At 71.9% G+C, this 55,767-nt stretch carries 52 protein-coding genes, 3 pseudogenes and 2 riboswitches (2 of these 57 cut by a window edge); of the genes and pseudogenes, 17 read left to right on the plus strand and 38 right to left on the minus strand.

What is annotated here, in order from left to right; genetic code table 11:
* Positions 1–823: the 3' portion of a GlxA family transcriptional regulator gene (locus tag G401_RS0141535; protein ID WP_027347151.1), read on the plus strand. Its footprint begins 89 nt before the window's first position; the window shows 823 of its 912 coding nt (coding positions 90–912); its start codon lies off the left edge, out of view; it ends in the stop codon at positions 821–823.
* Between the two features lie 149 nt (positions 824–972).
* Here the strand turns inward: G401_RS0141535 and G401_RS0141540 are convergent, their stop codons facing one another.
* Genes G401_RS0141540 through G401_RS51940 form a run of 3 tightly spaced genes read right to left on the minus strand, consistent with a single transcriptional unit; the run spans position 973 to position 3,544 of the window.
* Positions 973–1,743 carry a DUF4097 family beta strand repeat-containing protein gene (locus tag G401_RS0141540; RefSeq protein ID WP_027347152.1) on the minus strand — a complete coding sequence of 257 codons (771 nt, stop codon included), beginning with the start codon at positions 1,741–1,743 and terminating at the stop codon, positions 973–975.
* A gap of 26 nt (positions 1,744–1,769) precedes the next feature.
* The gene (locus G401_RS0141545) at positions 1,770–2,411 is read right to left on the minus strand and encodes a response regulator transcription factor (RefSeq protein WP_027347153.1); all 642 of its coding nucleotides are present in this window, start codon (positions 2,409–2,411) and stop codon (positions 1,770–1,772) included.
* The gene (locus G401_RS51940) at positions 2,402–3,544 is read right to left on the minus strand and encodes a sensor histidine kinase (protein ID WP_084558189.1); all 1,143 of its coding nucleotides are present in this window, start codon (positions 3,542–3,544) and stop codon (positions 2,402–2,404) included. Before G401_RS51940 ends, G401_RS0141545 begins: the two co-directional genes overlap by 10 nt.
* 133 nt (positions 3,545–3,677) lie before the next feature.
* Here G401_RS51940 and G401_RS51945 point away from each other — a divergent pair, with 133 nt between their 5' ends.
* A complete protein-coding gene (locus tag G401_RS51945; RefSeq protein WP_034594732.1) occupies positions 3,678–5,705 on the plus strand; it encodes an MMPL family transporter in 2,028 nt (675 codons plus the stop codon).
* 106 nt (positions 5,706–5,811) lie between these two features.
* Here the strand turns inward: G401_RS51945 and G401_RS0141560 are convergent, their stop codons facing one another.
* From G401_RS0141560 to G401_RS0141575, 4 genes are all read right to left on the minus strand, one after another.
* Complete coding sequence (locus G401_RS0141560) at positions 5,812–6,018, minus strand: ferredoxin (RefSeq protein ID WP_245602092.1); 207 nt, start codon at positions 6,016–6,018, stop codon at positions 5,812–5,814.
* The gene (locus G401_RS0141565) at positions 6,015–7,205 is read right to left on the minus strand and encodes a cytochrome P450 (RefSeq protein WP_027347155.1); all 1,191 of its coding nucleotides are present in this window, start codon (positions 7,203–7,205) and stop codon (positions 6,015–6,017) included. Before G401_RS0141565 ends, G401_RS0141560 begins: the two co-directional genes overlap by 4 nt.
* A gap of 96 nt (positions 7,206–7,301) precedes the next feature.
* The gene (locus tag G401_RS0141570) at positions 7,302–8,297 is read right to left on the minus strand and encodes a chitosanase (RefSeq protein ID WP_281174238.1); all 996 of its coding nucleotides are present in this window, start codon (positions 8,295–8,297) and stop codon (positions 7,302–7,304) included.
* Positions 8,298–8,525: 228 nt separating this feature from the next.
* Positions 8,526–9,491: a TetR/AcrR family transcriptional regulator C-terminal domain-containing protein gene (locus tag G401_RS0141575; RefSeq protein ID WP_027347157.1), complete on the minus strand. Its 966-nt coding sequence runs from the start codon at positions 9,489–9,491 to the stop codon at positions 8,526–8,528.
* 220 nt (positions 9,492–9,711) lie between these two features.
* On the opposite strand from G401_RS0141575, the gene G401_RS0141580 reads away from it, so the two are divergent.
* A complete protein-coding gene (locus G401_RS0141580; RefSeq protein WP_027347158.1) occupies positions 9,712–10,899 on the plus strand; it encodes an FAD-dependent monooxygenase in 1,188 nt (395 codons plus the stop codon).
* A 178-nt stretch (positions 10,900–11,077) separates the two neighbouring features.
* On the opposite strand, the pseudogene G401_RS58170 reads toward G401_RS0141580, so the two are convergent.
* From G401_RS58170 to melA, 11 genes and pseudogenes are all read right to left on the minus strand, one after another.
* Positions 11,078–11,611, minus strand: a pseudogene (locus tag G401_RS58170) (GTP-binding protein); the annotation flags it as partial.
* Positions 11,612–11,854: 243 nt separating this feature from the next.
* Positions 11,855–12,505, minus strand: a pseudogene (locus tag G401_RS58175) (caspase, EACC1-associated type); the annotation flags it as partial.
* On the minus strand, positions 12,483–12,818 hold the full coding sequence (locus G401_RS51955; protein WP_051367990.1) for an effector-associated constant component EACC1: 336 nt from the start codon (positions 12,816–12,818) through the stop codon (positions 12,483–12,485). The gene G401_RS51955 and the pseudogene G401_RS58175, both read right to left, overlap by 23 nt.
* Positions 12,819–12,876: 58 nt before the next feature.
* A complete protein-coding gene (locus G401_RS0141595) occupies positions 12,877–14,013 on the minus strand; it encodes a Gfo/Idh/MocA family protein (RefSeq protein ID WP_027347159.1) in 1,137 nt (378 codons plus the stop codon).
* A complete protein-coding gene (locus tag G401_RS0141600; RefSeq protein ID WP_027347160.1) occupies positions 14,006–14,854 on the minus strand; it encodes a class II fructose-bisphosphate aldolase in 849 nt (282 codons plus the stop codon). The genes G401_RS0141595 and G401_RS0141600 overlap by 8 nt, the downstream gene beginning before the upstream one ends.
* Positions 14,851–15,747 (minus strand): carbohydrate kinase family protein, encoded by an 897-nt coding sequence (locus tag G401_RS0141605; RefSeq protein ID WP_027347161.1) that lies wholly within the window; start codon positions 15,745–15,747, stop codon positions 14,851–14,853. Before G401_RS0141605 ends, G401_RS0141600 begins: the two co-directional genes overlap by 4 nt.
* On the minus strand, positions 15,744–16,574 hold the full coding sequence (locus tag G401_RS0141610) for a carbohydrate ABC transporter permease (protein WP_027347162.1): 831 nt from the start codon (positions 16,572–16,574) through the stop codon (positions 15,744–15,746). Before G401_RS0141610 ends, G401_RS0141605 begins: the two co-directional genes overlap by 4 nt.
* Positions 16,574–17,515, minus strand: coding sequence for a carbohydrate ABC transporter permease (locus G401_RS0141615; protein WP_027347163.1), 942 nt, complete (start codon positions 17,513–17,515; stop codon positions 16,574–16,576). Before G401_RS0141615 ends, G401_RS0141610 begins: the two co-directional genes overlap by 1 nt.
* Positions 17,516–17,524: 9 nt before the next feature.
* The gene (locus G401_RS0141620; RefSeq protein ID WP_027347164.1) at positions 17,525–18,847 is read right to left on the minus strand and encodes an ABC transporter substrate-binding protein; all 1,323 of its coding nucleotides are present in this window, start codon (positions 18,845–18,847) and stop codon (positions 17,525–17,527) included.
* A gap of 28 nt (positions 18,848–18,875) precedes the next feature.
* Positions 18,876–19,781, minus strand: coding sequence for an SIS domain-containing protein (locus tag G401_RS0141625; protein WP_027347165.1), 906 nt, complete (start codon positions 19,779–19,781; stop codon positions 18,876–18,878).
* A gap of 310 nt (positions 19,782–20,091) precedes the next feature.
* Entirely contained in the window at positions 20,092–21,399 is a 1,308-nt protein-coding gene (gene melA / locus G401_RS0141630; protein WP_027347166.1) for an alpha-glucosidase/alpha-galactosidase, read from the minus strand.
* Positions 21,400–21,499: 100 nt separating this feature from the next.
* Between melA and G401_RS0141635 the strand changes: the two genes are divergently transcribed.
* Together G401_RS0141635 and G401_RS0141640 are read left to right on the plus strand one after the other, a co-directional pair.
* Positions 21,500–22,276, plus strand: coding sequence for a DeoR/GlpR family DNA-binding transcription regulator (locus tag G401_RS0141635; protein WP_027347167.1), 777 nt, complete (start codon positions 21,500–21,502; stop codon positions 22,274–22,276).
* 189 nt (positions 22,277–22,465) lie between these two features.
* Positions 22,466–23,323, plus strand: coding sequence for an endo alpha-1,4 polygalactosaminidase (locus G401_RS0141640; RefSeq protein ID WP_027347168.1), 858 nt, complete (start codon positions 22,466–22,468; stop codon positions 23,321–23,323).
* 521 nt (positions 23,324–23,844) lie between these two features.
* Here the strand turns inward: G401_RS0141640 and G401_RS0141645 are convergent.
* Positions 23,845–25,056 carry a calcium:proton antiporter gene (locus G401_RS0141645; RefSeq protein WP_027347169.1) on the minus strand — a complete coding sequence of 404 codons (1,212 nt, stop codon included), beginning with the start codon at positions 25,054–25,056 and terminating at the stop codon, positions 23,845–23,847.
* Between the two features lie 75 nt (positions 25,057–25,131).
* Here G401_RS0141645 and dinB point away from each other — a divergent pair, with 75 nt between their 5' ends.
* Entirely contained in the window at positions 25,132–26,322 is a 1,191-nt protein-coding gene (gene dinB / locus G401_RS0141650) for a DNA polymerase IV (RefSeq protein ID WP_027347170.1), read from the plus strand.
* A gap of 4 nt (positions 26,323–26,326) precedes the next feature.
* Here dinB and G401_RS0141655 read toward each other — a convergent pair whose 3' ends face one another.
* The 5 genes from G401_RS0141655 to G401_RS51960 form a co-directional block, all read right to left on the minus strand.
* Complete coding sequence (locus G401_RS0141655; RefSeq protein WP_211240982.1) at positions 26,327–27,088, minus strand: SAM-dependent methyltransferase; 762 nt, start codon at positions 27,086–27,088, stop codon at positions 26,327–26,329.
* A gap of 134 nt (positions 27,089–27,222) precedes the next feature.
* Positions 27,223–27,879 (minus strand): response regulator transcription factor, encoded by a 657-nt coding sequence (locus tag G401_RS0141660; RefSeq protein WP_034594735.1) that lies wholly within the window; start codon positions 27,877–27,879, stop codon positions 27,223–27,225.
* Positions 27,870–29,099: a sensor histidine kinase gene (locus G401_RS0141665; RefSeq protein ID WP_027347173.1), complete on the minus strand. Its 1,230-nt coding sequence runs from the start codon at positions 29,097–29,099 to the stop codon at positions 27,870–27,872. Before G401_RS0141665 ends, G401_RS0141660 begins: the two co-directional genes overlap by 10 nt.
* 252 nt (positions 29,100–29,351) lie before the next feature.
* Positions 29,352–30,032, minus strand: coding sequence for an HAD family hydrolase (locus tag G401_RS0141675; RefSeq protein WP_027347174.1), 681 nt, complete (start codon positions 30,030–30,032; stop codon positions 29,352–29,354).
* Between the two features lie 22 nt (positions 30,033–30,054).
* Complete coding sequence (locus G401_RS51960; protein ID WP_064741971.1) at positions 30,055–30,780, minus strand: CDP-alcohol phosphatidyltransferase family protein; 726 nt, start codon at positions 30,778–30,780, stop codon at positions 30,055–30,057.
* Positions 30,781–30,919: 139 nt separating this feature from the next.
* Between G401_RS51960 and G401_RS0141685 the strand changes: the two genes are divergently transcribed.
* From G401_RS0141685 to G401_RS58755, 5 genes and pseudogenes are all read left to right on the plus strand, one after another.
* Positions 30,920–31,879, plus strand: a complete 960-nt coding sequence (locus G401_RS0141685; protein WP_027347175.1) for a zinc-dependent alcohol dehydrogenase — start codon at positions 30,920–30,922, stop codon at positions 31,877–31,879.
* 33 nt (positions 31,880–31,912) lie between these two features.
* The gene (locus tag G401_RS0141690) at positions 31,913–32,311 is read left to right on the plus strand and encodes a 6-pyruvoyl trahydropterin synthase family protein (protein ID WP_027347176.1); all 399 of its coding nucleotides are present in this window, start codon (positions 31,913–31,915) and stop codon (positions 32,309–32,311) included.
* On the plus strand, positions 32,308–33,342 hold the full coding sequence (locus tag G401_RS0141695; RefSeq protein WP_027347177.1) for a glycosyltransferase family 4 protein: 1,035 nt from the start codon (positions 32,308–32,310) through the stop codon (positions 33,340–33,342). The genes G401_RS0141690 and G401_RS0141695 overlap by 4 nt, the downstream gene beginning before the upstream one ends.
* A pseudogene (locus G401_RS58180) lies at positions 33,339–34,211 on the plus strand (lysylphosphatidylglycerol synthase transmembrane domain-containing protein); the annotation flags it as partial. The gene G401_RS0141695 and the pseudogene G401_RS58180, both read left to right, overlap by 4 nt.
* A gap of 993 nt (positions 34,212–35,204) precedes the next feature.
* Positions 35,205–35,927 (plus strand): sulfatase-like hydrolase/transferase, encoded by a 723-nt coding sequence (locus tag G401_RS58755; protein WP_407636980.1) that lies wholly within the window; start codon positions 35,205–35,207, stop codon positions 35,925–35,927.
* A 14-nt stretch (positions 35,928–35,941) separates the two neighbouring features.
* On the opposite strand, the gene G401_RS53975 is transcribed toward G401_RS58755, so the two are convergent.
* The 5 genes from G401_RS53975 to G401_RS0141725 all read right to left on the minus strand — a co-directional run bounded on the left by G401_RS53975 (position 35,942) and on the right by G401_RS0141725 (position 41,062).
* Positions 35,942–36,403, minus strand: a complete 462-nt coding sequence (locus G401_RS53975) for an RNA polymerase sigma factor (RefSeq protein WP_027347179.1) — start codon at positions 36,401–36,403, stop codon at positions 35,942–35,944.
* A 241-nt stretch (positions 36,404–36,644) separates the two neighbouring features.
* Complete coding sequence (locus G401_RS53980; protein WP_051367992.1) at positions 36,645–38,126, minus strand: sensor domain-containing diguanylate cyclase; 1,482 nt, start codon at positions 38,124–38,126, stop codon at positions 36,645–36,647.
* Between the two features lie 5 nt (positions 38,127–38,131).
* Positions 38,132–39,397: an FIST signal transduction protein gene (locus tag G401_RS0141715; RefSeq protein ID WP_051367993.1), complete on the minus strand. Its 1,266-nt coding sequence runs from the start codon at positions 39,395–39,397 to the stop codon at positions 38,132–38,134.
* Positions 39,398–39,503: 106 nt separating this feature from the next.
* A complete protein-coding gene (locus G401_RS0141720) occupies positions 39,504–40,160 on the minus strand; it encodes an SDR family NAD(P)-dependent oxidoreductase (RefSeq protein ID WP_027347181.1) in 657 nt (218 codons plus the stop codon).
* A 62-nt stretch (positions 40,161–40,222) separates the two neighbouring features.
* Positions 40,223–41,062, minus strand: a complete 840-nt coding sequence (locus G401_RS0141725; RefSeq protein WP_027347182.1) for an ornithine cyclodeaminase family protein — start codon at positions 41,060–41,062, stop codon at positions 40,223–40,225.
* 203 nt (positions 41,063–41,265) lie between these two features.
* Here G401_RS0141725 and G401_RS0141730 point away from each other — a divergent pair, with 203 nt between their 5' ends.
* From G401_RS0141730 to G401_RS56560, 3 genes are all read left to right on the plus strand, one after another.
* Positions 41,266–42,615 (plus strand): cytochrome P450, encoded by a 1,350-nt coding sequence (locus G401_RS0141730; RefSeq protein WP_034594739.1) that lies wholly within the window; start codon positions 41,266–41,268, stop codon positions 42,613–42,615.
* Positions 42,616–42,942: 327 nt separating this feature from the next.
* Positions 42,943–43,086 (plus strand): GPGG-motif small membrane protein, encoded by a 144-nt coding sequence (locus G401_RS56995; RefSeq protein WP_169734313.1) that lies wholly within the window; start codon positions 42,943–42,945, stop codon positions 43,084–43,086.
* Positions 43,087–43,234: 148 nt separating this feature from the next.
* Positions 43,235–44,185, plus strand: coding sequence for a hypothetical protein (locus G401_RS56560; protein WP_157546829.1), 951 nt, complete (start codon positions 43,235–43,237; stop codon positions 44,183–44,185).
* A 148-nt stretch (positions 44,186–44,333) separates the two neighbouring features.
* Here G401_RS56560 and G401_RS51980 read toward each other — a convergent pair whose 3' ends face one another.
* From G401_RS51980 to G401_RS0141780, 8 genes are all read right to left on the minus strand, one after another.
* Positions 44,334–44,774 carry a hypothetical protein gene (locus G401_RS51980; protein ID WP_157546830.1) on the minus strand — a complete coding sequence of 147 codons (441 nt, stop codon included), beginning with the start codon at positions 44,772–44,774 and terminating at the stop codon, positions 44,334–44,336.
* 81 nt (positions 44,775–44,855) lie between these two features.
* Entirely contained in the window at positions 44,856–45,239 is a 384-nt protein-coding gene (locus G401_RS0141750) for a VOC family protein (RefSeq protein WP_027347184.1), read from the minus strand.
* A 4-nt stretch (positions 45,240–45,243) separates the two neighbouring features.
* The gene (locus tag G401_RS0141755; RefSeq protein ID WP_027347185.1) at positions 45,244–47,271 is read right to left on the minus strand and encodes a condensation domain-containing protein; all 2,028 of its coding nucleotides are present in this window, start codon (positions 47,269–47,271) and stop codon (positions 45,244–45,246) included.
* Positions 47,272–47,308: 37 nt separating this feature from the next.
* Entirely contained in the window at positions 47,309–47,980 is a 672-nt protein-coding gene (locus G401_RS0141760; RefSeq protein ID WP_027347186.1) for a response regulator, read from the minus strand.
* 16 nt (positions 47,981–47,996) lie between these two features.
* Entirely contained in the window at positions 47,997–49,151 is a 1,155-nt protein-coding gene (locus G401_RS0141765; RefSeq protein WP_027347187.1) for a sensor histidine kinase, read from the minus strand.
* A gap of 32 nt (positions 49,152–49,183) precedes the next feature.
* Positions 49,184–50,005, minus strand: coding sequence for a class I SAM-dependent methyltransferase (locus G401_RS0141770; RefSeq protein ID WP_211240983.1), 822 nt, complete (start codon positions 50,003–50,005; stop codon positions 49,184–49,186).
* A gap of 130 nt (positions 50,006–50,135) precedes the next feature.
* Positions 50,136–50,597, minus strand: a complete 462-nt coding sequence (locus tag G401_RS0141775) for a hypothetical protein (RefSeq protein WP_027347189.1) — start codon at positions 50,595–50,597, stop codon at positions 50,136–50,138.
* A gap of 100 nt (positions 50,598–50,697) precedes the next feature.
* Positions 50,698–51,831 (minus strand): prenyltransferase/squalene oxidase repeat-containing protein, encoded by a 1,134-nt coding sequence (locus G401_RS0141780; RefSeq protein ID WP_211240984.1) that lies wholly within the window; start codon positions 51,829–51,831, stop codon positions 50,698–50,700.
* A 97-nt stretch (positions 51,832–51,928) separates the two neighbouring features.
* Positions 51,929–52,045: riboswitch (cobalamin riboswitch) on the minus strand.
* A 102-nt stretch (positions 52,046–52,147) separates the two neighbouring features.
* A riboswitch (cobalamin riboswitch) is annotated at positions 52,148–52,270 on the plus strand.
* A 77-nt stretch (positions 52,271–52,347) separates the two neighbouring features.
* Here G401_RS0141780 and G401_RS51985 point away from each other — a divergent pair.
* Positions 52,348–53,691: a prenyltransferase/squalene oxidase repeat-containing protein gene (locus G401_RS51985; RefSeq protein WP_051367995.1), complete on the plus strand. Its 1,344-nt coding sequence runs from the start codon at positions 52,348–52,350 to the stop codon at positions 53,689–53,691.
* An 18-nt stretch (positions 53,692–53,709) separates the two neighbouring features.
* Here the strand turns inward: G401_RS51985 and G401_RS51990 are convergent, their stop codons facing one another.
* A complete protein-coding gene (locus tag G401_RS51990; RefSeq protein ID WP_034594744.1) occupies positions 53,710–54,081 on the minus strand; it encodes a DUF6069 family protein in 372 nt (123 codons plus the stop codon).
* A 108-nt stretch (positions 54,082–54,189) separates the two neighbouring features.
* Between G401_RS51990 and G401_RS58480 the strand changes: the two genes are divergently transcribed.
* Positions 54,190–55,395 carry a sensor histidine kinase gene (locus tag G401_RS58480; RefSeq protein WP_157546832.1) on the plus strand — a complete coding sequence of 402 codons (1,206 nt, stop codon included), beginning with the start codon at positions 54,190–54,192 and terminating at the stop codon, positions 55,393–55,395.
* Positions 55,392–55,767, plus strand: partial view of a response regulator transcription factor gene (locus G401_RS0141800; protein WP_034594746.1) — the 5' portion only. The gene runs 305 nt beyond the window's last position; only the first 376 of its 681 coding nucleotides appear in the window; the start codon lies at positions 55,392–55,394; its stop codon lies off the right edge, out of view. The genes G401_RS58480 and G401_RS0141800 overlap by 4 nt, the downstream gene beginning before the upstream one ends.

The following is a 55,767-nucleotide window of genomic DNA, read 5'->3' on the forward strand; positions in this document are numbered from 1 at the left end:
CGGCCAGGCGTACGAGCTGCACTACGTGGGCGAGCAGGAGGAGGTGCCGACCGCGCAGGGGCTGCCGTTGCGGGCCTCGGTCGCGTGGCCGGAGCTGACCGCCGACGATCTTCTCTTCGTGCCCGGCTGGCGGGCGCGTACGCCGGGCAACCGCACGAAGTTCGCCGCCGGTACGCTGCGCCGGCTGGTCGATCACCACCGCCGGGGCGGCACGGTGGCCAGCGTCTGCGCGGGGGCGTTCGCGCTCGCCGAGGCGGGCCTGCTGAACGGCCGCCGGTGCACCACGCACCACGACCTGCAGGACGAGCTCGGCACCTGCTATCCACACGCGACGGTGGTGCACGACGTCCTGTTCGTGGTCGACGGCCGCGTGGTCACCTCGGCGGGCATCGCCAGCGGGATCGACCTGGCTCTGCACCTGCTGGCGACCCGGCACGGTCCCGGGTTCGCGGCGCGGATCGCCCGGGAGATGGTCGTGTACGCCCGCCGCAACGGCGACGACCGGCAGGAGAGCGTGATGCTGCGCCATCGCGGGCACGTGAGCGACGCCGTCCACCGCGTCCAGGACGTCATCGACGCCGGGTTCACGCGCCGGTTGCCGCTGGCCGAACTCGCCGGGGCGGGCGGGGTCAGCGAGCGTACGCTCACCCGGCTGTTCCATCGGGCGACCGGGCTGACGCCGTTGCGGTACCAGCAGGAACTGCGGGTGGAACGGGCCGAGCACCTGATCGGGCACGGCGCCACGGTGGAGGCGGCGGCCCGGGCGGTCGGTTTCGAGGACGCCCGCATGCTCCGCCGCCTGCGGTCGCGCGCCGCCGTCTGATCCGCCGCCCGGCCCCTGCGCCGCGCCCCTCACCCTCCCAAGATCCCGTTTGGATCAGGGTTGCCACCCGGATCATGGCCCAAGATTCGGGTGATTTCCCTGATCCAAACGGGATCTTGGGCAAGCGAGCGCGAGCGGGGAGGGGGCCGTCAGGCGCGGCGGAGGCTGACGTCGCCGGACGTCGTCGAGACCGTGATCGAGCCCGCCGCCCCCGCCGTGCTGGCGAAGTCGCTGTGCTGGTCGCCGCTCGTCGTCCTCATGCTGACCTGGTACGCCGTCCCCGTCGACGGCATCGTCACGCCGACGTCGCCGCTGGTGGCCGTGACGGCGACCGTGGTCGGCGCGTCCGCGTACGCGAGCTGGACGTCGCCCGAGGTGACCGACGCGACCAGCGATCCGGCTTCGAGTCCTTCGCCGGTGATGTCGCCGGACGTCGTCTCCACCTGGATGCGCTGGGTACGCGTACGCAGCAGGTGCACGTCGCCGGACGAGGCGGTGACGCGGATCGGTCCCGAGGTGCCGTCGACGAGGACGTCGCCCGAGCTGACGTCGGCCACGATCTCGACGGCCGGGGGTACCTCGATCGCGTAGTCGATGCCGCATTCGCCGTAGAAGCGGGCCTCGTCGCACTCCACCGAGATGATCAGCGTGCTGCCGTCCCAGTGCTCGACGGCCCGCGGGCGGTGTTCCGTCCAGCGCAGCGTCCGGCCGACCGTGACCCCGCCGGCCCCGTCCCGGGCGCGTACGCGGATGTCGTTGGCATGCATGTCGTCGAAGACGATCCGGGTCACCGGCTGCGTGTACGCCTGCGTCTCCTGGACCTGGTGGGTGCCGGGATCGGCGTACACGCGCCAGGCGCCGTAACCGGCGGCGACGAGGGCGGCGGCGGCGAGCGTGCCCACGATGAAGCGTTGCGACATGATTTTCCTCCCCGAGATGCGCAGGTCTAGGCCTGCAGGAAACGCAGGACCGCGAGGACCCGGCGGTGGTCGGTCTCCGCGGGTGGCAGGTCCAGTTTGGTGAAGATGCTGTTGACGTGTTTGCCGACCGCGCTCTCGCTGACGAACAGCGCGGCCGCGATGGCGGAGTTGGAGCGGCCCTCGGCCATGAGCGCGAGGACGTCCCGCTCGCGCGGGGTGAGCCGGTCGAGCGGGTCGCTGCGGCGGCGGACGAGCAGTTGGGAGACGACTTCGGGGTCGAGCGCGGTGCCGCCGCCGGCCACCCGGCGCAGCGCGTCGAGGAAGTCGCCGACGTCGGCGATCCGGTCCTTGAGCAGGTAGCCGACCTTGCTCGGCGGCCCGGACAGCAGTTCGGTCGCGTACCGCTCCTCGACGTACTGGGAGAGCACGAGGACGGCGATCTCCGGATGCTGGCGGCGCAGGACGAGCGCAGCGCGCAGGCCCTCGTCGGTGAAGCTCGGCGGCATCCGGACGTCCACGACGACCACGTCCGGCCGGTGCTCGCCGACCGCCTTGAGGAACTCCTCAGCGTCGCCGGCCGCGGCCACCACCTCGAAGCCGCCGGCGGCGAGCAGGCGTACCAGGCCTTCGCGCAGGAGGACGGAGTCCTCGCCGATCACTACTCGCACGGCAGTTCCACCTCGATCACGGTCGGGCCGCCGATCGGGCTGGTCACGGTCAGGCGCCCGTCGACCGATCCGGCGCGCTGGGCGAGGCCGCGCAGTCCGGTGCCGCGGGCCGGGTCGGCGCCGCCCCGGCCGTTGTCGGAGATCCACAACCGGAGCCGGTCGCCCCGGTGGCGTACGTCGACGGTCACGGCGGTGGCGCCGGCGTGCTTGGCCACATTGGACAGAGCCTCGGCGACCACGAAGTACGCGACCGCCTCGATCGTGCGCGACGGCCGGTCGGCGGCGTCGGCCGGGAGTTCGACGGTGAGCTCGACGGGGACGGGGGAGCGGGCGGCGATCCCGGACAGGGCGGCGTCGAGGCCGCGGTCGTCGAGTACCGCCGGATGCAGGCCGCGGACGAGATCGCGCAGCTCGCTCAGGGCCAGCTTCGCCTCGTCGTGCGCGGCCGCCAGCGCCTCGCGGGCCTGCGGGTCGGCCTCGGTCAGGGTGGCGCGGGCCAGGCCCAGGTTCATCGCGAGCGAGACCAGCCGCTGCTGGGCCCCGTCGTGCAGGTCGCGTTCGATGCGGCGGCGTTCGGCGTCGGCGGCGTCGACCGTCTCGGCCCGGCTCTCGGTGAGCCGGTCCACCCGGGCCGACAGCCGCTCGGCCCGGCTGGCCTGCAGCAGCGTACGCGCCACGGCCAGCTCCAGGTCGGTGAAGCGCAGGGCGGCGAAGAAGCCGACGATCAGCAGGAGGCTGCTCAGGATCGGGACGACCGACATCGGCACCGGCGAACCGTACCTGAGCAGGCCGTCGGGGTCGGCCCGTAGCGACCAGCCGAAGGAGAGCCAGCCGAACCCGGCCGCCGACAGCGCCCACGAGCCGACCGTCGCGGCGAACGTCACGATCGACATCGGCACGGCCAGCCAGTGGAACAGCTGCTGGCGCAGGACGCCGTGCCGCTCGACCGGGGCCACCAGCGGCTCGCCGGCCAGGACCGAGTACCGGCGGCGCTGCCAGTCCGACAGCGCCTCGACGACGGGCCGCGGCGCGAACAGTCCGGCCGTGAGGAGCGCGAGGATCCCCGCGAGGGCGACGAAGGGCCCCGTCACCGCGAGTACCACCGCCCGCCCGGTCCGCCGTACGAATCGCATGAGGACACGGTAGGGCCCGCCCAGGGGCACCGGTATGCGGCAGGCTCCCGGACCGGGGGTGGGGTTAGCCTCACCCCCGCACGGCTGCCTGCATTACCGACACGGACGCACCCGGGCGGCGAGGCTCGGCACCATGATTTCTCGCTGGGGCCAGTTCTGCTTCCGTCATCGCTGGGCCGTTCTCGCGGCCTGGCTCGCCATCATCGTCGGCGGCGGCCTCGCCGCCGGTCCCGTCTTCGCCGGCATGACCGACGGCGATCAGTTGCGGCACACCGAGTCCGGCGACGCCCGCGCCGTCGTGCGGACCGGGCCGGTGCCGGCCGAGCACCTGGTCGCCCTGTTCGAGGGCGGCTCCGTGCCGCTCGACGCACTGTCCACTCAGGTCAGAGCCGTCGCCGGGGTCACCGCCGTCGAGACGCGTCCGGACGCGCTCGTGGTCACCCTCTCCGCTGCCGGTGTACGCGAAACCAGCGACCTGATCCGCCGGTTCGCCGCTGGGCATTCCGGAACAAGGGTGAGCTTCGGCGGGGACGCGGTGATGGAGGACCAGGTCAACGAGGCGGTCCAGGCGGACCTCAACGGAGCCGAACTCAAGTCGCTGCCGCTGACGCTGCTCGTGCTGATCTTCGTCTTCGGCGGCCTGATCGCCGCCGGGCTGCCGCTGCTGGCCACGATCGCGTCGATGGCCGGCTCGTTCGGGCTGCTGCTGGTCTTCTCCCGCTTCGTCGACCTCGACGCCAACGTGGTGACCGTGGTGTCGATGCTCAGCCTGGCCCTCTCGATCGACTACGCGCTGCTGCTCGTCGCCCGGTACCGCGAAGAACTGGCGGGCGGACACGACCGGGCCACGGCCGTCGGGCGTACCTGGGCGTCGGCGGGGCGGACGATCGCGTACAGCGCCCTGACGGTCGCGGCCGCCCTCGTCGGACTGCTCTTCTTCGACGTGCCCCGGCTGCGGGGCATGGGCGCGGCCGGGATCTCGGCGGCCCTGATGGCCCTGTTCAGCGCGCTGACCCTGACCGCCGCGCTGATCGGCCTGGCCGGGAAGCGGATCAAGGCGGCGAAGCGTACGCGTCCCGCCACGACCGGCTTCTTCGCCCGGCTGGCCGGCCTGACCCAGCGCCGGGCCGGACTCGTGACGCTCGGCTGCGTCGTGCTCCTCCTGGCGGCCGGCGCGCCGCTGCTCGGGGCGCATCTGAAGCTGCCGGGCGACGCCAGCCTGCCCGCCTCGATCGAGGCCGTACGCGTCGACCGCGCGCTCGGCACCGGCGACCGTCCGTCGATCACCGTCCTCGCCGAGCTGCCCGCGGCCGCCATGGACGACTGGGCCCGCCCGTGGCGTACGGCGGCAGGGGTCGCAGAGGTGCAAGCGGCCCGCACCGTGACGGCGGGAGTGACCGGGGTGACCTTGTTCCTGACCGTGGACAGCCAGTCGCCGCGGGCCCAGCAGCTGGTACGCGACCTGCGGGCGCACCGGCCGGCGCCGCGGTCCTGGGTGACGGGCGACGCGGCGATGCTGATCGACCTCAACGCGAAGATCGCCCACGGCCTCCCGTACGCCGGAGCGATCGTCCTGATCGCCATGTTCGTGCTGCTGTTCCTCATGACGGGCTCGCTCGTGGTGCCGCTGAAGGCGCTGGTGATGAACGTGGTGTCGCTGGGGGCGACGTTCGGCGTGCTCGTGGCGGTGTTCGAGCACGGCGTGCTGGCCGGGCCATTGGACACGCTGACCGTCGGCGGCCTCAGCCCGTTCGTCATCGTCCTGGTGTGCGCCTTCGGATTCGGCCTCGCGATGGACTACGAGGTGTTCCTGCTCGGCCGGATCAAGGAGGGTGTGGACGCGGGCCTGCCCACCGACCAGGCGGTACGCGACGGCCTGCAGCGCAGCGGCCGCCTGATCACCTCGGCCGCCCTGCTGATGCTGATCGTGTTCGGCTTCTTCGCGTACGCGAAGATCGGCGACCTGGAGCAGATCGGCCTGGGCCTGTTCGTGGCGGTGCTCGTCGACGCGACGATCGTCCGCTGCCTGCTGGTGCCGGCGACCATGACGCTCCTCGGCCGCTGGAACTGGTGGGCCCCAGGGATCCTGCGTCGCCTGCACGTCCGCGTAGGCCTCCACGAACCCGCTCCGCCCACCCCCGCACCACTCGTTCGCGCCTGACCCGCCATGATCCCGTTTGGATCAGGGAAACCCACGTAATCTTGGCCCAAGATTCGGGTGACTTCCCTGATCCAAACGGGATCATGGCAGTGCTGGGCGGTGCTGGTCAGGACTCGGTGAGGTCGATGGCGCCGGCGGGGCAGATGTGCGCGGCCTGGCGCACGGCGGCATGACGCTCCGCGGGCGGCTCCGGATCGAGCAGGACCACCAGGCCCAGCTCCTCGTCCTGGTCGAAGACCTGGGGCACGGTCATCACGCAGTTGCCGGAGCCGCAGCAGGCGTCCCGGTCCACCGCGATCCGCAGGGCGCTCACCACGTCACCGGGAGGCGGCGGACGCCGTAGATGACGGCGTCCCGGTACTCCACTTCGGACGGATCGACGGCCAGCGCGAGGTCCGGCAGCCGCTGCGTCAGCTCGGCCAGGGCGATCCGCAGCTCGCTGCGCGCCAGCGGCTGTCCCAGGCACTGGTGTACGCCGAAGCCGAACGCCACGTGCGAATGCGACCCCCGGTGCAGGTCGAACTCCTCGGCGGCCGCGAACACCTCGGCGTCGAAGTTGGCCGCCGAGAGCAGGGCGATGACCCCCTCACCGGCCTTGATCTCATGATCCCCGACGACGGTGTCGCGTACGGCGACGCGGGGCAGGCCCTGCCGGACGATGGTGAGATAGCGCAGCAGCTCCTCGACCGTGTCGTCGATCAGCGCCGGGTCGTCGCGCAGTTCCCGCAGCTGCTCGGGATGCTGCAGGAGGACCAGCGCGCTCAGGCCGATCATGTTGGCGGTCGTCTCGTGCCCGGCGATGAGCAGCAGCAGGCTCAGCCCGACCAGCTCGTCACGGGTGATCTCGCCGGTCGCCAGCCGCTCGGTGGCCAGCCGGCTGACCAGGTCGTCACCGGGTTCGGCGACCTTCACGTCGATCAGCCGCTCCAGGTACGCGCGCAGGTCGTCCGCGGCGGCCTGGGCCTCCTCCGGCGGCGTGGACCAGGCGAGCAGCGTCCGGCTGCGGTTCTGGAAGAAGGCGTGGTCGGCGTACGGGACGCCGAGCAGGTGGCAGATGACCATCGAGGGCACCGGCAGCGCGAAGTGCTCCACCAGGTCGGCGGGCTGCCCCGCGGCCGTCAGGGAGTCGAGCGCGCCCACCACCGTCTGCCGGATCAGCGGCTCCAGCGTACGCATATTCTTGATCATGAATTCGGAGGTGAGCATGCGGCGGAAGAAGGTGTGGTCGGGGGCGTCCATGCGGATGAACAGCCCGGCCGAGCGCTTGGGGTCGGGCGGCGGGACCCGGCGCAGGACCGGGAAGCCGGGCGCGGTGAAGTCGGCCGAGAAGTCGGGGCTGCGCAGCAGCTGGCGCACGTCGTCGTGCCGGGTCACCAGCCAGGCCTGCGTCCCGGTCGGCAGCAGTACGCGCTCGATCGCCGCCTCCGGCGCGGGGTTCGGCCGCGGGCCGGCCGGCGGTGGGGGCGGAAACGATTTCGGAGTAGCCTCGGTGGTGGTCAACGTCGGTCCTCCCTGGAGCATCTTCGAGTGGCGCATCATCGACAATTTGTGTCGATGTCTCGATGTTAGCCCCGCTTTCTGGGAGATCGGTGAGAATCACTTGCTGATGGTGTACTCATCCCCATACACCGACCAGTGCAGCGGCGTCGCGAGGGTGAAGTTGCGCGCTTTGAGGAACACCCGCTGCTCGGTGTCGACGCGGTCGGTGTTGTCGTGGGCGGCCTCGGTCAGCATCGCGGCCTTGCGGGCGTCGAGAAAAGCGTTCAGGTACGCGTACTCGTCGCCGCCCTGAGCGGGGGACTTGGCCTTGCGCAGGGCCACCGCGCGGATCCCCCCGAAACTCACCGGATCGTTGCCCGGACCGTGCATGACGATGGCGTCGTAGTAGATGAACTGGCCGAGCGCGCGCAGCCCGTCCGCCTTGGCCTGCTTGACCGCGGGGTCGAAGTACATCTGGTCCCGCTCGTCGTTCTGCGCCTGCTGGAAGGCGGTGTCCTGGGCGGCGGTCGCCCAGTCCTTCGTGAAGTTCGGATCCAGGCCGGCGTGCGAGTCGGAGCCGTCCACGTTCCGCAGCGCCGGCAGGTACTTCGCCAGCACGTTGCCGGGCTTGCGGCTGGTGTAGAGCGTGACCAGTTCGAGCATGTCGTGCGTACCCGAGCAGAAGCCGATGATGCCGCCGGTGTAGCCGCGGCCGTCGCCGATGTCCTCGATGTACTTGTACTGGGCCTTCCAGTTCAGCGAACTGTTCTCGGCGCTGGACACCAGCTGCATCGCGATGTCCTTCTTGTGCGCGTCGTCGAGGCCGGCGGACGCGGGAGGCTTCGCCGCGCCCATGGCTTTCGGCGAACCGGACGGGCTCCCCGCCGGGCTTTTGGACGGCATCGGCCCGCTTGCCGCGATGGAGGGCGTGGACCCGGTGACCACCGCACCGTCGCCGCCGGACGCCGCGACGAAACCCGTTGTCGCCGTGGGGTTCGGGGCCGCGCCCGAGCCCGGGGCGCCGAGGTCGAGCACGAGGACCGCGGCCAGGGTGCCGCAGGCGGCGACGGCCCCGGCCGCCAGCCAGCCGAGCCGGCGGTTCGTCAGTCGCACATCGATCTCCTGCCGCGAGCACCCGGGAACCCGGCAGCCAAGATACCTGCCCATCCACCGATGGGAAAACCCTCTGCCCATTCTCGACGCTCCCGCTTGGAGCGCCTGGAGCGAGATCTTGACGGATGTGGCGAAACCAACGCTTCCCGGCCGCCGTAGGGTTGGTTTCGCGACATCGGTCAAGGTCATGTCGCCGGCGGCCGGCACTTTTCCGTCTTCGTCCGGCGGCTACGGAGTGCGGGTGGTGAAGAAGCGGTCGAGGCCGTCGAGCAGCCGCGTCAGCCCGAACTCGAACAGGATGTCGAGGTCCATGTCGACGTCGTGGCGGAACATCCGCTCGATCGCGGGGAACTCGCCTTGCTGCAGCAGGCTCTGGAACTCCTGCTCCTGGGTCTGGAGCCACTCGTCGACGCTGAGCCCGGTGTCCTGCTCGGCCTGTGCCTCCAGCTCCAGGTTCATCGCGAGGCCGCGGCCGAAGCCGAACAGGGTCAGGTGGACGTAGAGCATCTCCTCCGGGCTCAGGTCGAGGCCCTCCAGCGACGCGAAGACCCACTCGGTGTGGCGCATGCCGTTGGGGATGAGCTGCGGGCGGGTCATCGACAGCGCCGGGGCCAGCCACGGGTGGCGGCGGAAGCCCTGCCACTGCAGCCGCGCGGCGACCTCCAGCCGGCGGCGCCAGCCGGTGGGCGCGCGCTCGGGCAGCGGGAAGTCGGTGAACGCCGAGTCGATCATGTAGACGACCAGTTCCTCCTTGCCGCCGACGTGGCGGTACAGGCTCATGGTCGCGACGCCGAGGTCGCCCGCGATGCGCCGCATCGACAGCTGGGCCATGCCCTCGGCGTCGGCGATCCCGATGGCCTTGCGCACGATCTTCTCCCGGGTCAGGTCCGCCTCGCCTGCTGGTCGCTTGGGGACGGAAGCGGGTCGCGGGGCCGTGCCCGCAGCCGGTCCAGGCTGCGCCGGTCCAGCCGGTGCTTGTGCGGCGACCACCGTGCCCACTCCCGGCACCGCCCGCGTCAGGCCGTCCGCCTGCAGCGCGGCCAGCGCCTTCGTCGCCGTCGCCAGCGCCACACCGTAGTCCCGGGTGATCCGCCGGGCCGAGGGCACGTGATCGCCTTCCCGCAGTACGCCGTCGGCGATGTGCCGCCGGATCTCGTCGGCGATGCGCAGGTAGGGCGGTCCGGGCTGGGTCATGCGGGCTCCTTCGGTCTCGTACTAGTACACCTGTGTGGCTCAGGTCACAATCGGTCGCTCCAGCCCTCCGGTGTACTAGTCGGGCAGCGCCTCCGCTGTTCTAGTACGCCTACCGCGTAAACACCTTGAACAGCAAGGAGATTGCCTCACCTAGTACGCCGTGTATACCGTGTACGCAGCACACGACGTACAGCGTACACGAATCTGGTGGGAGTCTGTCATGCGCAACAAGACCGTTCTGATCTCCGGCGCCTCGATCGCCGGTCCCGCGCTCGCGTACTGGCTGCGCCGGCGGGGGTTCGTCCCGACCGTGGTGGAGACCGCCCCGGCGCTGCGGCCCGGCGGCCACGCCGTCGACCTGCGCGGCGCCGCCAAGGAGGTCGTCGAGCGCATGGGCCTGATGGAGACCGTCCGGGCCGCCCGCGTACACGAGCGTGGACTGGCCTATGTGGACGCCAAGGGCCGGTTGCAGGCGCAGCTGCCGGCCGACGCGTTCGGCGGCGAGGGGATCGTCGCCGAGATCGAGATCATGCGCGGCGACCTGACCGCCATCCTCTACGAGGCCACGAAGGACGACGTCGAGTACATCTTCGGCGACCGGATCACCGAGCTGGCCGAGCACTCCGACGGGGTCAAGGTCACGTTCGCCGGCGGCGCCGTACGCGACTTCGACCTGGTCGTCGGGGCGGACGGGGTGCACTCCGGCGTCCGCCGCCTCGCCTTCGGACCCGAGGAGCGGTTCGTCGAGTACATCGGCGGGTACACCGCGTACTTCACGATGCCCGATCCCGGCGTACTCGACGAGTGGTTCGTGATGCACAGCGCGCCCGGCGGCATCACCGCGGGCATCCGGCCGGAGAACGGCGGCACGGCGAAGGCGATGCTGAGCTTCCTGAGCCCGAAGCTGGACTACGACCGGCGCGACGTGGCCGCGCAGCGGGCCATCCTGCGGGAGAAGTTCGCGCCGATGGGCTGGAAGGCGCCGCAGATGCTCGCCGGGATGGACGGCGCCGAGGACTTCTACTTCGACTCGTTCTGCCAGGTCCACATGGACACGTACGCCCGCGGCCGGGTGGTCCTGCTCGGTGATGCGGCGTTCTGCGGTTCCCCGCTGGTCGGACTCGGCACCGCGATGGCGATCGTCGGCGCGTACGTGCTGGCGGGGGAGCTGGCGGCGACGCCCGACGACCACGCCGGAGCGTTCGCCCGGTACGAGGCGGAGCTGCGGCCCTACGTGAAGCAGTGCCAGGAGCTGCCGCCGGGCGGCGTCAAGGGCTTCGCGCCGGAGTCGTCGCTGATGATCCGGATGCGCAACCTGTCGATGAACTCGATGACGAAGTGGCCGATGCGGCTGTTCTTCGCCAAGCTCTTCCAGAAGGCCGACGCGATCACCCTCAAGAACTACTGACACCCTCAAGAACTACTGAGGGCGCCCGTTGCGGTGCTGAGGAGGACGGTGCGTCAGGCCCGTCCTCCTTCCGCGGCGAGAACTTCCGCGGCGAGAACGTCCGCGCGAGCATCAGCCCGCCGGTGCGCGGTCCCGGACTCGGGTACGCGAGCCGGGCCGTCGCCGACTTCAGCGCCGCCTCGAGACTCTCGACGAGGACCTGGCGGACGTCCGTACGCACACGGGCGTCGCAGGCCAGCATCGGTACGCCGACCGGCACGTCGAGCGCCTCCCGGACCTGCTCCAAGGAGTACCGCTGCCGTCCGTCGAAGGCGTTGACCGCGACGACGAAGGGCAGGCCGCGCCGCTCGGCGTAGTCGAGGGAGGCGAAGCTGTCGGCGAGCCGGCGCACGTCCAGCAGGACGACCGCGGCGTGGGCGCCGGCGACGAGATCGTCCCAGAAGCTCCAGTACCTGGTGGCCCCCGGCGGTGCGAAGAGATGCAGGCGGAGGTCCGCGGGCAGGTCGACCCGGCCGTAGTCGCGGCCTGTCGTCAGGGTGGTCTTGTCCGGCATGCCGAACAGGTCGTCCTCGCCGGCGCCGGCCGTGGTCATCCTCGCCTCCGTGGCGAGCGGCGGGATGTCGCTGACCGCGCTGATGAAGGTCGTCTTCCCGGCACCGAAGCCGCCGATCACGACGATCTTGAGATCCGTCCGGTCCGCCGGCGGCGACAAGGGCCCCGACTGTCCGGTCGCGACCTGCCCCTGCTCCCCGGCGACCGGCTGCGCCCGGCGCAGCTCCCGGCGCAGCAGCGCCACTTCGTCCCGCAGCTGTTCCACCTCGGTACGCAGCTGCGACACCTCGCCGGGCAGATCGCGTACGGGGCCGACGGGGGCGGCGTTGCGGGCGAACCCGAACATGTGCGCGTCGCCCTCCGCCCGGGCCTGCGGATCGGGCATGAAGGCCGCCAATAGCCGGCGCCGCAGGACGGGCACGATGTCGTGGAAGGTGAGCGTCTCGGGCGCACCCGGTACGCCTTCGTTGACCACCGCGGCGAGGGCCTTGGTGAACTGGGTCAGCGGCCGATCGCCCTCGGTCTCGTAGCGCGCGTTCTCGAGCGCGTGACTGGCCGTGAGCGTGTAGACGCCGCGGCGCGGTGTGATCGGCAGAGCGGCGGAGAGCAGGCCCGTGGCGATGCCGGAGAAGCAGCAGTCGAGAATGAGGATCTTGAGGGCCGCCCCGGACGACCCCATGGTCCGCTGGAGCCAGTCCAGCTGCAGGTCGGCGTGGGTCAGAGTGTCGGGCACGTTGCGGGTGTCCGACAACGCCAGGCACAGGCCGCCCGCATGGGTCGGCAGGCCGTGCCCCACGTAATAGACGAGCAGGACGCCGGGCGTCTCCTTGAACAGTGCGTTCAGCTTGTACATCGGGCCGTCCGCGGCGGTCTGGTTCGCCAGCGTCTCGACCTGGTCGGCGGGCCAGCCGCACAGCGGCCCGGTCAGCAGCTCCCGCATCATGTGCAGGCTGTTGAGCGCGGCGGGCACGTCCGGCAGCGACTCGTGGAACTCCGAGGTCCCGAGCAGGATCGCCCGTGACCCCGCCAGTTCAGGCCGGGGCGCGGAAGGCATCGATCGCCCGAGCCGCGAACGCGTCGGGGTCGTCGAGGTGGGTCGCCTCGATCTCCAGCTTGCGGTCGCCGTCGCTGATGCTCACGCGTACGCGCGTCTGCCGGGACCGGATCCAGACGTGCACCGCGCGCAGGACGCCGATCGCCGCGCCGGACGAGCAGACCGCGGTGACGGCGTCCCAGCCGCTGCCGAGCTCACCGGGTGCGGGGCGGCCCGGCCGCAGCTCCACCCGCGCGTCCGGCACACGGGTCAGCCAGGAATGGAGGTCGGCGAGGTTGGCCGACGGATCGTCGGCCGTCACGGCGAGCAGCACTCAGCGATGCTACGGGCACCCGGCCGGTCGCCGGGTGCCCCGCCACGGACGGGTGACCTCAGCCGAAGTACGCGGCCAGGTCCGGGTCGGTCGGGGGAACCTCCATGAGGGTGCCACCGTCGCGAAGGGACAGTGTCGCCTGGTAGCCGGCCGCCACCGCGTCCCGGGCCGCGACCGGGGACGTGAGGGTCGGGCCGCCGGAGCGGGCGTACCGGAGGAACTCGGCCATGATGGCGGGATCGGCCCCGCCGTGGTGGGAGTCGGCCGGGACCGGGATCTCCAGGTCGGCGTCGGGGCGGTAGCCGGAACGGCCCGCGTTCCACACCTTGATGACCGAGCCGGCGAAGTCACCGAAGTTCTCCAGGCGGCCGTGCGTACCGATGACGGTGTAGTTGCGCCAGTAGTCCGGGGTGTAGTGGCACTGCTGGTAGGTCGCGATCACGCCGTTGTCGAGCTGGAGGTTGACGACGCTGAGGTCCTCGATGTCGACCACCGGGTTCAGACCCGTGTGCGCCGACGGCGGCCAGGTGCCCGCGTCGAACCAGTCCGGCATCAGGGTGCCCGCGCGGTCGCGCCGGTCGGTGATGTCGCCGTAGACGCCGAGGTCGCCGAACGCGCTGACGGCCTGCGTGCGCCCGCCCGCGAGCCAGTGGATGACGTCGATGTCGTGGGCGCCCTTCTGCAGCAGCATGCCCGTGCTGCGGCGGCGGTCGGCGTGCCAGTCCTTGAAGTAGTAGTCGCCGCCGTTGCCCACGAAATGCCGGCACCACACCGACATGACCCGGCCGATCGCGCCGCTCGCGATGACCTCGCGCATGGCCAGGACGAACGGCGCGTGCCGCATGTTGTGCCCGACGTACAGCCGGGAGCCGGCGTCGCGGGCGGCGGCGAGGACGCGGTCGGCGCCGTCGACCGTGATCGCGAGCGGCTTCTCGACGAACGTCGCGACCCCCGCCGTGAGCAGCCGGATCGCGAGTTCCTCGTGGGTGTCGTCGGGGGAGAGGACCAGCGCCGCGTCGACCTCCGCGAGGTCGAGATCGTCCAGTGTGGAGTGAACCGGCACGTCGAACGGCGGCTCGGGCCGGCGCGGATCGACCACGGCCACGACCCGCGACCCCTCGCCGGGCTTGTGCACCAGCGACGCGAGATAGCCCCGGGCGCCGAGCCCCACTACCGCGATCCGCAAGTCAGACATGAGAACCCTCCGGTGCGAGTACCAGCAGCGCCGCCGTTACGGCGTCCGCCATCGCGCTGCGGGCGGCCTTCAGCGCCTTGCGCGGATCGACCGCCTTCGGGTCCGAGTCCAGCACACTTCGCACCCCCGCGGTGTACGCGATGTTCAGCGCCGTACCGATGTTGATCTTCACGAGTCCGGCGGTGATCCCGGCGGCCAGTTCGAGATCGGGTACGCCGGACGAGCCGTGCAGGACGAGCGGCACCGGCACGGCCGACCGCAGCTCGCCGATCAGCTCGTGGTCCAGCCGGGCCGACCGGTCGGTCATGGCGTGGCTGGAGCCCACCGCGACCGCCAGCAGGTCCACGCGGGTGTCCCGGGCGAACGCGACCGCCTCGTCGGGCCGCGTACGCACACCGGGCGCGTGCGCGCCGCCCTTGCCGCCCACGGCGCCGAGTTCGCCTTCGAGCCAGAGCCCGTGGGCGTGGCAGAAGTCCGCGGCGGCGGCGGTCGCGGCGACGTTCTCGGCGTACTCCAGGGTGGAAGCGTCGAACATGACGGAGGAGAAGCCGCACTCGGGCGCCTGGCGCAGCAGGTCGACGTCGGTCACGTGGTCCAGGTGCAGCGCCACCGGCACCGAGGCCGCCCGGGCCAGGGCGAGCGACGCGGCCGCCACCGGTGCCAGCTGTCCCTGGTGGAACAGGACGGTGTTCTCGCTGATCTGGAGGATCACCGGCCGCTCGGCCTGTTCGGCGCCGCGCACGATGGCTTCGGCGTGTTCCAGCGTGACGACGTTGAACGCCGCGAGCCCCACCCCCGCCGTGGCGGCGGAGCGGACGAGGTCGGCGGTCGGGGTGATCATTGTTGTGCCTCCAGAGCGCTGAGCAGTTCGTGCATCGTGGCCTGCGCGACGGTGCCGCCCGCGGCCCGGGTGGACAGGGAACCGGCCGCCGCCGCCAGGGCGACGCACCGGTCGAGGGGTTCGCCGTTCAGGTATCCCGCGAGGAAGCCGGCGTTGAAGCTGTCGCCCGCGCCGGTCGTGTCGACGACGTCCACCGGCAGACCTGGTGCGGCACAGGATCCACCGGGCCACCATGCCTTCGCGCCGGCCGCGCCGTCTTTGAGGACCACCAACGTCTTCAGCGACAGCGCCGCGGCTTCGAGGTCGTCGATCCCCGTGATCGCCCGCAGCTCGGCCGCATTGGGCAGGAACACGTCGGTGTGGGCCAGCACCTCGTGAACCCCGGCCCACTGTTCGGCCGGATCCCAGTTCGTGTCCAGCGACGTGGAGACGCCGAGCGACCTGGCCCGCGCGAACAGATCGGGTAATTCCAAGGCCAGCGCGGGCTGCAGGAAATAGGACGCGACATGGACGTGTCGCACGCCATCGAAGTCCACATCGGACGCACGTAGGGAGCCGATCGCGCCCGTCAGCGTGAGGATCGCCCGGTCGTCGGAGTCGGACAGGATGACCGACAGGCCGGTCGGCTCCGGGACGGTCTTCACCCCGGAAACGTCCACTCCGCGTTCTTCGAGAGCGCGGCGGCAGAACGTGCCATGGAGATCGTCCCCGGTGGCCGAGCACAGGGCTGTGCGTACGCCCAGAGATGCGGCACCGGCGGCGGTGATGGCAGCGGACCCACCCAGCAGGAGCGAGGCGGAGCTCAGGAGCTGTTCCCGTTGCGAGAAAAGAGGATGCACGTCCCCGGAGAGGACGAGATCCGGGTTGAGGTCGCCGACCACGAGAAGGGTCATCCCTTGAGCCCCGAGAACGTCATCGTCGCGATGAACCGCTTCTGGGCCACGACGAACGCGATGATCAGCGGAAGGGTGGCGATCACGTTGCCGGCCATGAGCAACGACCACTGGGTGCGCCGCGTCCCCTGGAACATGGTGAGACCCACTTGCAGCGTGTACCACCGGTCGTCGCTGATCGCGATGAGCGGCCAGACGAGGTCGTTCCACGACGACAGCAGAGTGAAGAGCGCGAGCGTGGCGAGCGCGGGCTTGGCCAGCGGGAGCACCACCCGGAAGAAGATCTGCCGGGTCGAGGCGCCGTCGATGGACGCGGCCTCCTCCAGCTCCGCGGGCAGCGAGAGGAAGAACTGCCGCATCAGGAAGACCCCGAACGCGGTCGCGAGCCACGGCACGAAGGCCGCTGCGAGGGTGTCGACGAAGCCGAGCCGGGCGAACATCAGGTAGGTCGGGATCATGAGCAGCTGCGTCGGGATCATCACGGTCGCGACCATGAGGAAGAAGCCGACGCCCTTGCCGGGGAAGGACAGCCGGGCGAAGCCGTAGCCGGCCAGCGAGCACAGCACGAGGTGGGCCGCGATCGCGATGGCCGAGACGAGGATCGTGTTGAGCAGCCAGCGCAGGATGTGCGACTCGGTGAGCAGCCCGATGTACCCGTCGAGGTGCAGGGAGCTGGGGATGAACTTCGGCGGGAAGCGGTTGATCTCCGAGTCGGACATGAAGGAGGTCAGGATCATCTGCGCGAGCGGCAGCACGAACAGCAGGGACAGCGGCATGAGCAGCAGGTGCCAGCCGCTGAACGGCAGGATCCTCTTTCGGCTTCTCATCAGAATGCCTCGATCTTGGATCGGCGCGAGTACCAGAAGATGCCGAGCGTGAGCAGCATGGTCACGACGAACAGCCCGTACGCGACCGCCGACCCGTAGCCGAACCGCTGGGTCTGGAAGGCCAGCTCGTACACGTAGTAGACGACCGTCTCGGTGGACTGCAACGGCCCGCCCCGCGTCGTGGTGTAGACGAGGTCGAACAGCTGGATCGCCGTGATGGTCTGCCAGACCGCCGTGAAGACGGTGACCGGGCGCAGCTGGGGGAGGGTCACGTGCCAGAACACCCGCCACCGGCCCGCACCGTCCACAGTGGCCGCCTCGGTCAGCTCGACCGGGATGTCCTGCAGGGCGGCGAGGTAGATGACGGCGGTGAAGCCGATCTCACCCCAGAGCGCGATGAGGACGATGACCGGCAGCGCCTGCGAGCGGCTCTCCAGGAACTGCTGGGCGGGCAGGCCGAGCCGGCGCAGCACCTCGTTGGCCGCGCCGAACTGGGGATTGAAGACGAAGGTGGCCAGGATGCCGGTGGCCGCCGCCGAGGCGACGTACGGCACGAAGATGCAGGTGCGGTAGAACGCGACCAGCCGGATCTTCTGGTTCAGGGCGACCGCGACGAGCATGCCCAGCAGGATCGAGGACGGCACGAACAGCGCGGTGAGCCACAAGGTGTGCCCCACGGCCGCGGCGGCCTGCGGGTCCTGCGCCATGGTCTCGTAGTTGCCCCAGCCGACCGGCTTCGCCGGCGCGATCCCGTTCCACTTCGTCCGCGAGATCACGAACGCCCAGACCGCCGGGAACACCGACAGCCCCAGGATCAGCAGGGTGGCCGGGCCCGCGAAGGCCCAGCCGGTGAGCGCGCGGCGCAGGCGGCGCGGTTTGCGCCGGGGGCGCGGCCGGGACCGGGCCTCGTGCCGGTCCCGGGAGAGTGCGAACGTGGTCATCGGCCCGCCTCAGCCGCGCAGCGCCACGGCGGCCTGCTGAGCGGCCTTGTCCAAGGCTTCCTTGGGCGTGGACGCGCCCTGCAGGACCGAGGCGATCGCCTGCCCGACGTACCGGGAGACCTCCGGGTACGCCTCGACCGTCGGCCGGGCCTGCTTGGCGTTGGCCAGGTTGTCGAAGAACTTCTGGGCGCCCGGGTACTGGGCGCAGTAGTCGGCGAACTCCTTGGTGGCAGCCTCGGACGAGCGCAGCGGCAGGTTGCCGTTGCCGAGGTTCCAGCGCACGTCGACGTCCTTGCCGGTCAGCCACTGCAGGAAGGTACGCGCCGCGCCGGCCCGGTTGGCGTCGGAGTGGTCGAACAGCACCCACACGTCGGGACCGGAGATCGTCTCGTGGTCGCCGTTGTAGCCGGGCAGGAAGCTGACGCCATAGTCGACCTTCGCCTCGCCCATGTCGTACAGCGACCAGGGCCCGGAGATCATCATGCCGATCCGGTTGTCGTTGAACAGCTGCGCGTACTTCTCGTCGGTCTGGTCGAGGTACATCGACTTGTCGTCCACCGCGATCTGGCGCAGCGTCTCCAGGGCGGCCACCCCGGCGTCGGAGTTGAAGGCCGGCTTGTCCCCGTCGAGGATCTTGCCGCCGTGCTGCCAGAGCAGCGGCCACAGGTGCCAGGTCGTGTCCTCGCTGCCGGCCACCGAGTACGCGGCGCCGTAGAGGTTCTTCGAGGTGTCGGTCAGCTGCTTCGCGGCCGCCCGGAAATCGTCCCAGCTCCACGTGTCGGTCGGGTACGCGACGTGCGCCTTGTCGAACAGCGTCTTGTTGTAGATCAGCGCCAGATTGTCCACGAGCGCCGGTACGCCGATGACCCGTCCGTCCACCGTGGCCGTCGAGCGGGCCGCCTCGGGAATCTCCGACCAGGCCATCTGCGGATCGGCTACCCACTGCGTCAGGTTCTGCGTACGCCCGCTCGCGGCGAGCTGGCCGGCCCAGGACCCGTAGGCGTAGGAGACGTCGGGATAGGTGCCGGAGGTGAACCCGGCCGACAGCTTGGTCAGCAGTTCGTCCGTGGTGGACGCCCCCGCCGAGGTGTTGACGGTGATGTGCGGGTGACTCGCGTGGAACTCGGTCGCCAGCTTCTCGGCCATCGTCTCGGCGTCCGAGGACTGGCCGGTCCACCAGGTGATCGTGACGTCGGCGTTCGGGTCGTAGCCGGCCGCCGCGTCCTTCGTGTCGTCGACGGGAGTGCCGCTCGTGCAGCCGGCGGCCAGCAGGCCGAGGGCGAGGACGGCGCCGCCGAGAAAGCGGCGCCGGGCGTTCCAGAACTGCATCATGGATCACCTCACGGGGGGATGGGTGAGATCATTCGCGCGGCAGGACCGCCGGGCGGTTCAGAATCACGGAACGGGTCAGCAGGCGCGGCTCGTCGGGGTTCAGGCCCCGCAGAGCGGCGAGTGCGGTCGCGAACCGCTGCGCGAGAACGAGCCCCGCCAGCGGGTCGAGGTCGTCGTGGTGCAGCCGCGCGCCGGTCGCCGCGACCGTTTCGGCCATGCCGTCGGGCAGGGGCCCGAAGACCCACACCAGGCTGCGCGGCCCCGCCACGGCCATCGGGCCGTGCCGGAAGTCCATCGCCGGGTACGACTCCGACCACGCCTGCGCGGCCTCGCGTACCTTGAGGGCGGCCTCGTGGGCCAGGCCGACGGTCCAGCCCGTGCCCAGGAAGACGATGTGATCGATGTCCGCCGGGTCGGCGGGCAGGTCCCGGTCCAGCGCGGCCTGCCCGTCCTCGCTCTTGTGCGGGCTGTCGAACGCCGCGCGTACGAGGGTCAGCACGGTCGTCGGGAAGCGGGTCTGCACGACGCTCTTCTCGTCGGCGAAGTCGAGCAGGAGGACGTCGTCGGAGCGCTCGGCGATCGGCGTGTCCGCCACCGCGACGACGGACGTCACCCGCAGGTCCGCGGGCAGCTTGGCCAGCGCGTCGAGGACCTCGGTCGTGGTGCCCGACCGGGAGAACGCGATCACCCGGTCGTACCGCCGGTACGCCGTGACCTCCGACGCGCAGACGGCGTCCGTCTCGCCCAGCCCGGCGGCCTCGCGCAGAGCGGCGTACGCCTCCGCGACGAACCATGAGGTGCCGCAGCCGATGGCGAGCACACGTTCGCCGGGCGCGGCCAGATGCGCACGCGCGGCGTCGACGAGGGCGGTGTCGGCCAGGGCCCGGGCCCAGGTCTCGGGCTGGCTGGCGATCTCGGTGGCGGTGACGTTCATGGCGGAAGGCTATGCTCGTTTCTGCTCGTATTTCAACGTCGCGGACCTAAATGAACATCGCTCGTTGCGCGTTTCCGCCGCCCCGTCCTCGGCGGCCGGCCCTCCCTCGCGACGGCGGTCGGCGATCTCCCTTGCGGCGGCGGCCGGCGATCTTCCCGGCGATCTTGCGCGAATGTCCGGGCTATTCGGGTATTCCGGACGAATTTCGGGACATTCGCGCAAGATCGCCGGGGTCTCGGGGTCTCGGGGTCTCGGGGTCTCGGGGTCTCGGGGTCTCGGGGGCGGGGTGTCGGGAGGGGGAGGGGAAGGGTCAGCGGGTTGTGGGGGTGCGGAGGGCGGGGGCGAGCAGGTCGCCGTGTGCGGCGGTCAACTCGTCGCACAGCGCCCAGATCGCGTCCACCCTCAGCGACGCCGCCGCGTTCGGGTCGACCTGGGCGGCCAGGCGTACCAGGCGGGGGTCGCCGGTCACGGCCGCGCGTACGGTCAGCTCGCCGACGGACGCGAAGTTCTGGTTCACCGCCGCGCACTGCAGCGGCAGGTCACCCACGAATTCCGGGCGTACGCCCTGCTCGTCGACCACGCACGGCACCTCGACCGCGTAATCGCGGGGCAGGTTCGTGATCAGTCCGGTGTTGCGGACGTTGGCGTGGATGCGCCGCATCGTGCCGGTCTCGATGGAATGGATCACCTGGGGCGCGTACTCGGTGGCGTCCCGCTCGATCTCCAGGTCGTGGCCGGCGGCGAGTTCGTCGCGTACCCGTTCGTACTCCTCGACGTTCTCGCGGCTGATGCGGACGTAGTCGCCGACGGGGATGCGCAGCCGGGCCACCTCCTCGTCGTGGTGCAGGTACCACGGCACGTACTCCGAGGAGTGCTCGCTCGTCTCGGTCGGGTAGTAGCCGAGCGACCGGAACATGTCCACGCGTACGCGCCGCCGCAGCTCGGGATCGGTCGCGACGGCCTGCCGGAGACGGGGGTAGAGATCCTCGCCGTTCTTGCGCCAGTGCAGCAGCCACGCCTGGTGGTTGAGGCCGGCCGCCCGGTAGCTGACGCCGTCGAAAGGTTCGCCGATCACCTCGCAGAGCCCGCGGACGGTCCAGTAGACGGAGTGGCAGAGGCCGACCGCCTTGAGGTCCGGCGCCACCGCCGCGAGGTAGCCGATGTTCATGGCCATCGGGTTGGTGTAGTTGAGCAGCCACGCGTCCGGGCAGATCTCCCGCATGTCGTCGGCGATCCCCTGCAGCACCGGGAACGTACGCAGCGCGCGGAAGATCCCGCCGACCCCGATCGTGTCGCCGATGGTCTGCCGCAGCCCGTACTTGGCCGGGATCTCGAAGTCCGTGACCGTCGCGGCGTACATGCCGACCTGGATCGAGTTGATCACGTAGTCCGCGCCCGCCAGCGCCGTACGCCGGTCCAGGCTGGTCTTGATCCGCGGGTCCGCTCCCAGCTGCGCCGCCGTACGCCGGGCGATCGCCTCGGCCGTGGCCAGCCGCTCGGGATCGATGTCGTGCAGGTGGAGCGTCACCTCCCGCAGCTCGGGGAAGGACAGGATGTCGGCCAGGAGTTCCCGGGTGAACACGACGCTGCCGGCGCCGAGGAAGGTGATGACGGCCATGCGCGGAATCCTGGTCCTGTCGTGCATACTGTGGCAAGGTTCGCGCGCAAACGAGCATTCTTTATTGCGCGTTTGATCAGGTGATCGGAAGGGACGGGGCATGGCCCGCAGTACGTTGCGCCGCGCCGACCGGGTGTCGACGATCCTCGACCGCATCTCCGGCGACGGCTCGGTGGACGCCCGCGCGCTGGCGGCCGAGTTCGACGTCTCGGTGGCGACGATCCGGCGCGACCTGCAGACCCTGGAGGACCAGAAGCTCCTCAACCGTACGCACGGCGGTGCCATCGCGGCCGACGTCAGCTACGAGTTGCCCGTGCGCTACCGCATCGGCCAGCACCGCGACGAGAAGCTGGCGATCGCCCGCACGGCGGTGGGCCGCCTGCCGCACGGACCGCTGACCGTCGGCCTCACCGGCGGCACCACCACGCACACGGTCGCCCGGCTGCTCGCGGACCGGTTCGACCTGGCCGTCGTCACCAACGCGCTCAACATCGCGGCCGAACTCGCCCTGCGGCCGCGGCTCAAGCTGGTGATGACCGGCGGCGTCTCGCGTACGCAGTCCTACGAACTGGTCGGGCCGATCGCCGACCGCACCCTGTCCGGGCTGAACATCGAGGTCGCCATCGTCGGCGTCGACGGGATCAGCGCGCGTACCGGGCTGACGACGCACGACGACATCGAGGCGAACACCAACGCGACCATGATCCGCCAGGCCCAGCGGGTGATCGTGGTGGCCGACGGCTCGAAGGTCGGCAAGGTCTGCCTGGCCCGCATCTGCGCGATCGCCGACGTCGACGAGTTCGTCACCGACGACACCGCCGACGAGGCCGCGCTCGCCGCCATCGCGGCCGCCGGCGTCACCGTCACCGTCGCCTGAAGAAGCAGCCGGCGCGCATTTAAAGATGCACACTTGTGCACGAGTTCTCGACGGTTGCGCGTACACCTTGGTTTAATCGCTCACACGTGAGTGCTGGCCGGTGGCGGGTACGCCGTCGCGCCACGGGCGGGGCCGAGGGGCCGCCGTCCGAGTGCTGAACAGCCTCGCGCGAGTCGATGGAGGTCCTCCATGACACGTTCCCTGCGCCATCTGATCGCGGCGGTCCTGCTGGCCGCCGCCGGCGTGCTCGGCGCGGCCCACCCCGCCTCCGCCGCGCCCGCCCCGCCCACCCCGGTGACCTGCGCGGGCTGCTACCACCCGGCCCTGCGTACCAGCTGGAACTGGGTGCTCGCGGCCGTGCCCGCGGCGCCGTACCGGGCGGTCTCGCTCTACGACGTCGACGGCTTCGACAACTCGGCCGCCAACGTCAGCGCCCTGCATGCGGCCGGCATCAAGGCCGTCTGCTACCTGTCGGCCGGAACCTACGAGAACTGGCGGTCCGACGCCGGCCAGTTCCCGGCCGCGATCCTCGGCAAGTCCAACGGCTGGCCCGGCGAGAAGTGGCTCGACGTCCGCGACGTCCAGAAGGCCGGCAGCGCCCTGCGTACGATCATGGACGCCCGGCTGGACATGTGCCGCCAGAAGGGCTTCGACATGGTCGAGCTGGACAATGTGGACGGTTACACCAACAAGACCGGCTTCCCGCTGACCGCCGCCGACCAGCTGTACTTCAACGCCCTGCTGGCCAACGACTCGCACGCCCGCGGCCTGTCCGTCCTGCAGAAGAACGACAACGAGCAGATCCCGCAGCTCGTCGCGTACTTCGACGGGGCGCTGAACGAGCAGTGCAACCAGTACAGCGAATGCACCACGGCCCAGAACGGCGGCTACGGCCTGGACCAGTACGTGGCCGCCGGCAAGCCGGTGTTCCAGGCGGAGTACTCGCTGGCGACGTCCAAGTTCTGCACCAAGGACAACAACCAGAACTTCAACGGGGTCAAGTTCTCCATCGATCTCGACGACTCCGTGTTCCAGGCGTGCAGGTAATTCAAGATCTTTTAGGGCCTTACTTCCCGGGTTCGTCGATCTCACCTCCGCTCCTCGCGCGGGAGACCGGTCGGCCCCGTCACGTCCCGTGACGGGGCCTCCCTGCCAGGTGAGTGGGGCGAAGCATCCAGCACCGCCTTTCGGTCACCGTTTCACCCTTTCGCCACCTGGCGTTTGTCGCGACTGTCCGATATGGCGGCTGGGTGGATCGGTCGCATTGGATCTTGGGTGGGGAGCGATCTTCCATGAGGTGGGCGCCGAGCGCCGATTTCTTGATCATTTACGGCTGGGGTGTCAATCCGGCCCGATCTGCATGATCAATGACGCGTCAGGTGTAGCCGAAGCCGGTCAGCGCGCTCCAGAGCCGTAAACGATCATGCAATGGGGGGCCGTTTTTACACCGCAGCCGTAAACGATCACCCCACCGGCCGCCGGTCGCGCGCATGAGTCGGACAGTTGCGACAAAGGTCAGGGGTGCATGAATGGGGTGTGGATGTGACCTCTGGTGCGCCTGAGAGGGTTCACGGGTTGATGGCCAGGAAGAGGAACGCCGCGAAGATCGACAGGTGTACGCCGGCCTGCAGCAGCGTCGCCCGGCCGGGCACGACGGTCAGGATGCCCACGACGACGGTGAGGGCGAACAGCACCACTTGCAGTGGGTCGAGGCCGAGCAGGAGCGGGCCGTCGAGCCACCGGGACGCGATGGCGATCGCCGGGATGGTGAGGCCGATGCTGGCGATCGCCGATCCGAGCGCGAGGTTCAGGCTCGTCTGTACGCGGTCCGCCCGCGCGGCGCGTACGGCGGCGACCGTCTCGGGGGCGAGGACGAGCATCGCGATGATGACGCCGACGACGGGCTGGGGCATGCCGAGGGCGCGGACGCCGCTCTCGATCGAGGGGGAGACGAGTTTGGCCTCGCCCACGACGGCGATGAGGGCGATGAGCAGGAGGCCGAGGCTGAAGACGGTGGCCCGGGCGGTCGGCCGCTGGTGGACCTCCGCAGCCTCGTCCGGCAGCGGCGCGGCCTGCTCCACCCGGTCGGCCGCCTCGCTCCCATCGTCCGAGCCGGCGCGACCGGCCTCGGCGCGACCGGCCTCGGCGCGGCCGGAGTCGGGGCGGCTCGACTCGAGGAGGTCGGCGTCGAAGGGGACGGGGAGGAAGTCCGTGCGGTGCCGGACGGTCTGCACGGTGACGAAGACGCCGTAGAGGACGAGCGACGCGGTGCCCGCGAAGGCCAGTTGGGCCGAGGTGAACTGCGGGCCGGGCTTGCCGGCGGTGAACGTGGGCAGGACCAGGCAGAGCGTGGTGATCGTGGCGACGGTGGTCAGCGCGGCGCCCGCGCCCTCGGGGTTGAACACGGCGCGGCCGCGGCGGAGCGAGCCGACGAGCAGGCTCACGCCCATGATGCCGTTGCAGGTGATCATGACGGCGGCGAAGACCGTGTCGCGGGCGAGGGACTGGGTCTTCTCACCGCCCCCGCTGACCATGAGGGTGACGATCAGGCCGACCTCGATGATCGTGACGGCGACCGCGAGGATGAGGGCGCCGAAGGGTTCGCCGACCCGTTCGGCGACGACCTCCGCGTGGTGCACCGCGGCGAGGATCGCGCCGACGAGCAGCAGGGCGACCACGACGACGACCACGGTGGACAGGGACCGGCCCCAGGCGAGGACGAGCAGGACGAAGGCCGCGATGGGTACGAGGACCGTCCAGCGCTTCGTGATCACCTGCATCTGCTGAGCATATGGAACAAAGCGGACAGACGTGGGGACTATCGCCAGGCGAACAAGTGTTCTAAGCTCCTGCTCATGCGGGACCCGGCCTCGATTCTGCACGCCGACCTGGACGCCTTCTACGCGTCGGTCGAGCAGCGTGACAACCCGGCGCTGCGCGGGCATCCGGTGATCGTCGGCGGCGGCGTCGTGCTGGCGTGCAGCTACGAGGCCAAGCGCCGGGGCGTGCGGACGGCGATGAGCGGGCACGCGGCGCGCCGGCTGTGTCCCGACGCGATCGTCGTGCGGCCGCGCATGTCGGCGTACGCGGCCGCGAGCAAGGCGGTGTTCGAGGTCTTCCGGGACACCACGCCGGTCGTCGAGGGGATCTCGATCGACGAGGCGTTCCTCGACGTCGGCGGGCTGCACCGGATCGGCGGCCGGCCGGTCGACGTCGCCGTCCGCCTGCGCGCCGAGGTGCTGCGCCGCGTCGGCCTGCCGATCACGGTCGGCGTGGCCCGGACGAAGTTCCTCGCGAAGGTCGCCAGCCGGGTCGCCAAGCCGGACGGGCTGCTGCTCGTCGAGCCCGAGGGGGAGCTCGCGTTCCTGCATCCGCTGCCGGTCGGGATGCTCTGGGGCGTCGGGGCGGTGACCGAGGCGAAGCTGCACGAGCGCGGCATCCGGACCGTCGGGCAGGTCGCCCGGCTCGGTGAGGCCGCCCTCGTCTCGATCCTCGGCCCGGGTGCCGGGCGCCACCTGCACGCGCTGGCCCACAACCGCGATCCGCGGCCGGTCGTCGTGGGCAAGCGGCGCGGCTCGATCGGCGCCCAGCGGGCGATCGGCCGGGGACCGCACCGGCCCGAGGACGTGTCGGCGGCCCTCGCCGGGCTGGTCGACCGGGTCACGAAGCGGATGCGGGCGGCCGACCGGCCCGGCCGGACGATCATCCTGCGGCTGCGGTTCGCCGACTTCACCCGGGCGACGCGGTCGCGTACGCTGCCGCGGGCCACGGTCCAGACGCAGACGGTGCTCGATGTGGCCCGGGAGCTGCTCGGGGAGGCCCAGCCGCTCATCGAGGCCAAGGGGATCACCCTCGTCGGGATCTCGGTGAGCAACCTGGGCCGCCACGGCGACGTCCAGCTGGAGCTGCCTTTCGAGCAGCCGGACCGGGCCATGCTGGACGCCGCCGTCGACGCGGTACGCGACCGGTTCGGCTCGGCGTCGGTCACGCGGGGCGTACTGGTGGGCAAGGATCCGGGGATCGCCGTACCCACCCTGCCCGACTAGTTCGTCAGCGGGCCTTCAACGCGAACACTCCCCAGCCGAGCAGGTTGCGGCGGTAAGTGGTGTGCCGCAACGGTTCCCGGTCGAGGTCCTGGCGTACCGCGGGGGCGAGCCCGTCGTCCGGGTTCGCGTCCAGCCACTGCCGGAGCGTGAACCACTGGGCGGCCGCGTACCGGTCCCAGCTGTCCTCGTCGGCGAGCACCATCTCGACGAGGTCGTAGCCGAGCTCGCCGAAGAGGCGTACCAGGCCGGGCAGCGTGTCGAAGTCGTCCCTCGTGCGCGCGTGGCACGCCTCGATCGCCTCCTGGCTCGGCGGCTCGCTGCGCCAGAACGGCTCGCCGATGAGCATGAGGCCGCCGGGCCGCAGGGACTGTTCGAGCAGGCGGACGGTGCCGGTGACGCCGTCGCCGATCCAGGTCGCGCCGATGCAGGCGGCCACGTCCACGCGCTCGGCGGCGACGTAGCCCCGGGCGTCGTTGTGCTCGAACGTGACCCGGTCGGCGACGTCCAGCTCGGCGGCGCGTACGCCGGACAGCCGGATCCAGTCCTTCGCGATGTCCACGCCGTGACCGGTGATGCCGTGGTCACGGGCCCAGGTGCACAGCATCTCGCCGGTGCCGGAGCAGAGGTCGAGGATCCTGTCGCCCGGGTTCAGCCGGATCGCCGCGCCGAGCGTGGCGAGCTTCTCCGGGGTGTACGGGTTGTGGACGCGTTGCCCGGTCTCACGGATCAGGAAGTGGCGGGGGAGGGCCAGGGCTTTCTTGTCCATGATGGATGATCCTTCGTGGTCGATGGTCGGTTCTGGACGGAACGAGAACGGACGGCATCGACAAACATCAAATCATCTCCTTGGATGGGAATGTGGCCGAAGCCAATCAGGCCAGGAGAAGGCCCGCAACCGATTTACGACTTGGACCGCAGATAGGTGAGTACTGCCAGGACGCGCCGGTTGGTGTCGTCGGTCGGCGGCAGGCCGAGCTTGGCCAGGATGTTGCCGACATGCTTGCCGACCGCCGCCTCGGTGACGAACAGCCGCTGCGCGATCGCCGCGTTCGAATGCCCCTCCGCCACCAGCTCCAGCACTTCGAGCTCGCGGCCCGACAGGGCGGCCAGCGGATCGGCGGAGCCGCGCAGGAGGCGGCGGACGACCTCGGGGTCGACGACCGTGCCGCCGCCGGTCACCGTCCGCAGCGCCGCGGCGAAGTCCGCCACGTCCACCACCCGGTCCTTGAGCAGGTAGCCCACCCCGCGGCCGTCGCCCGAGTCGAGCAGCGCCGCCGCGTACTCCGCCTGCACGAACTGGCTCAGGACCACGACCGCCAGCCCCGGGTACGCGCCGCGCAGCGCCACCGCCGCCCGCAGCCCCTCGTCCGACTGGCCGGGCGGCATCCGGATGTCGGTCACGACCAGTTCGGGCCGGTGCTCGGCCACGGCCGCGGTGAGCTCCTCGGCGTCGCCGACGCTGGCCACGACCTCGAAGCCGAACCGGGACAGCAGGCTCGCCAGTCCTTCGCGCAGCAGTACGCCGTCCTCCGCCAGTACCGTTCGCGTCACTCGCATGGCAGCTCCACGCGTACGAGCGTAGGGCCGCCGACGGGCGAGGAGAGCAGGAGGCGGCCACCGACCGCGCCCACCCGGTCGGCGAGGCCGACGAGCCCGGTGCCGCGCGCGGGGTCGGCGCCGCCGCGGCCGTCGTCGCGGACCTCGACGGCCAGGAGCCGGCCGCGGCGGGTGACCGAGAGGTCGATCCGGGTGGCACCGGCGTGCTTGGCGACGTTGGCGAGGGCCTCGGAGACGGCGAAGTACGCGGCGCCCTCGACCCGCTCCGGCAGTCGGCCGACGTCGGTCACGAGGTGGACCGGGATGGCCGACTGGTCGGCGAGTTCCCGCAGCGCGCCGGGCAGCCCGAGATCGGTGAGGCTCTGCGGCCGGATCCCGACGACGAGATCGCGCAGCACGACCATGAGCTGCTTGGCCTGCTCGTGGGCCTGGGCGAGCGGCGCCGCCGCCGGGGAGTCGGCCGGCACGTCCAGCCGGGCGAGCCCGATCTGCAGGGTGAGGCTGGTCAGCCGGTGCTGCGCCCCGTCGTGCAGGTCGCGCTCGATCCGCCGCCGCTCCGCCTCGTACGCGTCCACCAGCCGCGCCCGCGACCGGCTGACCTCCCGCAGTTCGGCCGAGCCGTCCCCGGTGAGCAGCGCCCGCGTGACCATCCCCTGGACGGCGCCGAACATCCCCGCGACGTAGAGCAGGACCGGCAGCATGAGGACGCCGGCGATCGCGTACGGGATCGTCTCCCGGACGGTGTGGACCTCGGTGACGCCCAGCGCCATGCCGGGTGGGTGCACGACGAACGGGCTGGCGATGAAGGAGACGGCGAGCAGGGCCAGCAGCGCGTACGCGAAGTACGCGAAAGGCACGACGACGGCGAGGAACAGCAGGTAGAGGACCTGCAGAACGCGGTTGCGATGGGCCGCGACGGGCCGGTCGTCGATCATGGCGAGCCGGCGCCGCTCGACGGCCGCCAGGAAGATCGCCGCCGGTACGCCGATCAGCCCCGCGAACACGACACTCACCAGGACGAGGTACGCCTTGACGGCCGTGATCGGCTTGCCGTCGACGGCGTCGCGGACGACCGCGTAGACGGGCAGCGCGAACAGGGACAGGGTGCCGCCCAGGACCATGCTGAGCGGCACGGTCGACACGAGGTACGCGACCGCGCGCCACGGCCAGACGGTGATCAGGTATCGGCGCGATGCCAGCGCCGGGAGCAGGTAGGACACGCCGAAGACGGTATCCGCGGCGACCCGGGGCGGCCCAGCCGTCCACTATCACCTTCCGGCACCGGCTATCCCCACGCCGAGAAGTAGGGCTAGCCGTAGTGCGCCGGACCCGGTCGGCCGGGTTCGATCGTAGGCATGTGGTTGCTGTCGTTCGTGGGATGGAGCGGGATCGGGACGGTCCTGCTGGGCGCCGCTCTGGTGGTGGTCTGCATCGCCGCCCGCATCACGACGAGATAAGGGCGGGACAAGGGTTCAGCCGGGTTCTCCGACGAGGGAGAGCACGTGCTCCAGGCCGCGCGGACCGGTCCTCGACGGCCGGGGCAGCAGGAACACGCACATCCCGGCCCCCACCGCCCCCGAGTCCGTGAGCGGGTTGTCGCCGACCATCAGCGTCCGGGCCGGATCCGCGCCGAGGTGCGTACAGGCGGTGAGGAAGCAGGACGCGGCCGGCTTGCAGACGCCGTGTTCGAACGACATGACGACCGTGTCCACCCACGGGGACAGGCCCAGCCGGTCGAGCGCCGGGCGCAGGTCGAAGCCCGTGTCGCTGACGATCCCCACCGGCAGACCCCGGTGCCGCAGGGTTTTCAGTGTCGTCAGGGTGTCCGGGAACGCCTCCCAGGACTCGGCGCTGACCGTGCGCGCGTACAGGGCGTCGGACAGGCCGGGGTGCAGATCGTCGCAGCCGGCCTCGGCGTACAGCGCCGTCCACACCTCGCGGTGCCGGTCCGCGGCGAGGTCGCGGCCCTTGGCCAGTTCCTCCGCGGTGCTGCTGCGGGCCAGCACCCGGCCCCAGACGTCGCTCACCTTGCCCGGATCGATCGGATCCGCGCCCAGGTCCGCGGCGGCGCCGTGGAGCAGTTGCTCACCGCTGCCCGACAGGCGGATCAGCGTGTCACCCGCGTCGAAGAGCACAGCCTCGAACCTGCTCACAGAACCCCTCTTCCCGTACGCGTCACCGGTGCGCCCCCGTGAGTACCGGCGGTGCCGAGACGGGCGCGGTCGACGGCACGACCCGGTGACGGAACTGCCACACGACGTCCCGGCCGAACGACTCGACGAGCAGCCCGAGCGCTCCTAGGACGGCCACCGCCGTCACCGCCCGAGGCAGCACCCCGGCCGCCGCCACGGCGAGCACGATCCCCTGGACCGCCGCCACGACCTTCCGCCAGTACCGGGGCGGCACCGGGCTCGCCAGCCAGGCGAATACCCAGGATGCGGCCACGTACGCGTACCGCATCAGGCCGATCGCCAGCGGCCACCAGCCCAGGGCGTGGGTCGCGTACGCGCTGAGGATGAGGATGAGAGCCGCGTCGGTCTCCATGTCGAACCGGGCCCCGTGCGCCGACACCGTACGCGTGCCCCGCGCGACCCGCCCGTCCACGGCGTCGAGGACGAGGGCGACGGCCGCCAGCGCGGTGAACAGGACGACCGGGACGGCGCGGGCGAACGACGCGGCGGTGAGCGCCGCGACCCCGCTGCCCAGCACGGCCCGGGAGAGGGTGACCCAGTCGGCGGGCCGGAAGTCGGTGTGCCCGGCCTTCAGCAGGCAGCCGCAGAGCACCGCACCGTACGCGAGCCCGGCCGCCCAGCCGGCGGCTCCCAGCTCGGTGGTGGTGGCGAGCAGCGTCGTGAGCGCGACGGCTCCCAGAAGCCCGAGTACCGGTCCCGACCGGAACATACGCCTCACTCCGCCTCTGCTGGCCATGACCCGACATCAGCTGAATATCCGAAAACAAACCCTAAACGGGGTAACAGCCCATGTATTGGAGAATGCATACTATGACGGTTCTGTCCGGCCGGCGGGAAGGCGAGGTCCCATGGCACGCTCGTTCTGGGTCGCCGCCGCGGGCGTCGGAGAGATCCGCACAGAGGTAATACCGGCACCCGGTCCCGGCGAGATTCAGGTCCGCAGTCTTTTCTCCGCCGTCAGCCGTGGCACGGAGACCCTCGTCTTCCGCGGTGAGGTCCCGCCCTCGCAGTACGCGGTCATGCGCGCGCCGTTCCAGGAGGGCGACTTCCCGGCCCCGGTCAAGTACGGCTACCTCAACGTCGGCGTGGTCGAGGCCGGGGATCCCGAGTGGCTCGGGCAGACCGTGTTCTGCCTGCATCCGCACCAGACCGAGTACGTCGTGCCGGCGAGTGCGGCGGTACGCGTACCGCAGGGGGTGCCGGCCCGGCGGGCGGTGCTGGCCGGCACCGTCGAGACCGCGGTGAACGCCGCCTGGGACGCGGCCCCGCTCATCGGCGACCGGATCACCGTCGTCGGGGCGGGGATGGTCGGCTGCTGCGTGGCCCGCGTCCTCGCCGGCATCCCGGGAACCGACGTGGAACTCGTGGACGTGGACGGCAGCCGGGCGGACACGGCCGCGGCGCTCGGCGTACGCTTCGCCGCGCCGGCGACGGCCACCGGTGGACGGGATCTCGTCGTGCACGCGAGCGCCTCGGCGGCCGGCCTGAACCTGGCGCTCGGCCTGGCCCGTACCGAGGGCACCGTCCTCGAACTGAGCTGGTACGGCGACCGCGAGGTCGGCATCCGGCTGGGCGAGTCGTTCCACTCCGGACGGTTGACGGTCCGGGCCAGCCAGGTCGGCCGGATCGCCCCCGCCCGCCGGGACGCCCGCACGTACGCCGACCGGCTCGGGCTGGCGCTGGAACTGCTGCGGGACCCGGCGTACGACGCGCTCATCACCGGCGAGTCGCCCTTCGACGAACTGCCCGCGGTCCTGCGGTCGCTGGCCGCCGGCCGCCCGGCCTTGGCCCATCTGATCAGATACTGACCCGGATACCGAGCTGGATCTCGAGGAGGAACCGTGTACAGCGTGACCGTCCGCGACCACATGATGATCGCCCACAGCTTCCGGGGTGCGGTGTTCGGCCCGGCGCAGGCGCTGCACGGCGCCACGTTCGTCGTCGACGCCACCTTCAAGCGCCCCGAACTGGACGCGGACGACATCGTCGTGGACATCGCGCTGGCCACCGAGCAGTTGCGGGCGGTGCTCGGCGCGTTCAACCTGCGCAACCTCGACGAGCTGCTGGAGTTCCAGGGCGTGAACACCACGACCGAGCGCCTCGCCCAGGTCATCGCGGACCGGCTGGCCGACGCCGTCGCGGACGGGCGGCTCGGCCCGAACGCGGACGGGCTCAGCGGGATCGTGGTCACCCTGCACGAATCGCACATCGCCTGGGCCGGCTACGAGCGGTCGTTGTGAGTCTCACCGTCCACTTCGTACTCCCGGGGGACATCGACGATCCGCTGAGCCCGAGCGGCGGCAACACCTACGACCGCCGCGTGGCCGACGGCCTGCCCGGCCTGGGCTGGCAGGTGCGCGAACACCCGGTCCCCGGCGCCTGGCCGCTGCCCTCGGCCGCGGACCGCGCGGCCCTGCGCACCGTCCTGAGTGGAATTACCGACGGCGGGACCGTGCTGGTCGACGGGCTGGTCGCCACCACCGTCCCCGAGATCCTCGCCGCCGAGGCGTCCCGGCTCCGGCTCGTCGTCCTCATGCACATGCCGTTCGCCAACGCCCGCGAGGAGCGGGCCCTCGGGTGCGCGGCCGCCGTCGTCGCCACCAGCGAGTGGACACGGCACGAGCTCATCCGCCTGTACGCGTTGCCGCCCGCCCTGATCCACGTGGCCCGCCCCGGCACCGACCCGGCCGCCGAGGCGGTCCCGCGGGAGGCCGGTTCCCGGCTGCTCTGCGTGGCGGCGGTGACGCCGAACAAGGGCCACGACATCCTGGTCTCGGCGCTGGCCGCGCTGGCCGGTGAGGACTGGACCTGCGTCTGCGCCGGTTCGCTGACCAAGGACGCGGCGTACGCGGACGCGCTTCGTGACCGCGTCGCCGCGCTCGGCCTGGCCGAGCGGATCCTGTTCACCGGAGCCCGTGTCGGCGCGGATCTGGAGACCGCGTACCTGGAGGCGGACCTGCTCGTCCTGCCGTCGCGGGGGGAGACCTACGGGATGGTCGTCGCCGAGGCGCTGGCGCACGGCGTACCGGTGGTGGCGACCGATGTCGGCGGCGTCCCCGAGGCCCTCGGCGGTACGCCCGCGCGGCGTCCCGGGCTGCTCGTCCCGCCGGACGATCCCGGGCGCCTCGCCGGGGCCCTGCGCGACTGGCTGGCCGACCCCGGGCTGCGGGCCGCCCTGCGCCGCGCCGCCCTCGACCGGCGCCCCGACCTGCCGGGCTGGCCGGAAACGACCCGCCGGATAGCGGAAGCTCTGATCGGGGTACGCGGTTGAGAACAGATGTGACCTGGAAGTGGGTACGCCTCCTCGGCGGCCTGGCGATCCTGGCGCTGCTCGTCTGGCGGGTGGGCAGCGGACCGTTCCTCGACGGCGTCCGCGTCATCGGGATCGGGGCACTGCTCGCCGCGTTCGGGATCGGCGTCCTGACCACGATCGGGAGCGCCTGGCGCTGGCGGCTGGTCGCCGGCGGCCTCGGCACCCGGCTGCCGCTCGGCCCGGCGGTCGCGGCGTACTACCGCTCCCAGTTCCTCAACACGACCCTGCCCGGCGGCGTGGTCGGCGACGTGCACCGGGCCGTCCGCCACGGCCGTGAGGTCGGCGACGTCGGCCTCGGCGTACGCGCGGTGGTGCTGGAACGCTTCTCGGGCCAGGCGGTGCAGGTGGTGCTCGCCGCCGTGGTCCTGACCGCGCTGCCGTCCCCGGTGCACGGGCGGATGCCCTACGTGCTGGCCGCCTGTGCGCTCACCGGGGTACTGCTCGCACTACTCGTGCACTACTCGCCCCGGCTGGCCGGGCCGTTCCGCATGATCGGGGCGACCGTGCGGGACGGGCTGCTCACCCGGCGCGCCTGGATCGGCGTCGGACTGGCGAGCGCCGCGATCGTGGTCGGTCACGGGGCCACGTTCGTGCTGGCCGCGCGTACCGCCGGATTGACGGCGTCGCTGACGGTGCTCGTGCCGCTGACGTTGCTGGTGCTGCTGGCGATGGCGGTGCCCCTGAACATCGCGGGCTGGGGGCCGCGCGAGGGCGTGGCCGCGTGGGCCTTCGCGGCCGCCGGGCTGACCGCGGCGCAGGGCGTGTCGACGGCGGTGACGTACGGCGTGCTGGTGCTCGCGGCGAGCCTGCCGGGCGCGGGCGTGCTGGGCTACCAGTGGTGGCGGCAGCGGGTCTCCCCGGCCGCGCCCGACCCCTCGCCGGCCGGTCAGTCTGTGGATCCGCCTGCCGATCACACTGCGGATCAGCCCGCTCGTCTGTCTGGTGTGGACCGTGGCCGGTCGCCCCGGGGCTGGGTGACGGTGGTGGCCGTGGCCGCGCTGGTCGCCGCCCTGCTGCTGCCGGACGACCGGAACCTGCTGTCCCCGTGGACCTTCCTGCGCGTACCGGTCGAGGCGGTGGTCGCCGTCGCGCTGATGCTCGTGCTCCCGTCGCGGGCCCGCCGGCCGGTCGCGCTGGTTCTCGGCGGCGTGCTCGGCCTGCTCACCGTGGTCAAGGTCGTCGACATGGGCTTCCTCGCCGTCCTCGACCGGCCGTTCGACCCGGTCGCCGACTGGACCTTCCTCGGCGCGGGCGTCAACTACGTCGCCCGCGCGATCGGCTGGCCGGGCGCCATCGCCCTCGCGATCGGCGCCGCCGCGCTGGCCCTCGCGGTCGTGGTCCTGCTCGCCCTCGCCGCCGCCCGCGTCCTTCCCCTGCTCCGGCCGTCCGCCTGGCGGGGCGTCGCCGTCGCCGCGGCCGCCTGGACGGTCCTGGCCCTCGTCGGCGCCCAGCTCGGCCCCGGCCTGCCGATCGCGGACCGCACGACGTCCGTCCTCGCCTACGACCGGGTACGCGCCGCCGGGCAGACCGTGCACAACCACCAGACCTTCCCGGCCGAGGCGGCGAACGACGCGTTCAAGGACGTCCCCGGCAGCCGGCTGCTGCAAGGGTTGCGGGGCAAGGACGTCCTGCTCGTCTTCGTCGAGAGCTACGGCAAGGTCGCGCTGGAGGATCCGCTCATGGCCCCCGGCGTGGACAAGGTCCTGGCCGCCGGCGACACCGGCCTGGCCGCCGCCGGATACTCCGCCCGCAGCGGCTACCTCACCTCCGCCACGTACGCCGGCGGCAGCTGGCTGGCCCACTCGACCCTCCAGTCCGGGATGTGGATCGACGGCCAGCAGCGGTACAACGACTTCACCGCCAGCGACCGGCTGACCCTGAGCACGGCCTTCCACAAGGCGGGCTGGCACACGGTCTGCGTCTCGGCCGCCGACAACGGGCCCTGGCCGGAAGGCTCGGTCTACCACTACGACGACTTCATCAACGTCGACGCCCTGCACTACCAGGGACCGAAGTTCGGCTACGCGGGCATCCCCGACCAGTACACGATGTCGACCTTCCAGCAGGACGAGCGTACGCCCGGCCACGCACCGCTGTTCGCCGAGATCGATCTGATGTCCAGCCACTCCCCGTGGACACCGCTGCCCCGATCGATCCCGTGGAGCGCGGTGGGGGACGGGAACGCGTACCACAGCCAGATCACCGGCCCGGTCTCCGACGGCCTCGGCCGCAGCTCCGCCCAGGTACGCACCGACTACGGCAAGACGATCGAGTACTCCCTGTCGACGATGGTCTCCTACGTCCAGCAGTACGGGGACCCGAACCTCGTCGTGGTGATGCTGGGCGACCATCAGCCGGCGGAGCAGGTGTCCGGCCAGAACGCCAGCCGGGACGTGCCGATCACCATCATCTCCCAGGACGCGTCGGTGATGTCGCGAGTGGACGGTTGGGGGTGGAGCGCGGGTCTGCGACCGGCCCCGTCCGCTCCCGTCTGGAAGATGGACGCCTTCCGCGACCACTTCCTGAGCTCTTTCGCCCGCTGATTCAGGACGACGGCTCAGGACGCCGGTGACCAGGGGCGCGCAGGCGCGTGGCGCAGCATCCAGGTCCGCACGGGATGCTCGATGAACCGGCGGCGCTGGCCTGCCAGGCCGGCGTCCTGGGGCTGGTCGCCGTCGGCGAGCAGCTCGGCGAGTTCCCGTGCGATGTGGTTGTCGTAGTCCGACAGCATCGCCGTCGCCTCCGGGTCGCGCTGCGCCTGCTCGTGAGTGCGCCGACGGGCGATCGCCTGGGCCCATGCGCTCACCTCGCAGCCCGCGTGATGGCCGGCCAGGTGCCACATCTCCACGAAGACACCGGTGGTGACGAGCTCGGCCAGGCCCGCGTCACCACCGGTGAGACGCCAGGCGTACGCGCGGATCTTGGGCAGGAGAATGCCGTACAGCGCGGCGAAGGCGACGGTGTCGCCCCGGGAGGTCCTGGCCACCAACTGGGCCAATACGCCGTCGCCGACGGCCATCGCACCATGCCGAACCGGCCTGACGCCGCGCTTGCGGACGGGAACGGGAACGGGGCTGTCCGGGACCGACCTTTCCGCCATCACGAGACACTCCTCCGGACGACCTTCGCCAAGGCCGCCGGGGTCTGGGGCGGGCCACGCACGGTGACGCGCTCGCAACGACACGCGGGGGAGCGCAGTGTGGTGTCGACATCATACATGACCGGCGTCGATATATGTCCGGCATCGACCTCTGGCCCATTTAGATGGGTTGATGGATGGAGGACCGTCCCCGGCCCGCGCTCTTCGCCTGGTACATGGCCGCGTCGGCGGCGCGGATGAGTTCGAGCGCGTCGGTACGCCCGGCACCGCTGAGGGCGATGCCGATGCTCGCGTTGACCGTCACCGTCCGTCCACTCACGAAGATAGGCTCGCCGACCGCCGCGATGATCCGGTCGGCGACGGCCACCGCCTCGGCGGGATCCTCGACGTCGCCGAGCAGCAGGGCGAACTCGTCGCCGCCGTACCGGCCGGCGAGATCGGTCGAGCGCAGGTGGGTGGTGACCCGGGCGGCGGTGACGGTGAGGATCTCGTCGCCGACGATGTGGCCGTGCTCGTCGTTGGCCTCCTTGAACCGGTCGAGGTCGAGGAAGAGCAGGGCGGCCGGGCGGCCCTCGGCGAGGTGCTCGTTGAGGCGTTCGAGGAACAGGCCGCGGCTGGCCAGGCCGGTCAGGGCGTCGTGGGCGGCCTGGTGCATCTTGCGGACGGTGTGCGCGTCGGTCAGCGCCAGGCTCACGTTCTGCGCCAGTACGCGCAGCGTCTGCGCCTCCTCGGCGGTGTAGATCCGGCCCGGCACGGTCGATCCGACCACCAAGGCACCGCACACCTGGCCGTTCTCGTGCACGGGGACCGCCATGGAGATCCTCAGGTGGCCGTCGGTGATGTCGCGCAGGCAGGTGCCGGAGACGGCGTACCCGCTGACGGTCACCACTTCGCCGCGGCGGAGGGCCTCCCCGGCGGCACCGGCCTCGCCGGCGGGCATCGAGACCGTCTCGGGTCCCCGCAACCCGGCCGACGTACGCAGCCGCAGCCGTTCGCTGTCGGCCGCGTCCCGGGTCCACAGCGCGACGATCTCGCCGCCGAGCAGGTCGAGGGCGGCCGCGACGATGCCGTCGAGGACGTCCGGGACCGGGTCGCGGCGTTCGATGGCCCGCTGGATGAGCGACAGGTGCCGCAGCAGCCGCTGCTGTTCGTGCAGGGATTCCAGCAGCCGGGTGTTCTCGGCCGCCTGGCGTTCGCTGCGCTGGCGCATCTCGTGCTCCACGCGGAGCGTACGCAGCATGGTGAGGGTCAGGTCGAGGACGCGGGCCATGCCCCGCACGAGGCTGCGCTCCTCGACCGAGAAGCTGTCATAGCCCCAGCGAGCGACGATGAGCTGGCCGGGGCGGCTACCCGCCCACGACGCGGTCACCGCCGGGCTCTTGCCGAGGCCGGGCACGTCCAGCCAGTCGCGCTCGCGCCGGCCCACCGCGAGCAGGTCCTGCTCGGCGACGGCGTCGCGCGGGAAACCGATCGCCGCGACGACCTGCCCGTCCAGGACCACCGCGGCGACCTCGGCCTCCAGTGCCTGCGCGGCCCGCTCGGCGGCGCCGCGCGCGGCGGCGTCCTCGTCGGTGAACGAGGACATCACGGCCAGGAGCTCCAGCAGCTGCTGGACCTGGAGGGACCCGGGGCCGTCGGCCATCGAGATCAGCCCAGCGCCAGCACGGCGAGGGTCTGGTTGTGGAAGCCGTCGATGCCGCGGGTCCGGGCGATCTCGCCGTAGGTGTAGAACCCGCAGAACGGTACGCCGTCGGCCCACTTCTCGACGTGCGCGCCCTCCTTGACGATCCCGTCCTCGCCGAGGACCGCGCGCAGCGCGGCACAGCTGAACGTGAGCAGCCCGACCGGCGGCGCACCGTCGAGGCCGTCGATGGCGTCCTTGCAGGCGGCGTCGGTGGCGTCCAGAATGGACCGCTCGTCGCCGGTCAGCACCCACGTGAGACCGCCGTGGTCGATGGCGCCCCCGCCGCCGATCGAGCGGCCGACGAGGTCGACCTCCGTGCTGAGGTTGCGCGCCTCGATGCCGCTGCGGCGCTGGATGCCCAGCGGCCTCGACAGCGTGTACGCGGTGAACACCTCCGGATCGGTCCAGGCCCGCGGCGGCGCCTCGATCCGTTCGAGGTAGACGTCGAGGGCCGGGCGGTCGTCGAGGGTGTAGACCCGGCCGTCCCCGGCGGACGTGACGATCATGGGTTGGCCGACCCGGCTCCAGCCGTGGCGTACGCCGATGGACAGCGGGGCCTCGGAGGTGATCGCGACGGCGATGACGGCGTCGGAGAGCACACGGTCGTCGGACATCAGGTAGCCGCCGGTCATCCGCCAGCCGTCCGCGCACGCCCCGCCGAACAGCGGCACCTCGGCGCCGAGCACGCTGTAGACGCCGCGCAGGATCGACTCCTGGTCGCGGATCGCCCCGTCGGTCAGCAGCATCAGGACGCGGTGCGCCCGGCGCTCGACGGCGTCCACGGCCCGGGCCAGGTCCTCGCCGGCCTCCCGCTGGCGGCCGGACACGTTCTCGGCGACGCGTACCGCGACGGCGAAGCCGGTTCCGCCGATGACGGCCACGGTGACCGTGCCGTCGGTGGGCCCGCCCGGTCCGAGTTCGCCGTGTGTCGTGCAGCCCACCACCGGTACGCCCGGCAGCACCTCCCGCAGCCCGGCGAGCACCTCGGCGGGTTCGTAGGTGATGGCCACGAAGACCAGGACCAGCTGGGGATCCGGCCCGATCGCGGCCGCGCCCGCCGCCGCCCGTCCGGCGGCCGCGCCGTCGGTCTCCGCCGACCGGCCGACGCCCATCCAGCGGTCCGGATGCGCTCGTGTCCGCCCGACGGCCACGGTCGGCCCGACGTTCTCTGGCTTGACGTTCTCGGGCCTGACGTTCCCGGGCGTGATGTTCCCGCTGTCCCCGTTCACGTGCTTCGCACCTCCCTGCGACGGGTGCGAGGTTCGGCTACGTCCCGCCGCCAGCATCAGGAGAATTCATAGTACTCACGCCGTTCTCACGTGGGCCGGAACCGCCTCACGCGTACCCGTAGGCTGGGATGATCGCGCCCGAGACGGGCCACGCGTCGGCCGAGCACAGGAACGCGATCACCTTCGCCATCGCCTCGACCGGCACGGCCTTGGCCAGCACGCCCTCCGGCATGACCGCCCGGTTGGCCGGAGTGTCCATGAGGGACGGAAGAACCGCGTTCACGCGTACGCCGGAAGCCTTGTACTGCTCGGCGAGCAGACCGGTCAGCCGGACCACCGCGGCCTTCGACACCGAGTACGCGACGGGGTCGGCGCCGGTGACCGCGGACCGGGAGCCGACGTTGACGATGGCGCCGCCGCCGGTGAACCGGGGGAGCGCGGCCTGGCAGGACCACAGCGTGGTGGCCAGGTTGATGTCGATCGCGGCGTCGAGCGTGTTCTCGGTCAGTTCGCTCAGATCGCCGGGCTGGTAGCCGCCCGCGATGTTTACCAGGGCGGTGGGCGTGCCGGCGGCGTCCACCTGCTCCCAGGCGGCCTGCACGGCGGCGCGGTCGGTCAGGTCGACCCGCACGGCCTCGGCGCCCGGCAGGGTCTCGCCGGAACGGTCGAGCGCGAGGACGCGGCAGCCGCGGCCGAGCAGCTCGGCGACGGTGGCACGGCCCAGGGCGCCGCTGGCGCCGGTGACGACGACGAGATCAGTCATGGGCCCATTCTTCAATAACGGCCGCCCCGTCGAGGGCTTTGCGCGCTGACTTGTCGCAGCTCTCAGGCGAGCCGCTGGTGCAGGGCGGCGGCGACGACCAGGTCCTCCCAGGCCATGCCGACGCTCTTGAACAGCCGCGGCCGGCCGAGGTCGGCCTCCGCCGCGGTCCCGCCGGCCAGCCCGGGCAGCCCGGCCAGCGCGACGATCTCGCCCGGTGGCAGGTCGCGCAGCTCCCCGCAGGTGGCGGCGACCGAGCGGGCCTCGGCGTACACCGTCGCGCGGCGGACGAACACCTCGTCGACCTCGCGTACGCCGGGTTCGTGCGAGCCGACGGCCACCACGCAGCACCCGTCGGGCGGCGCCGAGCCGTCGAAGACCGGCCGCCCCGCGGTCGTCGCGCAGATGACGAGGTCGGCATCGGACAGATCCGGCCGCGGGTCCGCCGAACTCACCAGGGCGGCCGTCGACCCGGGCCGGATGTGGTGCAGCGCCTCGATGTGCGCCCGCGCCTGCGGGCCCCGGCCGAACACCACCGTCCGTAGTGGACGATGCGGGGTCAGGGCGGCCACGGCGAGCATCGAGACGGCCGGCGTACGCACGCTGGTCAGCGCGGCGCCGTCGACGAGCGCCAGCGGGGTGAGGGTCGCGCCGTCGAAGAGCAGGTAGACACCCTGGATCCGGGGAAGTCCGAGCGTGGCGTTCCCGGGCGCGACCGACACCACCTTCACACCCGCGTACGCGCCGTGGGCGGCGGGCATCAGCAGCAGTTCACCGCCGGGCGCCGGGGCGGCCGAGCGGGCCGGCCCGGCTTCGGGATCGAGCCCGCCGGCCAGCGCGGCCCGCAGGGCCGCCACGGCATCGAGCGGGCTCAGGGTGGACGGGTCCAGCCACGGCAGGTCCATGCGCCCATTCTCCACCGGGCGCCGGTGCACAGCGCTCATCAGTGCACTGCGCTCATCAGTGCACAGCGCTCATCAGTGCACTGCGCTCATCAGTGCACTGCGTTCATCAGTGCACGGCGAGCATCGGGCGGGGCGGTCGTCGGTTGCACATTGAGCATCGGTTACTCAGGCGTGCCGATGGGTCCGGGCGGGACCGTGGACGCATGACGACGAACGCGCCCCGCGCCACCGCCCGCCCGCTGCCCCTGCTCGGCCACGCGCTGCACCTGCTGCGCGATCCCTTCACCTTCCTGTGCGCCGCCCGCGACCAGGCGCCCGTGGTGCGCATCCGGATCGGGCCGGGCGACGCGTACGTCGTGAGCTCACCGGCCCTCATCCGGCAGATCCTCACCGCCGACGCGCGCCGCTACGAGAAGGGCGTCCAGTTCGACAAGCTGCGCCCGATCATCGGCAACGGCCTGGTCACCGCCGGCGGCGAGGAGCACCTGCGGCACCGCCGCCTGGTGCAGCCCGCGTTTCACCACACCCGGATCGAGGCGTACGCGCGGACGATGCGTACCGTCGCCGAGGAGGCGACCGCTGCCTGGGAGAACGCCGACATAGACCTCAACGCGGAGCTGGCCCGGATCACCCTGCGGATCGTGGCGAAGACGATGTTCAGCACGGATCTCGGCGACGAGGTCGTGGCGGAGGTCGTCCGTTCGATGCCGACCGTCCTGTCCGGCATCACCAAGCGGGCGCTGTCGCCCTTCGCGTTCCTGGAGAAGCTGCCGACCGCCGAGAACCGGGCCTTCGCCGCGGCCAACGCGCGCCTGCGCTCGGTCGTGGACCGCATCATCGCCGAGTACCGCCGTCATGGTGCCGACCAGGGCGACATGGTGTCGATGCTGCTGCTCGCCCGCGACGAGGAGACCGGCGCGGGCCTGTCCGACGAGCAGGTACGCGACGAGGTGATCACGATGCTCCTCGCCGGCACCGAGACGACGGCCAACCTGCTCGCCTGGGTGCTGCACGTCCTCGGCGGCCGCCCGGATCTCGAGAGCCGCCTGCACGACGAGGTCGATGCCGCCCTCGGCGAGGATGAGGAGATCACGGTCGAGACGATCGGCCGCCTCGCGTACGCCCGGCGGTTGATCACGGAAACCCTGCGCCTGTACCCGCCGGCGTGGCTGATCACCCGGCGGACCCTGGGCGAGGTGGACCTCGGCGAGGTACGCCTCCCGGCGGGTGCGTCGGTGCTCTTCTCGCCCTACGCCGTGCACCGTGACCCCACCGTGTACGCCGACCCGGACGTCTTCGACCCGGACCGCTGGCTCGGCCCGGCGGTGCCGCGGGTGTCGTTCATCCCGTTCGGCGCCGGGAACCGGCAGTGCGTCGGCGAGGGGTTCGCCTGGACCGAGGCGCTGGTGGTGCTGGCGACGATCGCCCGGCGGTACCGGTTGCGGCCGGTGCCGGGAGTGGCGGTCCGGATGACGGCGAGCGCGACGCTGACCCCGTCGGCGCTGCCGATGACCGTCCACCCGCGAGTCCGGTCCCTGCCGGTGTACGCCTGATCCGGCTCTTCGCGTGGACGTGCGGGTCGCGACGACCGTGCGGCACGCGTACGGCCGGCGGTTCTCCGAGGCAACCCGATCGCCGCGCCGACCTTGATCATGTCGCGCAGAAATGTCGAAGTGGATCGCCGGACCTTGATCGTGAAACAGGTATATGTCGCGGGAGCCGGATTTCGACATATACGGCTGACATGATGACGGCTGACATGATCAAGGCCGGTGCGCGGGGGCCCCGGTGGAGAGCCCGGAATCCGCGTTCGATCAGCGCGCTGATCATGGTCGCGGCGCCCGCGTTTCAGGCCCGGAGCGCCGGGGAAGAGTCACCGCATGGATTTCATACTGTGGCTCATCGCGGTCATCCTGGTCATCGCCGGGATCGTCGCCATCTTCCGCCGCCAGGTGATCTGGGGCATCGTGCTGATCATCGTCGGCCTGCTGGTGGGTCCCGGCGGTGTGAGCATCTTCCATTGACCCTCGCAGGCGCAGCGGCTGGTATCGGCGCTGGTCCCGACCCTGGTCGGCATCGGCGCCGGGATCCATGCCGGTCGGTGGCGCGCGGGTGACGGACGAATCGGAGCAATCCGCCTGATCCGGACGTCCGTCACCCTATGCTGAGCCCATGGACGGCTCAGCCGCACCGCCACCAGCGCCACCACCCGAGGGCACCGGCCAGCCCGGGGACCCGGACGAGAGGCGACCGGGTCACCCGGAGGAGACGGGCGAGGGGCCGCCGCCGCCCGACGAGCGCGCCGAACCCGGAACCGGGACCGTGCCGCCGCCGGATGCCGGGTGGCCGCCGTCGGCTCCCGATGCGTCCACCGCGCCCGCGACCACGCCGATTCCCCCGGCGGCCGCGCAGGCAGAGCCGCCCGCCGCCGTTCCGCCGCCCACTGCTGTTCCGCCGGCCGCTGTTCCGCCTACTGCTGTTCCGCCGGCCGCTGTTCCGCCGGTCGCCGGGGAGCAGCCGTACCAGAGCGAGCAGCCGTACCAGAGCGGGCAGCCGAGTCCTGGGGAGCAGCCGTACCAGAGCGGGCAGCCGAGTCCTGGGGAGCAGCCGTACCCGGGTGGGCAGCCGTACAACGCGCCGACCTATGCGCCGCCGGGTCAGCCCGTCGGCCCGCCGAGCGCCGGCAAGCGCAAGCCCTGGCTCGTCCCGTTGCTCATCGGGCTCGCCGCCGTCCTCGCCCTCTGCTGCATCGGCGGCAGCGCGATCGCCTTCTTCGCCGCCCACGAGGCCGCGCGCGACAAGAGTTTCACCGTGACGGGTGACCTCACCCTGGACGCCGGGGGCGAGGGGATCACCGGCGACGCGTGCTTCGGCATGGGCGGCTACAGCGACATCAACCAGGGTACGAAGGTCACGGTGACCGACGACGCCGGCAAGGCGCTGGGAACCGGCCAGCTCGGCGCGGGCAAGGCGGACAACCAGCTGTGCGTCTTCGATTTCAGCGTGCCGAAGGTCGCCAAGGGGTCGAAGTTCTACGGTGTCACGGTCTCCGATCGCGGGACCGTACGCTTCAGCGCCGACACCATCCAGCAGCACCCGGTCCACCTGACCCTGGGCGGCTGACCGCACCGACTGCCCGCACCGACTGTCCGCACCGCCCGCCGACTCCCAACGATCTTGCGCGAATGCCCCGCATTTCGTCCGATATGCCCGATAAGCCCGGACATTCGCGCAAGATCGTCGAAAAGGGGGGCGTCGAAAAGAGGGGGTGTTAGAGGTCGCGGGAGGATCCCCACTGGGTCACGATGCTGCCGGGCGGGACGTCGTTGGTGATCGCGTACCAGTAGAACTCGAAGAGGTCGTGCTCGGCGCCGAGTTCGAGCCGCTTGGCCACCTTGTGGTGGGGGAAGCCGCGGAAACCGGTCGGCAGGTCGACCGCCGCCATCTTCTGCTCGGGGTCGTAGATCCAGCGGCCGCCCGCGTGGCGTACCAGGAGTTCGCCGAGGTACGCGCCGATCCCCGCGACGAGGGCCTCGAACTCCTCCTCGGTCGGGCCGGCCGCGAGGAACGTCTCGCAGACGGAGTCGAGGCGGGTGGCCTCGGTCGACGCCCAGGTGAACTCGTCACCCGCGAACGCCTCGGCGAGCGTACGCATGGCGAGGGCGGTCTGATCGTCGGTGGGTCGGGCGGACCGGCGCAACCATCGCGGCATGGGGGTACCTCCGTTGCTGAACGGCGAGCGTACCCCTTGAGCTGGTCTTTTGTCAGCAGCAAGATTTATTGGGAGTGGGGCTCAGCGCGGTTGGAGGAGGTCCCACAGGTTGCCGTAGAGGTCCCGGAACACGGCGACCGTCGCGTACGCCTCGTGGCGCGGCTCCTCCAGGAAATCGACCCCGGCCGCGGTCATCCGGGCGTGGTCGCGGGCGAAGTCGTCGGTGCTCAGGAACAGCCCGACCGTCCCGCCGGTCTGGTCGCCGACCCGCGCGGCCTGCTCGTCCGTGCCCGCCTGCGACAGCAGCAGCCCGGCCTGGCCGCCCGCCGGTCCGACGACGACCCAGCGCCGCCCGCCCGGCAGGGCGGTGTCCTCGCGCAGCTCGAAGCCGAGCGCGTCCACGTAGAAAGCGATGGCCTCGTCGTAGTCGCGGACGACGAGCTTGGTGAGACTGATGTGCGCCACGCCCTCAGTCTGCCCGACCGTCCGCCGGCCGCGCGGCCAGGTCGCTCAGCCGGGCCAGTCCGAGGAAGTCGCGTACGTCGAGGTCGGGGTGGGCAAGGCCGGGGTGGGCTGGGTCGGTCCGCAGGTCGGTCAGCAGGGCGGGCAGGCGTACCGGTTCGCCGCCGGCCGCGAGGTAGCACGCGTCCAGCGCGGCGTCCGCGAGTCCGTGCCGGGCCAGCGCCCCGGCCAGTCGCTCCTCGGCCCGGGTGCGCGGCGGCCGGCTGATCGTCGCCCGGCCGTCACCTTCCGCGAGTACGCCTTCCCCGGCCCACCCTGCCGCCGACGCCGCGTCCGCCGGGGCGCGTACGCACAACGTGTACCAGGCAGGCGTGACGGCCGACGGGTGGCCGCCGAGCCGGCCGAGCAGCGATGTGTGCACAGTGGACGGTGTGACACCGGGGCCGCTCGGCACGACGTAGCCGTGCAGCCGGCCGTCCACCACGAAGACCGCGCCGGCCGCCACTTCGGGGCAGTCGAGCAGCAGCCGCCGCACGGCCGCCGGATCGACCCACGAGTGCTCGGCCACGATCCAGCCGTCCGGGCGTACCGGGGCGTGCAGGCCCACGTCGGCGGCGATGGCGGCGAGCGGCGTACCGGGAGCCGTGCAGGCGCTCACGAGCGCCCGCTCGTACGCGAGCACGAAGGCCCGGGCCCGGCCGGCGTCCAGGAGCCGCTCGTTGGCGAGAACCGTGACGTAGGTGCCGTCGGCGTCGAAGGTGCCGCTCTGGAACCGGAACCGGTCGTGCCCCTCGGCGGCCGGGAAGGTGTCGATCACGCTGCGCCGCAGGGCCGCCCGGATCTCCTGCGGATCGGCCGGCGGTGGCGTGACCCCGGGCGCGCGGAAGTAGGTGAACTCCGGCAGCGCGTGGAAGCGTACGCCGCGCTCGTGCTGGATGCGGACGCCGAGGGCCAGCCGGGCCAGGTGGTCGCCCTGGCTGTGCCGCAGCGCGCGGACGGCCTCGCCCGCGGCGCGGTCCACGAGCGCGGACAGCGACTCGGCCGGGTCGACGGCGACGGCGGCGAGGATCGGCTGGACCTGCGAGCTGACGAGGCCGGTCTGCTCGGGGTCGAACCGGTTGGCGCTCTGCACCTCCAGGCCGACCTCGGCGAACCCGGTCGCGAGAGCCAGGCACGACGCGAACGCCAGGCGGCTGACGACCGGCGCCGGTACGCGCAGCTTCCGCGACAGCCGCGCGAGGGCGAGCGCGACGGCGGGGGAGCGCAGGTCGACCTGGACGGCGGCCCGCCCCGGCGCCGGGGTCCCGATCGGGAACAGCGTGGCCGGCAACGATCTCAGCTGCCGCTCGGCGTACGCGAGCGCGGCCGCGTTGGCCCGGGCGGCCGCGGGTTCGCGTTCCCGGACGGCGGCGTCGATCGGTTGCAGCGGGTGCTCGGCGACGTCGGCGGTCCGGTGCGCGGCCGCGGCGTCGAGCAGTTCCCGCAGTTCGGTGCCGAGGATCTCGCCGGCCCACGCGTCGGCGGCCAGATGGTCGACGCTGAGCAGGACGCGCCGCGGCCGGCCGTCGCGCTCCACCACGGCGAGATGCGCCGGCGGCCGGGTCAGGTCGGCGACGTGCCGGTGGTCCCGGAAGAACAGGGCCTCCGCGGATTCCGTGCCGCCCGTGCCGCCCGTGCCGCCCGTGCCGCCCGTGCCGCCCGTGCCGCTGAGGACGGCTTCGTCGAGGACCGCGGGGCGTACAGCGGCGGGCGGGTGCACCACCTGGACGGGCTCGTCGTCCGGTCCGATGTGGATCGACGAGCGCAGCGCCTCGTGCCGGGTGACGAGGGTGCCGAGGACGGCCAGCACGGCGGCGCGGTCCAGGCCCGGCGGCACCTCGGCGACCGTGCGGAAATCGGCGAACTCCCGGGCCGGCCGGGGTCGGTAGTGATCGAGCCAGGGCCAGCGCTGGCCCCAGGTCAGGCCGCCCGAACGGACGACTTCCCCCGTGGTGAACTCCCCCGAACCGAACCCATCCGAAATGAATCCATCCACCGGGCATCCATCCATCACTGTCACTCGACGGAAGTTATCACCCCGGCCGGGCGGGTGTCACCAGTCCCGCCTCGTACGCGGCCACGACGACCTGCGCCCGGCTGGACAGGGCCAGCTTGGTCATCACCCGGTTGAGGTGCGTCTTGACGGTCGCCTCGGAGACGTCGAGAAGGCCGGCGATGTCGCTGTTGGACAGTCCCTTCGCGACCAGCCGGACCACTTCGACCTCCCGGGCGGTCAGCGAGTTCATCTCCTTCGACGAGACCGCGTCGGTCCCGGGGCGGCCGGCGTACGACTCGACGAGGCGGCGCAGCACGGTCGGCCCGAACAGCATGTCGCCCCGGGCCGCCGTGGTGATCGCCTCCAGCAGCCGCTCCGGCCGTGCGTCCTTGAGCAGGAACCCGCACGCCCCGGCACGCAGCGCGGCCAGCACGTACTCGTCGAGGTCGAACGTGGTCAGCACGATGACCCGCGGCGGATCCTCCGGGTACGCGGCCAGGATCCGCTCGGTCGCGGTGATCCCGCTGATGCCGGGCAGCCGGATGTCCATGAGGACGACGTCGGGGCGTACCGCGGTGGCGGCGGCGACCGCCTCCTCGCCGCTGGCCGCCTCGGCGCACACGGCCACCCCGGGCGCGGCCCGCAGCAGCGCCGCCAGGCCGACCCGGATCAGCGGCTGGTCGTCGACGACCAACACTTGAATGGTCATGGCAGCACTCGAACGGTCATAGCGGCTCCCGGGTCGGGACGGTCAACGCGACGGTGAAACCGCCTTCGGGGCGCGGGCCGGCGGTGAGCGTACCGCCGTAGATGCGGGCCCGTTCGCGCAGGCCGACCAGCCCGTAGCCGGGGCTGTCGGACGGGGCGACCGCGGCGCCCTCGTCGGTCACGCGCACGGTCAGCTGCGCCTCGGTCCACCCCAGGGACACCGTCGCCACCGGCGGCTCGGCGTGCCGCAGCACGTTGGTCAGCGACTCCTGGATCACCCGGTAGACGCAGAGGTCCACGCCCGGCGCGAGCACCACCGCCGGGCCGGTGCTGACGAGGTCGACGCGGGCGCCCGCTCCGCGTACCCGCTCAAGAAGATCCTCGATGCGCGCGAGCCCGGGGGTGGCGTCGTAGGGCGCGTCGTCCGTGCCGGCGTCCTGTGCCTGCAGCCGCAGTACGCTCAGCAGCCGCCGCATCTCGGCGAGGGCCTCGTGCGCGGTGTCGGAGATGACCCGCAGCGCGGCGCGGGCCGTGCCGGGGTCGGAGTCCAGGACGTACTCGCCGAGGCCGGCCTGGACGGAGATGACGGACATGTGGTGGGCGACCACGTCGTGCACCTCGCGGGCGATCCGGCGCTGCTCGCGGGCGACGGCGACCTGGGCGCGCTCTTCCTGCTGGTCGCGCAGCTGGCGGCTGAGCTGGGCGAGGCGCTCGCCGCGCTCGGCCAGCTGCCGCATGCCGTCGCCGAACGCCCAGGCGATGAGGATGAGCATCGTGGCGATGGCGGCGCCCGAGACGCGGAACCCCGGCTCGGCCAGGCGCGAGCCCCAGATCTGGATGGCGGCGCCGGCCGCGGCCCCGCTCAGCGAGATCCGCCGCGGCCGGTACGCGGCCAGCGAGTAGACCGCGAGCGCGATCGCGAAGGTCGTGACGGAGTGGTAGTAGCCGAACGCGAGATAGACGGTGACCGCCGCCGAGGTGGCCGCCAGGGCGCCGACCGGGAACCGCCGCCGCAGCAGCAGGGGTACGTGGACCGCGACCAGCAGCACGTCGGCGAGCAGGTCGGTGTCACGCCAGAGCTGCTGTGGATCCGCCCACTTGTTCGCCATGTACAGGGCGGCCCCGGCCATCCACACGACCAGCCCGGTCTCGAGGACGGGCCGCACACGCATGCGCCGAAGGTAGCCGCCCGTCCCCGGGATTGTCACGCCGGAGTCGTGAACTCGTAGCGGAGGTAGCGCGCGACGTCGCGGATCGGCGGATAGATGCGTACCAGCTGGGCGACGATCCGCTGCCGGAGCGCGAGGTGTTCGGTGTAGGGCGCGTACAGGGCACGGACGGAGTCGGTCAGCCGCCAGCCGGGGATCGCCCGCGCCAGCTCCCGCGGATCGTCGACCGCCCAGTGCAGGGTGGCGTGGGCGGCGCGTACGGCGGGGTTCTGCTTCTGGAAGCGGATGCCGAGGCGGTTGAAGACGTCGAAGGCGACCGTCCCCGCCCCGAAGTACGCCGTCAGCCGCCGGAACAGGTCGCGGCCGGCCTCGGGTTCGAGGTACATCGTCAGCCCCTCGGCGACGATCAGCGTCGGGCGGCCGGTGGGGATCGCGTCCAGCCAGCCGTCGCCGGTGACCGAGGCCGCGATCGTGCGGTAGCCCTCGCGGGCCGGGAACAGCTGCTCGCGCAGGGCCACGACCTCGGGCAGGTCGACGTCGAACCACAGCGTCCCGGGGCCCGGATCGACCCGCCAGAACCGGGTGTCGGTGCCGGCGCCGAGATGCACGACGGTCGCGGCGGGATGCTCGCGCAGGAAATCGCGTACCCAGTCGTCGAAGAACCGGGCGCGGACCACCACGTTCGCCGCCAGTTCGGCGGTGATCCCGGTGGCCGCGAAGTCGTAGCCGATCTGTTCGACGGCCGCGGCGGCCATGGTGTCGTGCAGGATCGGGTGCGGGGAACGCGCGTCCAGCGCCCGGCCGTAGAGGGTCGCGAGCATCGTGGCGGGGGCGCCGGTCAGGTCGACATCGATCACCCCCCAATGATCGCCCGTCCGCGACGTTCCCGCTCGGATCAGGTTCCCGCTCGGATCAGGTTTCCGCCCCGAATCTTGGCCCAAGATTCGGGTGATTTCCCTGATCCAAGCGGGATCCCTCCTGTCAGTGTCAGGGGGCGGTGATGGACGGGGCGGTGCCGGCGCCGTACGCCCATCCCTCGACCGAACCCGGCGCCGGGTTGTAGCTGCCGGCTCCCGAGCTGCTGTACGCCCAGGCCGCCCCGTGCGTACTCGCGTGCCAGTACGACCAGTACGCGGTCGCGGGCGGTGTGTTGACGCACGGGTCCTGGGCGGCGGTCGGCTTGCCGTTGATGCGGCAGACGAACGCGAGTCCCCAGCGCTGCGTACCGGCGACGGTGAAGCCCGCCCCGGTGAGGGCGGCCAGGCCGGTCGCGGGATCGCCGACGGCGCAGCCGGTGACGACGCCGCCGCCGAGGGCGGCGAAGTCGACGACGACGGTCACACCGGTCGTGCCCGAGCACGCGGCGGCCTGTGCGGGCGCGGCCTCGACCGCGACGAGGACGGTGGTGACGGCCAGGGCGGCGAAGAACGCCGCGAGCAGACGCCTCATCGGAACATCCTTTCTGGACGGACAGCTCTGGACAGACGGCTCAGGGGCAGACGGCTCAGGGGCGGACGGCTCATAGGCAGGCGGCTCACGGGCAGGCTGCTCACGGGCAGGCGAGGACCGGCGCCGAGGCGCCCGATCCCGTCGTGGACAGGTCGGCGTACGCGACGCCGGCGAGCCCGAGCACTCCCTGGGCGGTCGCCCGGGTGGCGGTCGACGGGTCGAAGGCGCCCGGCGTGAACGTGAGCGCCCCGCGATCGGCCGCCGGGGCCGTGCACCCCTGCTGGAGGCCGCGCAGGAACACCCGGGCCCGGGCGGCGGCCAGGACCCGTCCACCGTCCTGCAACGCTTGCGCGGCAAGGCCGGTGCTGTTGGCGTTCAGTACGCCGCCGTCGGCGTACCCGCCGGTGGTGTCCTGATGCGCGACGAGCCAGGCCAGTCCCGGCCGGGCCGCGGCGCGGTCGCCCGCCGCCAGGAGCGCCTGGACGGCCATGGCGGTCGCGTCGGCCTGGCTGTCGCAGGTGGACTGCTCGAACAGCAGCGGATAGCCGCCGTCCGCGCAGCGGCTGCCGGCCAGGTACGCGACGGCCGCCCCGGGTACGCCGCCGGGCGTACGCCGCAGGGCCAGGATCGCGAACGACTGGCTGAACGCGTTCGTGAAGTCGCCCCACGCGGACCGGTCGGAGAACCGGCCGGACGGCGTGAGCAGACCCGACAGCCGGCCCGTGAGGTCGACGCCGGCGAAGGAGGCGGGATCGTGGCCGGTGACCTCGGCGGCCAGCGCGAGCTTGGCGGTCGCGCCCACGTACGCCTCGGTGCCGGAGCCGTTGTCTGTGGAGCCGATGTATCCGGACAGGACGGCCGGATCCTGGATCCAGTCGATCGCGGACGCGGCGTAGGCGGCGGAGGTCTTGGTGGCGGCGAAGGCGAACACGGCGTCGAGGGTCAGGCCCTGATCGGGGTACGCGACCCCGTCGAAGACCACCTCGAACCGTTCGCCGTCGACGAGCTGCCGGGCCAGCCACCCGGCGGCGGCGTCACCGCGGACGAGCGTGCCGCCGGCGGTGAGCTGGCTTCCGGCGGTGAGCTGGCTTCCTGCGGTGACCGGGCTTCCTGCGGTGAGCAGGCTTCCGGAGGTGAGTGCGGGCAGGGACGCTGATGCCGGTGCCGCGACCGGGATCAGCAGGGCCGCCGCGAGGACGGCGGAGAAGGCGGTGCGACCGATGCCGCGAGCCATGGCTGATGCCTTTCCGGCCCCGGGTACGCGAGCACCGCGCCGTCCACAGAAGACGGCGGTACGCGAAGACTCGGCTCCCGTGGGCCACGACGGGGGACATGAGAGTCGTCCACGGGCGGGTGATCGGGCTCGTCAAGTTGCCTTGACCTACCGTTGCGGGCCAGCGCCGGACTGTGGATACCGGACTTCCCCCACCTGCGGACGTCGAACACCGCCACTGTGCGCGTACGCGGTGGGCGCTGTCAATGTCACAGTGGGTGTCTGGCGGTGTTCGTCACGTGACACCCGCTCGCGTTGACGCGGCCCGAGCCGGTGTGGTGCGATGCAGGCGTCCAGCAGCATCAGGGGAAGCCGGTCGAAATCCGGCACTGGCCCGCAGCCGTAGGTCCGCCCATTCGGGGGACGAGTCGGATTACCTGGCTGGACGCGTACCAGCGTCGTCGAGGTCAGGGCGCGGAGACAGGCCCGACCCAGGGTTCTGCGTCCGCGCTTGCGCCGCTACCCCCGGAGTCCGCCGTGCCGTCTTCCCGTTCCGCGATCACCGCCCTGATCACCGCCCCGATCACGGCCGCAGCTGCCTGCCTCATGCTGGCCGTGCCGGTCACCGCCGCCGCACCCTCCACTCCGGACCTTCCGAAGGCCGTCGCGTACCTGGTCGATCCGGGCAATCTGCAGGGCGGCCGCTACTACGAGTCGTTCCCCGGCTTCCCGGACTTCGGCCTCACCATCGACGGCGCCTTCGCGCTGGCCGCGACCGGCGGCGACGACGCCCGCCTGCGGGCGGTCACCGAGTTCATCGCCGCCGGGGGAGTGGTCGCCGACGGCGGCTTCAGCGTCGGCGACTGGCTCGGCCTCGGCACCCCCTACGCCGCCGGCGGCTCGATCGGCAAGGTCGCGCTGCTGGCCGAGGTCACCGGCAACGATCCGCGCGCGTTCGGCGGCAACGACCTGATCGCCGCGCTGCACGACGTCACGTGCACGACCGCCGACGCCGCGGCCGGCTGCGACGCCCCCGGCAACTACCTGTGGGCCACCTCGGTCTTCTCCCAGTCGCTCGGCATCCTCGCCCAGGCCCGCGCGGGCGCCGACAGTTCGGCCGCCGTCGCGTACCTGCTGGGGTTGCAGCGCGCGGACGGCGCGTTCCCCAGCCTCATCCCGGCCGCCGCGGCCGGCGATCCAGGCGACGAGGACGTCGACAGCACCGCCCTCGCCGCGATGGCCCTCGCCGCCGCCGGCGGTCACGCGGCCGCCGTCGACGCCGCGCTCGCCTGGATCGCCGGCCGCCAAGGCGACGGCGGCTGGTTCCCCGGGGCGGCCGGGCACTCCACCAACTCCACCGGCCTCGCGGTCCAGGCTCTTTCCCTTTCCCCGGCGTACGCGCAGCGGGTGAGCTCGGGACTGGCCTTCCTGGCCGCACGGCAGAACGCGGACGGCGGGTTCCCGGTCGCGGACACCGGCGAGAGCGCCTCGGACGTCCGAGCGTCGACGCAGGTGGTGGCGGGCGCGACGGGCGTATCCCTGGGCACCCTCGTCCGCGACGTCCACACCGTCCCGGCGTCGCCGTCCCCTTCACCGTCCGTATCCCCGTCCCCGGTCGCGTCCGTGTCGGCCTCTGCTTCTGTTTCGGCTTCTGCTTCTGGTTCGGCTTCTGCTTCCGGTTCGGCATCGGCTTCGGGTTCGGCCCGGGCCTCGGGTTCGGCTCGGGCTTCGGTGTCGCCGTCGGGATCGTCGCCGTCAGGATCGGGCCATCTGCCGACGACCGGTTTCCCGCTGACGGGGGTCCTGGTCGCGGCGGCCGCACTCATCGTTGCCGGGCTGCTGCTCCTGCTCCTGGTGCGCCGCCGCGACCCCCGGCCGTGACGGGGATCAGGACCGGGATCAGGGCTGGGCGGCCGTCCGCGGAAGGAACGCCAGCAGCAGGCCGCCGACGCACAGGTGCAGGAGTGCGAGGGCCAGCTTCGCCCCGCCGGTCACCCCGCCCAGCGGTCCCAGCAGCGAGAGGACGAGCACCACGGCGGCGATCACCGTCCACACGCGACGGCCGGCGGTCGTGACCCGTTCGAGGAGGGCGAGCAGTCCCCAGGCCGCGAAGCCGACGATCAGGGCCACGGCCACCACGGCCACACCGCCGACGGACTGGGTCGACGAGCCGGAGCGTATGGCGGGATCCGTGCCGAGCACGGCATGCTCGACGAGCCAGAGGACGAGGGCGCAGGCGGCGGTACCGGCAATGATCAAGAAGCGTTTCATGCCGACAGCGTCCCGCCGGCCGGCCCGCGGCACATCGGGCGGCGGCAGGGGGCGGCTACGACTTTGGTCGGTGGCCGCTGCGGCGCCCGGCGATCTAGCGTCCGTGCCATGACCATCAGCGGGGACACCAGCACGGAAACCAGCACGGAAACCAGCACGGACACTGGCGGGAGCATCACGACGGGCGCCGGCTGTGACCCAGGTACGGGACGAGACCGCGTCGGCATCGCGATCGCCCTCGCCGGCGTCGGTACGCTCAGCGCCCTCACCCTGATCGGCCACCACTCCGTGCTCGACTGGGTGGTCGCGGTCGCCTGCCTGGCCCTGACGCCGGTGGCGCTGTACAGCCCGATCGGCGGGGGTCTGGCCGCGAACGTGCTGGCCGCGCTGTCTCCGGCGGCGACCCCGCTGGCCAGCGCCTCGGCCCTGTACGCCGGCCGCCTGCGCCGTTTCCCGCAGGCCGCCCTGGTGGCGGTCGCCGGTGTCGCCGCGCACGCGGTCCAGGGCTGGTGGCGGCCGGTGGCCGGGGCGTCCTACGGATTCTGGCTGGCCCTGATCGCGGCGGCATACGCGGCCCTGGTCGGCTGGGGCGCGTGGCTGCGTGCCCGGGACTCGCTGCTGAGGTCGTTGCGGGAGCGGGCCCGGCGGGCGGAGCAGGAGCAGTCCCGGCGGGTCGGCGAGGCGCGGCTGGCCGAGCGTACGCGGATCGCCCGGGAGATGCACGACGTCCTGGCCCACCGCCTCTCCCTGGTGGCCACGTACGCGGGCGCGCTCGAATACCGGCCGGACTCGTCCCCGCAGCAGCTGTCGGCCGCCGCCGGTGTCGTCCGCGAAGGCGTACGCCAGGCACTGGAGGAGTTGCGGGCGGTCATCGGGGTGCTGCGCGCGGACGAGGCCGAGGTGCTCACGCCGCAACCCGTGCTGGCCGACATCCCGGCGCTCGTCGAGGAGTCGCGGGCGGTCGGGGTCGCCGTGGTGCTGCGCGAGGAGGTCGACGGCACGCCGCCGGAACTGGCCGGGCGGACGGCGTACCGGGTGGTGCAGGAGGCGCTCACCAACGCCCGCAAGCACGCGCCGGGCCGGCCCGTCACCGTCACGGTCACCGGCGCCGCGGGTGGCGAGCTCGCCGTCGAGGTCACCAATCCCTTGCCGGACAACGCATCGCTCTTGCCGGCCAGCGGATCCGATCAGCCCGGCGGCGGCACCGGGCTGATCGGCCTGGCCGAACGCGTACGCCTCGCGGGCGGCACGCTGGAGCACTCCCGGTCCGCTGGGACGTTCCGCCTGCACGCCCGGCTACCGTGGCCGGTATGAGTGTCCCCGGCCTGCCCGCCGAATCCGCGAGTCCCGTCCGGGTGCTCATCGTCGACGACGATCCCCTGGTACGCGCGGCCCTGAACATGATGCTCGACGGCGCCCCCGGCATCGTGGTGGCCGCCGTCGCGGCCGACGGCGACGAGGTGCCCGCGGCGCTCGACGCGTACGGCGTGGACGTCATCCTGATGGACCTGCGGATGGCCCGGGTGGACGGCATCACGGCCACCCGGCGGGTGCGGGCCCGGCCGCGGGCGCCCGAGGTCGTCGTGCTCACCACGTTCGACGCCGACGAGAACGTGGTCCGGGCGCTGCGGGCGGGGGCGGCGGGCTTCCTGCTCAAGGACACGCCGCCGGAGCGGATCGTGCACG

The organism is Hamadaea tsunoensis DSM 44101, from assembly GCF_000428945.1.
GTDB classification, from domain to species: Bacteria; Actinomycetota; Actinomycetes; order Mycobacteriales; family Micromonosporaceae; genus Hamadaea; species Hamadaea tsunoensis.

Bases quoted from the DNA above. Each gene is read 5' to 3' on its own strand.
- G401_RS0141540 (WP_027347152.1), bottom strand. From the start codon at position 1,743: ATGTCGCAACGCTTCATCGTGGGCACGCTCGCCGCCGCCGCCCTCGTC.
- G401_RS51940 (WP_084558189.1), bottom strand. From the start codon at position 3,544: ATGCGATTCGTACGGCGGACCGGGCGGGCGGTGGTACTCGCGGTGACG.
- G401_RS51945 (WP_034594732.1), top strand. From the start codon at position 3,678: ATGATTTCTCGCTGGGGCCAGTTCTGCTTCCGTCATCGCTGGGCCGTT.
- G401_RS0141575 (WP_027347157.1), bottom strand. From the start codon at position 9,491: ATGACCCAGCCCGGACCGCCCTACCTGCGCATCGCCGACGAGATCCGG.
- G401_RS0141580 (WP_027347158.1), top strand. From the start codon at position 9,712: ATGCGCAACAAGACCGTTCTGATCTCCGGCGCCTCGATCGCCGGTCCC.
- G401_RS0141595 (WP_027347159.1), bottom strand. From the start codon at position 14,013: ATGTCTGACTTGCGGATCGCGGTAGTGGGGCTCGGCGCCCGGGGCTAT.
- G401_RS0141600 (WP_027347160.1), bottom strand. From the start codon at position 14,854: ATGATCACCCCGACCGCCGACCTCGTCCGCTCCGCCGCCACGGCGGGG.
- G401_RS0141605 (WP_027347161.1), bottom strand. From the start codon at position 15,747: ATGACCCTTCTCGTGGTCGGCGACCTCAACCCGGATCTCGTCCTCTCC.
- G401_RS0141610 (WP_027347162.1), bottom strand. From the start codon at position 16,574: ATGAGAAGCCGAAAGAGGATCCTGCCGTTCAGCGGCTGGCACCTGCTG.
- G401_RS0141615 (WP_027347163.1), bottom strand. From the start codon at position 17,515: ATGACCACGTTCGCACTCTCCCGGGACCGGCACGAGGCCCGGTCCCGG.
- G401_RS0141620 (WP_027347164.1), bottom strand. From the start codon at position 18,847: ATGATGCAGTTCTGGAACGCCCGGCGCCGCTTTCTCGGCGGCGCCGTC.
- G401_RS0141625 (WP_027347165.1), bottom strand. From the start codon at position 19,781: ATGAACGTCACCGCCACCGAGATCGCCAGCCAGCCCGAGACCTGGGCC.
- melA (WP_027347166.1), bottom strand. From the start codon at position 21,399: ATGGCCGTCATCACCTTCCTCGGCGCCGGCAGCGTCGTGTTCACCCGG.
- G401_RS0141635 (WP_027347167.1), top strand. From the start codon at position 21,500: ATGGCCCGCAGTACGTTGCGCCGCGCCGACCGGGTGTCGACGATCCTC.
- G401_RS0141640 (WP_027347168.1), top strand. From the start codon at position 22,466: ATGACACGTTCCCTGCGCCATCTGATCGCGGCGGTCCTGCTGGCCGCC.
- G401_RS0141645 (WP_027347169.1), bottom strand. From the start codon at position 25,056: ATGCAGGTGATCACGAAGCGCTGGACGGTCCTCGTACCCATCGCGGCC.
- dinB (WP_027347170.1), top strand. From the start codon at position 25,132: ATGCGGGACCCGGCCTCGATTCTGCACGCCGACCTGGACGCCTTCTAC.
- G401_RS0141655 (WP_211240982.1), bottom strand. From the start codon at position 27,088: ATGGACAAGAAAGCCCTGGCCCTCCCCCGCCACTTCCTGATCCGTGAG.
- G401_RS0141660 (WP_034594735.1), bottom strand. From the start codon at position 27,879: ATGCGAGTGACGCGAACGGTACTGGCGGAGGACGGCGTACTGCTGCGC.
- G401_RS51960 (WP_064741971.1), bottom strand. From the start codon at position 30,780: ATGTTCCGGTCGGGACCGGTACTCGGGCTTCTGGGAGCCGTCGCGCTC.
- G401_RS0141685 (WP_027347175.1), top strand. From the start codon at position 30,920: ATGGCACGCTCGTTCTGGGTCGCCGCCGCGGGCGTCGGAGAGATCCGC.
- G401_RS58755 (WP_407636980.1), top strand. From the start codon at position 35,205: ATGTGGATCGACGGCCAGCAGCGGTACAACGACTTCACCGCCAGCGAC.
- G401_RS53975 (WP_027347179.1), bottom strand. From the start codon at position 36,403: ATGGCCGTCGGCGACGGCGTATTGGCCCAGTTGGTGGCCAGGACCTCC.
- G401_RS53980 (WP_051367992.1), bottom strand. From the start codon at position 38,126: ATGGCCGACGGCCCCGGGTCCCTCCAGGTCCAGCAGCTGCTGGAGCTC.
- G401_RS0141720 (WP_027347181.1), bottom strand. From the start codon at position 40,160: ATGACTGATCTCGTCGTCGTCACCGGCGCCAGCGGCGCCCTGGGCCGT.
- G401_RS0141725 (WP_027347182.1), bottom strand. From the start codon at position 41,062: ATGGACCTGCCGTGGCTGGACCCGTCCACCCTGAGCCCGCTCGATGCC.
- G401_RS0141730 (WP_034594739.1), top strand. From the start codon at position 41,266: ATGACGACGAACGCGCCCCGCGCCACCGCCCGCCCGCTGCCCCTGCTC.
- G401_RS56995 (WP_169734313.1), top strand. From the start codon at position 42,943: ATGGATTTCATACTGTGGCTCATCGCGGTCATCCTGGTCATCGCCGGG.
- G401_RS56560 (WP_157546829.1), top strand. From the start codon at position 43,235: ATGGACGGCTCAGCCGCACCGCCACCAGCGCCACCACCCGAGGGCACC.
- G401_RS51980 (WP_157546830.1), bottom strand. From the start codon at position 44,774: ATGCCGCGATGGTTGCGCCGGTCCGCCCGACCCACCGACGATCAGACC.
- G401_RS0141760 (WP_027347186.1), bottom strand. From the start codon at position 47,980: ATGACCATTCAAGTGTTGGTCGTCGACGACCAGCCGCTGATCCGGGTC.
- G401_RS0141765 (WP_027347187.1), bottom strand. From the start codon at position 49,151: ATGCGTGTGCGGCCCGTCCTCGAGACCGGGCTGGTCGTGTGGATGGCC.
- G401_RS0141775 (WP_027347189.1), bottom strand. From the start codon at position 50,597: ATGAGGCGTCTGCTCGCGGCGTTCTTCGCCGCCCTGGCCGTCACCACC.
- G401_RS0141780 (WP_211240984.1), bottom strand. From the start codon at position 51,831: ATGGCTCGCGGCATCGGTCGCACCGCCTTCTCCGCCGTCCTCGCGGCG.
- G401_RS51990 (WP_034594744.1), bottom strand. From the start codon at position 54,081: ATGAAACGCTTCTTGATCATTGCCGGTACCGCCGCCTGCGCCCTCGTC.
- G401_RS58480 (WP_157546832.1), top strand. From the start codon at position 54,190: ATGACCATCAGCGGGGACACCAGCACGGAAACCAGCACGGAAACCAGC.